General features: G+C 74.1%; 52 protein-coding genes and 5 tRNA genes (1 of these 57 only partly in view). 14 read left to right on the top strand and 43 right to left on the bottom strand.

Annotated elements, in window-relative coordinates:
* Positions 1-82: 82 nt before the first annotated feature.
* The 24 genes from CRP39_RS04855 to CRP39_RS04745 all read right to left on the bottom strand — a co-directional run bounded on the left by CRP39_RS04855 (position 83) and on the right by CRP39_RS04745 (position 21,071).
* The gene (locus CRP39_RS04855) at positions 83-679 is read right to left on the bottom strand and encodes an adenine phosphoribosyltransferase (protein WP_097204792.1); all 597 of its coding nucleotides are present in this window, start codon (positions 677-679) and stop codon (positions 83-85) included.
* Positions 676-2,070: a protein translocase subunit SecF gene (gene secF, locus CRP39_RS04850; protein ID WP_097204790.1), complete on the bottom strand. Its 1,395-nt coding sequence runs from the start codon at positions 2,068-2,070 to the stop codon at positions 676-678. The genes CRP39_RS04855 and secF overlap by 4 nt, the downstream gene beginning before the upstream one ends.
* The gene (secD, locus tag CRP39_RS04845; protein ID WP_097204788.1) at positions 2,067-3,731 is read right to left on the bottom strand and encodes a protein translocase subunit SecD; all 1,665 of its coding nucleotides are present in this window, start codon (positions 3,729-3,731) and stop codon (positions 2,067-2,069) included. Before secD ends, secF begins: the two co-directional genes overlap by 4 nt.
* 13 nt (positions 3,732-3,744) lie before the next feature.
* Entirely contained in the window at positions 3,745-4,098 is a 354-nt protein-coding gene (gene yajC / locus CRP39_RS04840) for a preprotein translocase subunit YajC (protein WP_097204786.1), read from the bottom strand.
* Positions 4,099-4,260: 162 nt separating this feature from the next.
* Entirely contained in the window at positions 4,261-5,382 is a 1,122-nt protein-coding gene (ruvB, locus tag CRP39_RS04835; RefSeq protein WP_097204785.1) for a Holliday junction branch migration DNA helicase RuvB, read from the bottom strand.
* On the bottom strand, positions 5,379-6,017 hold the full coding sequence (gene ruvA / locus CRP39_RS04830) for a Holliday junction branch migration protein RuvA (RefSeq protein ID WP_097205177.1): 639 nt from the start codon (positions 6,015-6,017) through the stop codon (positions 5,379-5,381). Before ruvA ends, ruvB begins: the two co-directional genes overlap by 4 nt.
* Before the next feature lie 46 nt (positions 6,018-6,063).
* Positions 6,064-6,630, bottom strand: a complete 567-nt coding sequence (ruvC, locus tag CRP39_RS04825; RefSeq protein WP_097204782.1) for a crossover junction endodeoxyribonuclease RuvC — start codon at positions 6,628-6,630, stop codon at positions 6,064-6,066.
* A 338-nt stretch (positions 6,631-6,968) separates the two neighbouring features.
* The gene (locus tag CRP39_RS04820; RefSeq protein WP_097204779.1) at positions 6,969-7,721 is read right to left on the bottom strand and encodes a YebC/PmpR family DNA-binding transcriptional regulator; all 753 of its coding nucleotides are present in this window, start codon (positions 7,719-7,721) and stop codon (positions 6,969-6,971) included.
* Positions 7,718-8,380 carry a pyridoxal 5'-phosphate synthase glutaminase subunit PdxT gene (pdxT, locus tag CRP39_RS04815; protein WP_097204778.1) on the bottom strand — a complete coding sequence of 221 codons (663 nt, stop codon included), beginning with the start codon at positions 8,378-8,380 and terminating at the stop codon, positions 7,718-7,720. The genes CRP39_RS04820 and pdxT overlap by 4 nt, the downstream gene beginning before the upstream one ends.
* Positions 8,381-8,391: 11 nt before the next feature.
* A complete protein-coding gene (locus CRP39_RS04810; protein ID WP_097204776.1) occupies positions 8,392-9,507 on the bottom strand; it encodes a heparan-alpha-glucosaminide N-acetyltransferase domain-containing protein in 1,116 nt (371 codons plus the stop codon).
* A gap of 40 nt (positions 9,508-9,547) precedes the next feature.
* Positions 9,548-10,480, bottom strand: coding sequence for a pyridoxal 5'-phosphate synthase lyase subunit PdxS (pdxS, locus tag CRP39_RS04805; RefSeq protein WP_097204774.1), 933 nt, complete (start codon positions 10,478-10,480; stop codon positions 9,548-9,550).
* A gap of 52 nt (positions 10,481-10,532) precedes the next feature.
* Positions 10,533-11,072: a LemA family protein gene (locus CRP39_RS04800; protein WP_097204772.1), complete on the bottom strand. Its 540-nt coding sequence runs from the start codon at positions 11,070-11,072 to the stop codon at positions 10,533-10,535.
* Positions 11,073-11,083: 11 nt separating this feature from the next.
* Positions 11,084-12,316, bottom strand: a complete 1,233-nt coding sequence (locus CRP39_RS04795; protein WP_097204770.1) for a glycosyltransferase family 4 protein — start codon at positions 12,314-12,316, stop codon at positions 11,084-11,086.
* Positions 12,316-13,380, bottom strand: a complete 1,065-nt coding sequence (locus CRP39_RS04790) for a phosphatidylinositol mannoside acyltransferase (RefSeq protein WP_097204769.1) — start codon at positions 13,378-13,380, stop codon at positions 12,316-12,318. Before CRP39_RS04790 ends, CRP39_RS04795 begins: the two co-directional genes overlap by 1 nt.
* The gene (gene pgsA, locus CRP39_RS04785) at positions 13,377-14,051 is read right to left on the bottom strand and encodes a phosphatidylinositol phosphate synthase (RefSeq protein ID WP_097204767.1); all 675 of its coding nucleotides are present in this window, start codon (positions 14,049-14,051) and stop codon (positions 13,377-13,379) included. Before pgsA ends, CRP39_RS04790 begins: the two co-directional genes overlap by 4 nt.
* Positions 14,052-14,639: an HIT family protein gene (locus CRP39_RS04780; RefSeq protein WP_172442283.1), complete on the bottom strand. Its 588-nt coding sequence runs from the start codon at positions 14,637-14,639 to the stop codon at positions 14,052-14,054.
* Positions 14,636-16,675 carry a threonine--tRNA ligase gene (gene thrS / locus CRP39_RS04775; protein WP_097204765.1) on the bottom strand — a complete coding sequence of 680 codons (2,040 nt, stop codon included), beginning with the start codon at positions 16,673-16,675 and terminating at the stop codon, positions 14,636-14,638. The genes CRP39_RS04780 and thrS overlap by 4 nt, the downstream gene beginning before the upstream one ends.
* 101 nt (positions 16,676-16,776) lie before the next feature.
* Positions 16,777-17,874: a CapA family protein gene (locus tag CRP39_RS04770; RefSeq protein WP_172442282.1), complete on the bottom strand. Its 1,098-nt coding sequence runs from the start codon at positions 17,872-17,874 to the stop codon at positions 16,777-16,779.
* The gene (locus tag CRP39_RS26655) at positions 17,871-18,440 is read right to left on the bottom strand and encodes an MOSC N-terminal beta barrel domain-containing protein (protein WP_172442281.1); all 570 of its coding nucleotides are present in this window, start codon (positions 18,438-18,440) and stop codon (positions 17,871-17,873) included. The genes CRP39_RS04770 and CRP39_RS26655 overlap by 4 nt, the downstream gene beginning before the upstream one ends.
* Entirely contained in the window at positions 18,440-18,889 is a 450-nt protein-coding gene (locus CRP39_RS04765; RefSeq protein WP_245853568.1) for an HNH endonuclease, read from the bottom strand. The genes CRP39_RS26655 and CRP39_RS04765 overlap by 1 nt, the downstream gene beginning before the upstream one ends.
* An 88-nt stretch (positions 18,890-18,977) precedes the next feature.
* Positions 18,978-19,049 (bottom strand) — tRNA-Val (locus CRP39_RS04760).
* Between the two features lie 23 nt (positions 19,050-19,072).
* The gene (locus CRP39_RS04755) at positions 19,073-19,546 is read right to left on the bottom strand and encodes a PGPGW domain-containing protein (protein WP_245853566.1); all 474 of its coding nucleotides are present in this window, start codon (positions 19,544-19,546) and stop codon (positions 19,073-19,075) included.
* A gap of 14 nt (positions 19,547-19,560) precedes the next feature.
* On the bottom strand, positions 19,561-20,463 hold the full coding sequence (locus CRP39_RS04750) for an anti-sigma factor domain-containing protein (protein ID WP_097204759.1): 903 nt from the start codon (positions 20,461-20,463) through the stop codon (positions 19,561-19,563).
* On the bottom strand, positions 20,460-21,071 hold the full coding sequence (locus CRP39_RS04745) for a sigma-70 family RNA polymerase sigma factor (protein WP_245853564.1): 612 nt from the start codon (positions 21,069-21,071) through the stop codon (positions 20,460-20,462). The genes CRP39_RS04750 and CRP39_RS04745 overlap by 4 nt, the downstream gene beginning before the upstream one ends.
* 189 nt (positions 21,072-21,260) lie before the next feature.
* On the opposite strand from CRP39_RS04745, the gene CRP39_RS04740 reads away from it, so the two are divergent.
* The 4 genes from CRP39_RS04740 (at position 21,261) to CRP39_RS04725 (ending at position 22,029) form a co-directional block, all read left to right on the top strand.
* Positions 21,261-21,656 carry an SsgA family sporulation/cell division regulator gene (locus CRP39_RS04740; RefSeq protein WP_245853562.1) on the top strand — a complete coding sequence of 132 codons (396 nt, stop codon included), beginning with the start codon at positions 21,261-21,263 and terminating at the stop codon, positions 21,654-21,656.
* Between the two features lie 68 nt (positions 21,657-21,724).
* Positions 21,725-21,797, top strand: a tRNA-Gly gene (locus CRP39_RS04735).
* 41 nt (positions 21,798-21,838) lie between these two features.
* A tRNA-Cys gene (locus tag CRP39_RS04730) sits at positions 21,839-21,909 on the top strand.
* Positions 21,910-21,957: 48 nt separating this feature from the next.
* Positions 21,958-22,029, top strand: a tRNA-Val gene (locus CRP39_RS04725).
* Between the two features lie 122 nt (positions 22,030-22,151).
* Here CRP39_RS04725 and coaE read toward each other — a convergent pair.
* Positions 22,152-22,748 (bottom strand): dephospho-CoA kinase, encoded by a 597-nt coding sequence (gene coaE / locus CRP39_RS04720; RefSeq protein ID WP_097204753.1) that lies wholly within the window; start codon positions 22,746-22,748, stop codon positions 22,152-22,154.
* A gap of 145 nt (positions 22,749-22,893) precedes the next feature.
* On the opposite strand from coaE, the gene CRP39_RS04715 reads away from it, so the two are divergent.
* Positions 22,894-23,166, top strand: a complete 273-nt coding sequence (locus tag CRP39_RS04715) for a hypothetical protein (RefSeq protein ID WP_097204751.1) — start codon at positions 22,894-22,896, stop codon at positions 23,164-23,166.
* A 204-nt stretch (positions 23,167-23,370) separates the two neighbouring features.
* Here CRP39_RS04715 and rpsA read toward each other — a convergent pair whose 3' ends face one another.
* Positions 23,371-24,831 carry a 30S ribosomal protein S1 gene (gene rpsA / locus CRP39_RS04710; protein ID WP_097204748.1) on the bottom strand — a complete coding sequence of 487 codons (1,461 nt, stop codon included), beginning with the start codon at positions 24,829-24,831 and terminating at the stop codon, positions 23,371-23,373.
* Positions 24,832-25,043: 212 nt separating this feature from the next.
* Here rpsA and CRP39_RS04705 point away from each other — a divergent pair, with 212 nt between their 5' ends.
* A complete protein-coding gene (locus CRP39_RS04705) occupies positions 25,044-25,886 on the top strand; it encodes a class I SAM-dependent methyltransferase (protein WP_097204746.1) in 843 nt (280 codons plus the stop codon).
* A gap of 149 nt (positions 25,887-26,035) precedes the next feature.
* Here CRP39_RS04705 and polA read toward each other — a convergent pair whose 3' ends face one another.
* A complete protein-coding gene (gene polA, locus CRP39_RS04700) occupies positions 26,036-28,786 on the bottom strand; it encodes a DNA polymerase I (RefSeq protein ID WP_097204745.1) in 2,751 nt (916 codons plus the stop codon).
* 104 nt (positions 28,787-28,890) lie between these two features.
* On the opposite strand from polA, the gene CRP39_RS04695 reads away from it, so the two are divergent.
* The gene (locus CRP39_RS04695; RefSeq protein ID WP_097204742.1) at positions 28,891-29,301 is read left to right on the top strand and encodes a PaaI family thioesterase; all 411 of its coding nucleotides are present in this window, start codon (positions 28,891-28,893) and stop codon (positions 29,299-29,301) included.
* 10 nt (positions 29,302-29,311) lie between these two features.
* Here CRP39_RS04695 and CRP39_RS04690 read toward each other — a convergent pair whose 3' ends face one another.
* Positions 29,312-29,953, bottom strand: a complete 642-nt coding sequence (locus tag CRP39_RS04690; RefSeq protein ID WP_097204740.1) for a GNAT family N-acetyltransferase — start codon at positions 29,951-29,953, stop codon at positions 29,312-29,314.
* A 342-nt stretch (positions 29,954-30,295) separates the two neighbouring features.
* On the opposite strand from CRP39_RS04690, the gene CRP39_RS04685 reads away from it, so the two are divergent.
* The 5 genes from CRP39_RS04685 (at position 30,296) to CRP39_RS04665 (ending at position 34,930) form a co-directional block, all read left to right on the top strand.
* Positions 30,296-31,501 carry an ABC transporter permease subunit gene (locus tag CRP39_RS04685; protein WP_097204739.1) on the top strand — a complete coding sequence of 402 codons (1,206 nt, stop codon included), beginning with the start codon at positions 30,296-30,298 and terminating at the stop codon, positions 31,499-31,501.
* Positions 31,502-31,504: 3 nt separating this feature from the next.
* A complete protein-coding gene (locus tag CRP39_RS04680; protein WP_097204736.1) occupies positions 31,505-32,503 on the top strand; it encodes a branched-chain amino acid ABC transporter permease in 999 nt (332 codons plus the stop codon).
* Entirely contained in the window at positions 32,493-33,521 is a 1,029-nt protein-coding gene (locus CRP39_RS04675; RefSeq protein ID WP_097204734.1) for an ABC transporter ATP-binding protein, read from the top strand. Before CRP39_RS04680 ends, CRP39_RS04675 begins: the two co-directional genes overlap by 11 nt.
* Positions 33,518-34,375 (top strand): ABC transporter ATP-binding protein, encoded by an 858-nt coding sequence (locus CRP39_RS04670; RefSeq protein ID WP_216359605.1) that lies wholly within the window; start codon positions 33,518-33,520, stop codon positions 34,373-34,375. Before CRP39_RS04675 ends, CRP39_RS04670 begins: the two co-directional genes overlap by 4 nt.
* Positions 34,376-34,510: 135 nt before the next feature.
* A complete protein-coding gene (locus CRP39_RS04665) occupies positions 34,511-34,930 on the top strand; it encodes a DUF7712 family protein (RefSeq protein WP_097204731.1) in 420 nt (139 codons plus the stop codon).
* Between the two features lie 93 nt (positions 34,931-35,023).
* Here the strand turns inward: CRP39_RS04665 and CRP39_RS04660 are convergent, their stop codons facing one another.
* Together CRP39_RS04660 and CRP39_RS04655 are read right to left on the bottom strand one after the other, a co-directional pair.
* Positions 35,024-36,364 carry an ABC transporter substrate-binding protein gene (locus tag CRP39_RS04660; protein WP_097204729.1) on the bottom strand — a complete coding sequence of 447 codons (1,341 nt, stop codon included), beginning with the start codon at positions 36,362-36,364 and terminating at the stop codon, positions 35,024-35,026.
* A gap of 188 nt (positions 36,365-36,552) precedes the next feature.
* On the bottom strand, positions 36,553-37,149 hold the full coding sequence (locus CRP39_RS04655; protein ID WP_097204727.1) for an ANTAR domain-containing response regulator: 597 nt from the start codon (positions 37,147-37,149) through the stop codon (positions 36,553-36,555).
* Positions 37,150-37,226: 77 nt separating this feature from the next.
* Between CRP39_RS04655 and CRP39_RS04650 the strand changes: the two genes are divergently transcribed.
* Both CRP39_RS04650 and CRP39_RS04645 read left to right on the top strand, forming a co-directional pair.
* A tRNA-Leu gene (locus tag CRP39_RS04650) sits at positions 37,227-37,300 on the top strand.
* Positions 37,301-37,400: 100 nt separating this feature from the next.
* Positions 37,401-39,143, top strand: coding sequence for a pyridoxal-dependent decarboxylase (locus CRP39_RS04645; RefSeq protein ID WP_216359604.1), 1,743 nt, complete (start codon positions 37,401-37,403; stop codon positions 39,141-39,143).
* 10 nt (positions 39,144-39,153) lie between these two features.
* Here the strand turns inward: CRP39_RS04645 and CRP39_RS04640 are convergent, their stop codons facing one another.
* The 13 genes from CRP39_RS04640 to CRP39_RS04580 all read right to left on the bottom strand — a co-directional run.
* Positions 39,154-40,029 carry an acyl-CoA thioesterase gene (locus CRP39_RS04640; protein ID WP_097204725.1) on the bottom strand — a complete coding sequence of 292 codons (876 nt, stop codon included), beginning with the start codon at positions 40,027-40,029 and terminating at the stop codon, positions 39,154-39,156.
* Positions 40,026-41,441, bottom strand: a complete 1,416-nt coding sequence (gene pyk / locus CRP39_RS04635) for a pyruvate kinase (protein WP_097204723.1) — start codon at positions 41,439-41,441, stop codon at positions 40,026-40,028. Before pyk ends, CRP39_RS04640 begins: the two co-directional genes overlap by 4 nt.
* Before the next feature lie 136 nt (positions 41,442-41,577).
* Positions 41,578-43,068, bottom strand: a complete 1,491-nt coding sequence (locus CRP39_RS04630; protein ID WP_097204721.1) for a glutamate synthase subunit beta — start codon at positions 43,066-43,068, stop codon at positions 41,578-41,580.
* A gap of 53 nt (positions 43,069-43,121) precedes the next feature.
* Positions 43,122-47,813 carry a glutamate synthase large subunit gene (gltB, locus tag CRP39_RS04625; RefSeq protein ID WP_216359603.1) on the bottom strand — a complete coding sequence of 1,564 codons (4,692 nt, stop codon included), beginning with the start codon at positions 47,811-47,813 and terminating at the stop codon, positions 43,122-43,124.
* Positions 47,814-48,135: 322 nt separating this feature from the next.
* The gene (gene lgt, locus CRP39_RS04620; RefSeq protein WP_097204719.1) at positions 48,136-49,107 is read right to left on the bottom strand and encodes a prolipoprotein diacylglyceryl transferase; all 972 of its coding nucleotides are present in this window, start codon (positions 49,105-49,107) and stop codon (positions 48,136-48,138) included.
* Positions 49,104-49,907 (bottom strand): tryptophan synthase subunit alpha, encoded by an 804-nt coding sequence (gene trpA / locus CRP39_RS04615; RefSeq protein WP_097204718.1) that lies wholly within the window; start codon positions 49,905-49,907, stop codon positions 49,104-49,106. Before trpA ends, lgt begins: the two co-directional genes overlap by 4 nt.
* A 73-nt stretch (positions 49,908-49,980) precedes the next feature.
* Positions 49,981-51,357, bottom strand: coding sequence for a tryptophan synthase subunit beta (gene trpB, locus CRP39_RS04610; protein WP_097204716.1), 1,377 nt, complete (start codon positions 51,355-51,357; stop codon positions 49,981-49,983).
* A 159-nt stretch (positions 51,358-51,516) separates the two neighbouring features.
* Complete coding sequence (trpC, locus tag CRP39_RS04605) at positions 51,517-52,326, bottom strand: indole-3-glycerol phosphate synthase TrpC (RefSeq protein ID WP_097204715.1); 810 nt, start codon at positions 52,324-52,326, stop codon at positions 51,517-51,519.
* A gap of 157 nt (positions 52,327-52,483) precedes the next feature.
* Positions 52,484-53,110: a Trp biosynthesis-associated membrane protein gene (locus tag CRP39_RS04600; protein WP_245853560.1), complete on the bottom strand. Its 627-nt coding sequence runs from the start codon at positions 53,108-53,110 to the stop codon at positions 52,484-52,486.
* 328 nt (positions 53,111-53,438) lie between these two features.
* On the bottom strand, positions 53,439-54,962 hold the full coding sequence (locus tag CRP39_RS04595; RefSeq protein WP_097204711.1) for an anthranilate synthase component I: 1,524 nt from the start codon (positions 54,960-54,962) through the stop codon (positions 53,439-53,441).
* On the bottom strand, positions 54,949-55,323 hold the full coding sequence (gene hisI, locus CRP39_RS04590; protein ID WP_097205167.1) for a phosphoribosyl-AMP cyclohydrolase: 375 nt from the start codon (positions 55,321-55,323) through the stop codon (positions 54,949-54,951). The genes CRP39_RS04595 and hisI overlap by 14 nt, the downstream gene beginning before the upstream one ends.
* Positions 55,324-55,358: 35 nt before the next feature.
* Complete coding sequence (locus CRP39_RS04585; protein ID WP_097204710.1) at positions 55,359-56,033, bottom strand: hypothetical protein; 675 nt, start codon at positions 56,031-56,033, stop codon at positions 55,359-55,361.
* A protein-coding gene (locus CRP39_RS04580; protein ID WP_097204708.1) for an FAD-binding dehydrogenase crosses the window boundary here: on the bottom strand, positions 56,030-56,990 show its 3' portion. The gene runs 692 nt beyond the window's last position; only the last 961 of its 1,653 coding nucleotides appear in the window; its start codon lies beyond the right edge, outside the window; it ends in the stop codon at positions 56,030-56,032. The genes CRP39_RS04585 and CRP39_RS04580 overlap by 4 nt, the downstream gene beginning before the upstream one ends.

Below are 56,990 nucleotides of genomic sequence, written 5' to 3'. Positions count from 1 at the left end.
CTGCAGGCCGTAGGAGGAACGACCCTCACCATGCTAGCCGGACGGCGTGTCGCCGTGATCCCGACCGGTGGGCGCCTCCCCCTCAGGTGGTCCAGAGGGCGTGGACCGCGTGCGGTGCCAGCCGCTGCCGCCCGCCGAGCGCGGCCAGCTCCACGACCACCGAGACGGCGGTGACCACCCCACCGAGCTGCTCGACGAGGGCGACGGCCGCCTCGAGGGTGCCGCCGGTCGCCAGCACGTCGTCGACGACCAGGACCCGTTGACCGGGGCGGACGGAGTCGGCGTGCAGCTCCAGCGTCGCCGTCCCGTACTCCAGCGCGTAGTCCGCCGCGATGCGCTCCCGGGGCAGCTTGCCGGCCTTCCGGACCGGCACCACCCCCACGCCGGCGTCCAGGGCGACGGCGGCGGCCAGCAGGAAACCGCGGGCCTCCACCCCGACGACGACGTCGAAGCCCTGCCCGCCGTCCGCCGCACCCAGCGCCGCGGCCCGGGGGTCGGCCAGCTGGGGCGCGGCCAGGGCATCGACCACCCGGCGGAACACGGGACCGTCGGCGAACACCGGCGTCAGGTCGCGGAAGACCACGCCCGGCTCCGGGTGGTCGGGCACGTCGACGGTCAGGCCGGCGATCAGCTCGTCGAGGGCCACCGCGCCGGCCGTGTCGACCGGCTCCGCGGTCACCGGCGCTTCCTCCCGCCGGACGGGCGGCCCGGCCGCTGCGGCCGGGCACCGGGCCGGGGCGCGGCCGTTCCGCCGGTCCGCGGCTCGGGGCGCACCGACGCCGGCGACTCGACCACCACGTCGGCCGGGGCCGGCCCGAGGTCGTCCTCGCGCTCGGCGAGGGCCACCCCGCCGGTGCGGCGGGCCGCGGCGCCGGTGCGCCGGGCGCTGGCCACGGGCGCCGCACCCGCCGCCGGGCGGGCGCTGCCCTCGCGGACCTGCGACGACCGGCGGGCCTCCACCCGCTTGCGCAGCGCCTGGACCTCCGGCTCCCGGGCCTTGAGGTCGGCCACGATGGGCGTCGCCAGGAAGATCGACGAGTAGGTGCCGGCGGCCAGGCCGACGAAGAGCACCAGCGCGAGGTCCTTGAGCGTCCCGACCCCGAGCAGACCCGCGCCGACGAACAGCAGGCCGGCGACCGGCAGCAGCGCGATCACCGAGGTGTTGATCGACCGCATGAGGGTCTGGTTGACCGCGAGGTTGGCCGCCTCACCCCACGTCATCCGCGCGCTGCGGACGACGTCCTTGGTGTTCTCGTCCACCTTGTCGAACACGACGACGGTGTCGTAGAGGGAGAACCCCAGGATGGTCAGGAAGCCGATCACCGTCGACGGGGTGACCTCGAAGCCGATCAGCGCGTAGACGCCCGCGGTCACCACGATGTCGTGGACCAGGGCTGCCATGGCCCCGATCGCCATCTTCAGCTGGAACCGCACGGCGAGGAACAGCGTGACGGCCACGAGGAAGACCACCAGGGCGAACACGGCCTGGTCGGTGATGTCCCTGCCCCACTCGGCGCTGACCGACTCCGGGCTCACCTGGCCCGGTTCGATCCCGGCGGCGTCGGCGACCGCCTCCACGACGGCCCGCTCCCCGTCGTTGTCCAGCGCCCCGGTACGCAGCAGCACCGTGTTGCCACCGACCACCTGGGCGCTGGCGACGTCGGCGCCGGCGTCCTCGGCGGCCTCGCGGACCTCACTCAGCTGCTGCTCGGTGCCGGGCAGCCGGAAGCTGTTGCCCCCGGCGAAGTCGATGCCGAAGTTGAAGCCCCGGAAGACCATCGCCAGCAGGCACAGCAGGAACACGACGGCGGTGACCTTGTAGATCAGCCGGCTGCGGCCGACGACGTCGAGGCCGGCCTCACCGTTGTAGAGCCGGTGCGCCAGGGACGCCCGCCGCGCGGGACGGCGGGTGCCGCGCTCGCCCTCGTGGGGCAGGCCGGCGTCGTCGAGGGCGGAGTCGTCGGCGGCCGCGGCGGCGTCGGTCGCCACGCGGGAGGTGTCCTGCGCCTCGTCGGCGTCGGTGCCCACCGGCAGCTCGTCGTCCCCCGGACGGTGGTCGGGGCCGGTCATGAGTCGCTCCTGTCCTGCGCGGTGCTGCCCGCCCCGCTGGTGGCGCCCACCAGCTGCCGGTCGCGGGCGGGTCGCCGGCCGGCGGGCCGCCCGGGACGGTCGAGGCTGCTGCCGAGGCCGGAGAAGCGGCTGCTGCCGAAGCTCTTGAAGCGGGCCAGCACCGCCATCAGCGGATGGGTGAAGAGGAAGACGACGACGAGGTCGAGCACCGTGGACATGCCCAGGGTGAACGCGAAGCCCTTCACGTCGCCGATCGCCAGGACGTAGAGGATCGCCGCGGCCAGGAAGCTGACCGCGTCGGCCGACAGGATGGTCCGCCGCGCCCGCACCCAGGCGCGGGGCACCGCGGACCGCAGGGTGCGGCCCTCCCGGATCTCGTCCTTGAGGCGTTCGAAGTAGACGACGAACGAGTCCGCCGTGATGCCGATCGACACGATGAACCCGGCGATGCCCGCGAGGCTCAGCGTGAAGCCGATCTGCCGGCCCAGCAGGACCAGCACGCCATACACGACCACCGCGGACAGGATCAGGCTGGCGATCATGACCAGGCCCAGCAGCCGGTAGTAGGCCAGCGCGTACACGAAGACCAGTGCGATGCCGATCGCCCCGGCGATGAGGCCGGCCCGCAGCTGCTCGGCACCCAGTTCGGTGGAGATGGACTGCGCGGTGGCCTGGGTGAACGTGAGCGGCAGCGCGCCGTAGCGCAGCTGGTTGGCCAGCTGCTCGGCGCCGGCCTGGTCGAACTGACCGGTGATCGTCGTCTGGCCGTTGATGGCGCCCTGGATCGTCGGGGCGGAGACCACCCGGCCGTCGAGGGTGAAGGCGACGTTCTTGCCGACGTTGGCCGCGGTGTAGGTCGCCCAGGTCTCCTGGCCGGTCGAGTTGAAGTCGAGCAGGACGACCCACTCGCCGGTGGTCGACTGGGTGCCCGCGCTGGCGTCGACGATGTCGGTGCCCTCGAGGATGGCCGGGCCCAGGAGGTACTTGGTGGTGCCGTCCTCCGAGCAGGCGGCGACGAAGTCCTCGGACCGGTCGACGGCGCCGGAGCCCTCCGTCTCACAGGTGAGTGTCGCGTACTGCGCCTGGGCCTGCTCCTGCGTGACGGGGGGCGCGTTGGGGTCGAGCGCGGGGTCCTCGACGGCGTCGCCCGGGGCGGCGTCGGTCGGCTGCGCATCGGTCGGCGCCGCGGCGTCGGTCGGCGCGGCCGCGTCGGTGGGCTCGGCGGCGTCGGTCGGCACCGCCGTGTCCGTGGGCTCGGCGGCGTCGGCGTCCTCGGCGGGGACCACCGCCTCCGGGCCGGCCAGGACCGGGCGGAAGCGCAGCTGGGCGGTCTGCCCCAGCTCGCGGGCCTGGTCACCGTCGTCACCGGGGACGGAGATGACGATGTTCGCGTCGCCCTCGGTCACGACCTCGGCCTCGGAGACACCGAGGCCGTTGACGCGCTGCTCGACGATCTGGCGGGCCAGCTCGAGGTCCTCGGGGTCCGGCGCCTGGCCGTCCGGGGTGCGGGCGGTCAGCGTGACCGTCGTCCCGCCGCGGAGGTCCAGCCCGAGCTGGGGGGTGCGGGTGTCGCCGGTGAAGAAGACCAGGCCGTAGAGGACGGCCACGATCAGCAGGAAGGCGCCGAAGTACCGGCGCGCCGGGAGCTGGCGTTGGGCCACGGGTCTCTCCGGCCTAGTGGGCGCGGTCGGCCGGGCCGCCGTCGGCCGGGCCGGTGGGGTCGTCGCCGGGGAAGGCCGGCCCGTCGGCGGTGGCCGGGCCCGGGACGGCGGGCTTGCGGACCTCGAGGACCGCCTGCCGGGCGAAGGTGACCACGACGCCGGGGGCGATCTCCAGGTCCACGGTGGCGTCGCCGAGGCCGACGACCGTGCCGTGCAGCCCGGCGGTGGTCATCACCGGGGTGCCCGGGGTCAGCGACTCCTGCATCGCCTGGGCCTGGGCCTGGGCCCGCTTGCGCTGCCGGGCCGGCAGGACGATGAGCAGGACGAAGGCCAGGGCCAGGAGGACGAGCGGGAAGTACTGCTCCACGACTGATGTGCCTCTCTACCGCGCGATGCTGGCGCGGTGGGTGCGATCCGGGACGGGACCGCTCGGGTGCGTCGGCTGCGGGGCACGCAGACCTCCGGGCGCGGCGACCGGCGAGACGCGCGCGGCCGCGGCCGGACGGGTTGCGCGCCAGCGCCCCGCAGTCTAGGCGTCGAAGAGCGTCTCTGACGACGCTTGCGGGGCCTGTGGGTCAGCTGTGACCCGCCCGAGCGGCACTCCGCCCCGCGGCACCTGCTGCCCGAGGTGCAGCCAGGCGGCCTCGGTGGCCACCCGCCCGCGCGGCGTGCGGGCGAGCAGGCCGGCGCGGACGAGGAACGGCTCACACACCTCCTCGACGGTGTGCGGCTCCTCCCCCACGGCGACGGCCAGCGTGGCGACGCCGACCGGGCCACCGCCGAAGCGCATGACGAGCGCCTCGAGGACGGCGCGGTCCAGCCGGTCCAGGCCGAGGTGGTCCACGTCGTAGAGCGCGAGCGCGGCCTCGGCGACCTCGCGGGTCACCCGGCCGTCGGCGCGGACCTCGGCGTAGTCGCGCACCCGGCGCAACAGCCGGTTGGCGATCCGCGGCGTCCCGCGGGAGCGGCCGGCGATCTCCGCCGAGCCGGCCCCGGTGAGCTCGACGCCGAGCAGGCTGGCGCTGCGGGCGAGCACCTGCTGCAACTCGGCGGGCTCGTAGAACTCCATCTGGCCGACGAACCCGAAGCGGTCCCGGAGCGGGCCGGTGAGCAGGCCGGCCCGGGTCGTCGCCCCGACCAGGGTGAACGGGTTGATCTCCAGCGGGATGGCGGTCGCGCCGGGGCCCTTGCCCACGACGACGTCGACCCGGAAGTCCTCCATCGCCATGTAGAGCAGTTCCTCGGCAGGCCGGGCGATCCGGTGGATCTCGTCGATGAACAGCACGTCACCGTGCCCGAGGTTGGACAGCATCGCCGCCAGGTCGCCGGAGCGCTCGATCGCCGGCCCACTGGTGATCTTCACCGACGTCCCGAGCTCCGAGCCGATGATCAGCGCGAGGCTGGTCTTGCCCAGCCCGGGCGGCCCGGACAGCAGCACGTGGTCCGGCGGCCGGCCGCGCCGCTTCGCCCCCTCCAGGACGAGGTCGAGCTGGCGGGCCACCTTGGGCTGGCCGATGAAGTCGGCCAGGGAGTGCGGCCGCAGCGCGGACTCGACGACCCGTTCCTCGTCGCCGGCGTCGGCCGTGACCGGGTCGTACCGGCCGGCTCCCGCCTCGGCTGCGGACAGCGACCGGTCGAAGGGCGAACTCATGGCCGGCCCAGCATCCGCAGCGCCTGGCGCAGCAGGACGGCGACCTCCACCGACCCGGTGGCCACGATCTGCTCGTCGGCGAACGGCGCCAGCTCGGCGACGGCGCCGTCGGCCTCCTTGCTCGTCCAGCCCAGCCCGACGAGGGCCGAGGAGAGCTGGTCACGCCACGGCGCGACGGGGGTGACCGACGGCAGGCCACCGGTGGCCGCCCCGTCCAGCTGGGTGTCGGTCGTGGTCGTGCCCAGCCGGTCGCGCAGCTCGAGGATCAGCCGCTCGGCGCCCTTCTTCCCGATGCCGGGCACCTGCATGAGCGCCTTGACGTCGGCCATGGAGACCGCCCGGCGCACCTCGCGCGGCGGGTGGATCGCCAGCACCGCCTGCGCCAGCCGTGGCCCCACGCCGTTGGCGGTCTGCAGCAGCTCGAACAGCTGGCGCTCGTCGTCGTCGGCGAAGCCGTAGAGGGTCAGGGAGTCCTCACGGACTACCAGGCTGGTCGACAGCCGGGCGCCCTCCCCCACCTGCAGTCGGGCGATCGTGCCCGGCGTGCACTGCACCGCCAGGCCGATGCCGCCGACCTCGACCACGGCGCCGTCGGGCGAGACCGCCGCGACCCGGCCGCTCACACTCGCGATCACTGCGTTCCTCTCGTCGTCCCCGGCCGCCTGCCGCGCCACCGGCCGGTCATCTCGACACCCCCGTCCACCGGGGCAGGGTCGTGGAGCGGACCGGGGCGCCGATGCCCCCGGCCAGGGCCGCCACCCGCAGCCGCTGCTGGGCCGGCCCGCGCCAGACGTGGCACACCGCCAGGGCCAGCGCGTCGGCGGCGTCGGCGGGCTTGGGCGCCGACGCCAGGCCCAGCACGCGGGTGACCATCAGGGTCACCTGTTCCTTGTCGGCGCGGCCGCTGCCGGAGATCGCGGCCTTGACCTCGCTGGGGGTGTGCCAGGCGACCGGCCGGTCGGCCTGCGCCGCGGCCAGCGCCGCCACCCCGGCCGCCTGCGCGGTACCCGTCGCGGTGCCCTTGTTGCTCTGCGTGAACACCCGCTCGATGGCCACGACGTCGGGCCGGTGCTCCCGCAGCAGCGCCGTCACCGCCGTGTGCAGCTCGAGGAGCCGCAGTTCCAGGTCCAGCTCCGCGGCGGTGCGGACGACGCCCACGCCCACCGCGACCGGCCGCGCACCGGGGCGCCCGTCGACCACACCCCACCCGCACCGGGTGAGGCCCGGGTCGATGCCGAGCACCCGCATGGTCAGATCCTCCCACCGCCGCCGAACTGGTGTTCGATCGCCACGGTAACGGTCCCCGATCCGGGGGCCCGGACGCAACACGCCGTCGCCCGGTCCCGGGCCCGCCCGAGCTCGCGAGGGGGTCCGCCGCCCGCGCGAACCCGGGACCGGGCCGCGCAGGGGCGCAGGCCAGGCAGGCGGCACGGCGGGGGCCAGCACGGCGGCACACCCGCGAGGCAGGGCGCGCACGGCCGGGGTCGGAGCGACCGACGAGGCGTCAGCCGACCCCGCTCATCCGTCGGCTCCCGCTCCCGGTCCGCTCCTCCCTCACCGGCGCTCGCGCGCCGCTCCCGCGAGCGTCAGCCGACCTTCTCGAGGATCTCGTCGGACACGTCGTAGTTCGCGTACACGTTCTGCACGTCGTCGCAGTCCTCGAGGGCGTCGATGAGGCGGAACACCTTGCCCGCCGCCTCCTCGTCGAGTTCCACCGTCACGCTGGGCACGAACCCGGCCTCGGCGGAGTCGTAGTCGATGCCGGCGTCCTGCAGTGCCGTGCGGACGGCGACGAGGTCACCCGGCTCGCTGACGACCTCGAACGAGTCGCCCTGGTCCCGGACCTCCTCGGCGCCGGCGTCCAGCACGGCCATGAGCACGGTGTCCTCGTCCGCGGTGTCGGTCTTCGGCACGACCACGACGCCCTTGCGGGAGAAGAGGTACGCGACCGAGCCCGGGTCCGCCATCGAGCCGCCGTTGCGGGTCATGGCGGTGCGCACCTCCATCGCCGACCGGTTCTTGTTGTCGGTGAGGCACTCGACGAGCACGGCGACACCGCCGGCGGCGTAGCCCTCGTAGGTGATGCCCTGGTAGTCGACCCCGCCGGCCTCGAGGCCCGCGCCGCGCTTGACCGCACGGTCGATGTTGTCGTTGGGCACCGAGCTCTTCTTCGCCTTCTGGATGGCGTCGTAGAGCGTCGGGTTGCCCGAGGGGTCGCCGCCGCCGGTGCGGGCGGCCACCTCGATGTTCTTGATCAGCTTGGCGAACAGCTTGCCGCGCTTGGCGTCGATGCCCGCCTTCTTGTGCTTCGTCGTCGCCCACTTGGAATGGCCGCTCACGGCTCGGTACCCCTCTCGTACCCGGCGGAGACGCCGGCCTTCTGGTCCAGGTGACGGCGGACGATGTCGACGAACAGCGCGTGCACCCGGCGGTCCCCGGTCAGCTCGGGGTGGAAGCTGGTGGCCACCAGGTTGCCCTGGCGGACGGCGACGATCCTACCGTCGGCCTCCCCACCCACGACCCGCCCGAGCACCTGCACCCCCGGGCCGGCCTGCTCGACCCACGGCGCCCGGATGAAGACCGCGTGCACCGGCCCGCCGGGCAGGCCCTCGAGGGCGACCTCCGACTCGAAGGAGTCCACCTGCCGGCCGAAGGCGTTGCGCCGGACGGTCACGTCCAGCCCGCCGACGGTCACCTGGTCCGGCGGGGCGCCCAGCAGCCGGTCGGCGAGCAGGATCATCCCGGCACAGGAGCCGTAGGCCGGCAGCCCGCCGGCGATCGCGGCCCGCAGCGGCTCCAGGACCCCGGAGCGGGCGGCCAGCTTGCCGATCGTCGTCGACTCGCCGCCGGGCAGCACCACGCCGTCGACGCCGGCCAGCTCCTGCGGACGGCGCACGGTCAGCGCGGTCGCGCCCAGCGCGCGTGCGGCGGCCAGGTGCTCACGGACGTCACCCTGCAGGGCCAGGACGCCGATGACGGGAACGCGGGCCTCGGGCACGGCGGACCAGACTACGGCCCGGCTGCCCGGGTCGAGCTCCAGGTCAGCAGCCGCTCCAGCGGGCCCCGCCCCATGCGCAGCCGCCAGGCCGTCGCGAGCACCAGCGTGGAGGCGGTGAACCGCACCCACACGTCCCAGCCGGGCTGCAACGGCAGGTCCAGCAGCCAGATGGCGGCGATCTGTGCGGTGTAGACCGACAGCGCCATCGCGCCCACCGCGCCGAGCGGCCAGGTGAGCCGCGGGAGGAGGTCGGCGAGGACGAGGCAGACGCCGATGACGGCGACGGCGACCCCGGCGGAGCCGACCAGCTCGAACGGCGTCCCGGTGTGCGGCTCGGCACCGGCGAACCAGGCGGCGTCCCACCTGCCGCTCTGCCCGAAGCCCTGCTCCATCCCGGCGAGGCGGCGGCCGGGCTCCACCCGGGCGGTGCTCAGCCACCCGCCGCCGTAGCCGATCACGGCCGCGAGCGCCCCGCCGGCCACCAGGGTGAGCCGTACCCGGGCCGAGCGCAGGTCGCTGCGGCCGACCGCGAGGCCGACGAGCACGAACGTCCACCAGATCAGCGCCGGGTAGCGCCCGGTGACGGTGAGGGCGGCGAACGCCGACCGGGACCGGTCCTGGGCCGTGACCCACTGACCGAGCTCCAGCACGAGGAACGGTCCGGCCACCGCGATCGCGCCGGCCAGGAGCAGCAGCCACCGGCGCGCCCACCGCAGGAACGGCAGCGCCAGGACGAACAGCACCGCGTAGACGCCCAGGATGATCGCGACGAAGGTGCCGAGCACCTCGAGGACCCCACCGATGGCGAACACCCACGCCGCCCGCACGAGCACGCGGGTCCGGGCGCGGCCGAGCTCCCGGCCGGACGCCGGGGTCGCACCGCCGGAGAGCAGCGCGATCGACACCCCGGCGAGCGTGGCGAACAGGACCGAGGAACGACCCTCCACGAGCGAGGCCCAGCTCGACGGCGACCAGCTCAGGTCGCCGGTGGCGCCCAGGTGGGCGCCGAACATCCCCAGGACGGCGAGCCCGCGGGCGACGTCCAGCCCGGCGATGCGCCCGGAGGCGGCCGGGAGCGGGCGCGCCCGACCGGGACGGTCGGCGACGCGCTCGTACCGGAGTGCCACGGCGCGAGGGTAGGGCCCCGGAGCAGGTCCGGGGCCGGCCTCACCAGCCGCGGGTGGCGTACCGCTCGCCGTCGGGCAGCGTGGCGACGTTGATGCCGACCATGGCCTCGCCCAGCCCGCGGGAGACCTTGGCGATGACGGCGGGGTCGTCGAAGAAGGTCGTCGCCTGCACGATGGCCGCGGCCCGCTGCGCCGGGTTGCCGGACTTGAAGATGCCCGAGCCGACGAACACGCCCTCGGCGCCCAGCTGCATCATCATCGCGGCGTCCGCGGGGGTGGCGATGCCGCCGGCGGTGAACAGCACGACCGGCAGCTTGCCCAGCCGGGCGACCTCGGCGACGAGGGGGTACGGGGCGCGCAGCTCCTTGGCGGCGACGAACAGCTCGGTCTCGTCGAGGGTGCCCAGCCGGCGGATGCCGGCCCGGATGGCCCGCATGTGCCGGACCGCCTCGACGACGTTGCCGGTGCCGGCCTCGCCCTTGGAGCGGATCATCGCCGCGCCCTCGGCGATCCGGCGCAGCGCCTCGCCGAGCTCGGTGGCCCCGCAGACGAACGGCACGGTGAACTCGCTCTTGGCGATGTGGTGGGCCTCGTCGGCCGGGGTGAGCACCTCGGACTCGTCGATGTAGTCGACCCCGAGGCTCTGCAGCACCTGCGCCTCGACGAAGTGCCCGATCCGCGCCTTGGCCATCACCGGGATGGAGACCGCGTCGATGATCCCCTGCACCATGTCCGGGTCGCTCATCCGCGCGATCCCGCCCTGGGCGCGGATGTCGGCCGGCACCCGCTCGAGCGCCATGACGGCGACCGCCCCGGCGTCCTCGGCGATCTTCGCCTGCTCGGGGGTCACGACGTCCATGATCACGCCGCCCTTGAGCTGCTCGGCCATGCCGCGCTTGACGCCCTCGGTGCCGGTGCCGGTGGCGGCCGGGGTGCCGGGGGTCTGGGGGTCGGTCGCGCTGTGCTCTGCCACGGGTTGCTGCCTCGGGTCGGCGGGAGGTGGGCATCAGAGATGCTACGGGCCCTCAGGGACGCGCACGCCCGGCACCGGTCGCGCTGCTCGCCTCGCGCAGGTCGTCCTCGATGTCGAAGAAGCGCGGCAGCGGGCGGGAGGCGTGCAGGCGCAGGAGCCCGGTCAGTCGGCGGGTGCGCAGCAGGTGGGTGTCGCGCACCGCGTCGTTGTAGAAGCGGCGGGCCAGCCCGATGCGGGTGGCGGTGCCGTCGAGGTCGGCCAGCAGCGCGACGGGCAGGCCGGGCGGCAGGTCCCGCAGCTCACGTCCCAGGGCGTTCTCCGCCAGCTCGCGGTCCCCGGCCGGGACCGCGCGGGCATCCCGGGCGGCCGTCGCCAGCCGGGCGGCACGCGCCTCCCCCACCGCGTCGGCGTGCTCGCGGGCGAGTTCGGCGGCGAGCGCCGCCCGCCGCTGCAGCTGGGTGTCGAGGACGGTCCAGGCACGCGCGGCGCGCACCTCCAGGCGGCGCAGCCGGGTCAGGGTCCAGCCAGCCCAGAGCGCGAGGAACGCGACGACCGCCGCGACCGCGTACAGCAGCCAGACGTCGGGGGTCACGACGGGGAAGGCTATCGCTGGACCCACCGGCGCAGGGCCGACCGCAGCGGGGCGTCGCCGGAGTCCTCGTCACTCTCCTCGGGCAGCCCGCCCAGCTCGTCGTCGTCCTCCCGGGCGGTCACGGCGCCCGCGCCCGGAGCGACGACCGTCTCGTAGACGGCGAGGATCCGCCGCGCGACCACGGACCAGTCGTAGCCCGCGGCCGCCCGGGACCCGGCGGCCGACAGTCGGGCCCGGCGCACCGGGTCGGCCAGGAGGTCCGACAGCGCGGTGGCCAGCTCCCGGGCGTCGCCGCGCCGCACGAGCACACCGGCCGCGCCGTCCTCGAGCACCGCGGCGAAGGCGTCGAGGTCGCTGGCCACGATCGGCGCCCCGGCGGCCATGGCCTCGATGAGGATGATGCCGAAGGACTCCCCCAGCAGGTTCGGCGCGCAGTACACGTCGACCGACCGCAGGAAGGCACCCTTCTCCTCCTCGGTGAGCACGCCGAGGAGGGACACGTGCGGGCGCAGGTCCTCGCCGAGCAGCTCGCGCACGTCGTCGGGGTCTCCCCGGCCGGCGATGAGCAACTGGGCTCCGGGGTGCCGCCGGACGACGGTGCGCATCGCCTCCAGCAGCACCGGTAGGCCCTTGCGGGGCTCGTCGTAGCGGCCGAGGAAGCCGATGGTGGGCCCGTCGACCCCGCGGGTGCGCCCGGGCAGGGCGGCCCCGTTCGCGAAGGCGCCCACGTGCACGCCGTTGGGGATGATCACGGCGTCACCGCCCAGGTGTTCCACCTGCACCCGGCGGGCGAAGTCGGAGACGGCGATGCGGCCGCTGATCCGCTCCAGCCACGGCCGGATCACCGGTCCGAAGGCGGCCAGGAACTTGGAGCGGATGGTCGCGATGTGGAACGTCGCCACGATCGGGCCCTTGGCGATCATGCAGACCAGCAGCCCGATCGACGGCGGCGCCGGGTCGTGCACGTGCACGACGTCGAAGTGGCCCTCGCGCAGCCAGCGGCGCACCCGGGCGGCGGAGACCGGCCCGAACTGGACGCTGGCCATCGAGCCGTTGTAGGGGACCGGCACCGTGCGCCCGGCCCAGGTGACGTGCTCGGCCGGGAGGGACTCCTCGCGCTCGGCCGGGGTGAGGACCTCGACGTGGTGGCCCATCCCGCGCAGCGTCTCGGCGAGGTCGCGCACGTGGTACTGGACGCCGCCGGGGACGTCCCACTGGTAGGGGCAGACCAGCCCGATCCGCATCAGCGGAGCTCCCGCCCGGTCCCACCCGGCCCGCCCGCCGGGGCGCCGTCCGGACCGGCCGGGACGCCGTCGGGCACTGGGACGCCGTCGGGGGGCACGTCGGGCCAGATGCGCCCGGGCACGTGCCAGTCCTCGGGCTGCGAGGCGATGCCCTCGGCGAAGGCGTCGGCGACCCCCTGCATGGCGGCGGCGACCCGGTCGCGCAGCCGCCCGGGGCCGGCGACCGGCACCTCCGGGGAGAAGACCAGCCGCCACCCGCGCGGGGTGAACTGGCAGACGGTCGGCACCAGCGGGGCACCGGTCCGCTCGGCCAGCAGCGCCGCGCCGCCAGGGAAGGTCGCCTGTCGGCCGAACAACGACACCGGGACGCCGCCCGCGCCGAGGTTCCGGTCGACGAGCAGGCAGGTCACGCCGCCGTCGGACAGCCACTCCCGCAGCACCTCGGTGCTCGGGCGCGGGCCGCCGGTCAGCGGTACCACCCGCATGCCCAGGGACTCCCGGTAGTCCACGAACCGGCGGTAGAGCGACTCCGGGCGCAGCCGCTCCGCGACGGTCATGAACGGGCCGTCGAGGTAGTCGGTGAACCACACCCCGGCGGCGTCCCAGTTGCCGCTGTGCGGCAGGACCATCACCAGGCCGGCGCCACGGCTGCGGGCCCGGTCCAGGTGCTCCCGGCCGATCACCTCGGTCCGGGCCACCACGCGTTCGGTGGACAACCGCGGGAGGCGGAACGCCTCCTGCCAGTACCGGGCGTAGGAGCGCACCGCGCGGGTGGTCAGCGCGTCCAGCTCCGCATCGGTCAGCCGCCCGTCGGTGGCCACCCGCAGGTTGGCCCGCAGCTGACGGACGCCTCGGCCCTGCCGGCCGGCGGCCCACCGGCCCGCGGCGTCGAAGGCCCCGCGCGCCACCGGCTCCGGCAGCAGCTTCACCGCCCCCCACCCGGCCGCGAAACCGAGGTCGGTGACCCGCGCGCCGGCCCGGGCCCGCAGGCCGGGCCGGGCGGGCACCACCGACAGCGCGGGCGGGGTCGCGGCCCCGGTCCCCGCCGGGGACGCGTCGGTCACGGCGCCGTCGTCCCGGACGGCGGCGCGGAGGACGGCGGCACAGAGGGCGGCGACACAGAGGGCAGCGGCCGCCCGCGGCCGGCCCGGCGGACGGCGACGAACCGCTGCCCGACCGTGACGGCGCTGCCGACCAGGAGCACCCAGAGCGTGACGTGCAGGGCGTACGGGATGCCCAGGCCGGTGAAGCCGGTGCCGACCAGCACGAGGATCAGCCGCTCCGTGCGCTCGACGATCCCGACGTCGCAGGACAGCCCGACCCCCTCGGCCCGGGCCTTGATGTAGGAGGTGAGCACGCCGAGCACCAGGCAGAGCAGCGCCAGCAGCACCAGCAGCCGGTTGTCGCCCTCCCCGGAGTACCACCACACCAGCGCACCGAAGATGGCCGCGTCGGCGGCGCGGTCCCCGGTGGAGTCCAGCACCGCCCCGAACAGCGAGCCCCCACCGCGGGCGCGGGCCAGCGCGCCGTCGAGCATGTCCAGCAGCACGAAGATCGTGACGGTGAACGCGCCCCAGAACAGGTGGCCGGTGGCGATCAGCCCGGCCGCTCCGGCGACGGCTCCGAGGGTCCCGGTCAGCGTCACCACGTCCGCAGTGACGCCGAGGCGGAGCAGCCGGTTGGCCACCGGCGCCCAGAACCGGCCGACGGCGGCGCGGGCGTTGACGCCGAGCACTCAGTTCCCCTGGGCCGGGACGGGCGCGCCGTCGGCGGGCCAGTGCTGCGCCAGCAGCGCGCGGGTCTCCCGGAGCACCTGCGGGAGCACCCGCGTGAGCCCGATGACCGGCATGAAGTTGGTGTCCCCGCCCCAGCGCGGGACGGCGTGCTGGTGCAGGTGGTCGGCGATCCCCGCACCGGCGACCGACCCCTGGTTCATGCCGATGTTGAACCCGTGTGCGCCGGAGACCGCGCGCACCACGCGCATCGCCGTCTGGGTGAACCAGCCGAGCTCCGCCACCTCCTCCGGCGTGAGGTCGGTGTAGTCGGGCACGTGCCGGTAGGGCACCAGCATCAGGTGGCCGGCGTTGTACGGGTACAGGTTGAGCACCGCGAAGACCCGCTCGCCGCGGGCGACGACGAGCCCCTCCTCGTCGTCCATCTGCGGGATGAGGCAGAACGGGCAGTCGTGGGCGCCCGTCGGCTTGCCCTCTCCCCGGATGTAGGCCATCCGGTACGGCGTCCACAGGTGCTCGAAGACCGTGGCCGGGCCGCCGTCGTCACTCGGGACGGCGACCCGGAAGACCTCCTCCGCGCCGGTGCTCATCCGGCCACCACGCGGTCGGTCACCAGGGCCTCGGCGGTCGGGTCGACGTTGGCCCGGCCCGCCACCCACTGGGTGATCGCGTCGACGGCCTGCCCGACCGGCACGCCGTTGTGCTGGCTGCCGTCACGGAAGCGGAAGGAGACCGCGCCCGCCTCCGCGTCGGTGGACCCGGCGATGAGCACGAACGGCACCTTCTGCTTGCTGGCGGTGCGGATCTTCTTCTGCATGCGGTCGTCGGAGTCGTCGACCTCCACCCGGATCCCCCGGGCGCGCAGCCGCAGCGCGACGTCGGTCAGGTAGGGCACCTGCTCGTCGGTGACCGGGATGCCGACCACCTGCACCGGCGCGAGCCACGCCGGGAACGCGCCGGCGTAGTGCTCGGTGAGGACGCCGAAGAACCGCTCGATGGACCCGAACTTCGCCGAGTGGATCATGACCGGCTGCTGCCGGGTGCCGTCGGCGGCGCTGTACTCCAGGCCGAACCGGGCCGGCTGGTTGAAGTCGTACTGGATGGTCGACATCTGCCAGGTGCGGCCGATCGCGTCGCGGGCCTGCACGGAGATCTTCGGCCCGTAGTAGGCCGCGCCGCCCGGGTCGGGGACGAGCTCCAGGCCGGTCTCCTCCGCCGCCTCCCGCAGCACCTCGGTGGCGGCCGCCCACTCCTCGTCGGACCCGATGAACTTGGGCGAGTCGTCGCGGGTGGACAGCTCCAGGTGGTAGTCGTCGAGGCCGAAGTCGCGCAGCAGGCCGAGCACGAACGCCAGCAGGTGCCGGATCTCACCCGGCGCCTGCTCGGGGGTGACGTAGCTGTGCGAGTCGTCCTGGGTCAGCCCGCGCACGCGGGTCAGGCCGTGGACGACGCCGGACTTCTCGAACCGGTACACCGATCCGAACTCGAAGAACCGCAGCGGCAGCTCGCGGTAGGACCGCCCGCGCGACCGGAAGATCAGGTTGTGCATCGGGCAGTTCATGGCCTTGAGGAAGTACTCGCTGTTCTCCAGCTCCATGCCCGGGAACATGGTCTCCTCGTAGTACGGCAGGTGCCCGGAGGTCTCGAACAGGCCGCGCTTGCTGATGTGCGGCGTCCCGACGTAGTCGAAGCCCTCCTCGATGTGCCGCTGCCGGACGTAGTCCTCCATCTCCCGCTTGACGACGCCGCCCTTCGGGTGGAACACCGCCAGCCCGGAGCCGATCTCGTCGGGGAAGCTGAAGAGGTCCAGCTCGACGCCGAGGCGCCGGTGGTCGCGGCGCTCGGCCTCGGCCAGGTGCTCCAGGTGGGCCTTGTGCGCCTCCTTGCTCTCCCAGGCGGTGCCGTAGACGCGCTGCAGCTGCGGGTTCTTCTCGCTCCCCCGCCAGTACGCGGCGGCCGACCGGGTGAGGCTGAACGCCGGGATGTTCGACGTCCGCGGCACGTGCGGGCCGCGGCACAGGTCGGTCCAGACCCGGTCACCGGTGCGGGCGTCGAGGTTGTCGTACATGGTCAGCTGGGCGCCGCCGACCTCCACGTCGGCCCCCTCGGCCGCCTCCCCGGCACCACCCTTGAGCCCGATCAGCTCGAGCTTGTACGGCTCGTGCGCCAGCTCGGACCGAGCGTCGCCGTCGCTGATCTCCCGGCGGGCGAACCGCTGGGCGGCGCGGACGATCTCCTGCATCCGCTTCTCGAGGGCCTTGAGGTCCTCGGGGGTGAAGGGCCGCTCCGGGTCGAAGTCGTAGTAGAAGCCGTTCTCCACCGGCGGGCCGATGCCCAGCCGGGTGCCCGGGAAGAGGTCCTGCACCGCCTGGGCGAGCACGTGCGCGGTCGAGTGCCGGATCACCGCACGCCCGTCGGGGCTGGCGGCCGGCACCGGCTCCACCTCGGCGTCGGCGTCGGGCACCCACGCGAGGTCCCTGAGGTCGCCGGTGGTCACGTCGCGGACGACGACCGCGCCGTCGGGGCCCTTGAGGGGTACCCCGGCGTCCTTGAGCGCGTCCTGGGCCGTCGTCCCGGCCGGCACCCGGACGGGACCGACGGCGGTGGGCGAGGGCGGGGTCGACACGAGAGCGCTCCAGAGGATCGACGGCGGTCGCGCCCGGTGGCCCGGGCGCTGCTGGACACAACGTATGCGCCAGCCCCTCCGAGCCTAGTGCGCGGCGCAGGTCACCCCGGGACGATCGCCAGGCCGGCGGCGACCGCGCCACGCCGGTCCAGGACCTCGGCGACGCGAGCGGCCGTGGCCGGGTCGGCCGGCGCGACCTGCACCCGGTCCGGACGGCGGTCGATGCGCAGCGGCACCGCCTCGGCCCGGCTGACGGCGAAGCGGCCGTCGGCGCCGCGGGTGAAGGTGAACCGGGCCGCGACCGAGTCCTCCGTGGGGAAACCGCGGGTGGCGTGCTCGGCCAGGTGGTTGCCCAGGCCGTAGGCGGCCCACTCCCCGTCGATCCGCTCGAACGGCTGGACCACGTGCGCGTGGTGGCCGAGCACCAGGTCGACGTCCGGCGAGGCCAGGAGGGTGCGCACCGCCTCCTCCTGCGCCGCGGTCGGCTCGTGCTCGTACTCGCGGCAGCAGTGCAGGCTCGCGACGACGATCTCGGCACCGGCGGCGCGGGCCCGGGCGGCGGCGGCCAGCACGCCGTCGACGTCAGGGACGTCCGCGACGTCGACGGCCCACGGTCGCCCGGCCGGCAGCGGCACCCCGTTGAGCCCCGACGTCGCGGCCACCGACGCCACCCGCACCCCGGCGGCGTCGACCACCACCGGCGTCGTGCTCTCCGCCGCCGAGCGGTACGTGCCGGCGGAGGCGATGCCGGCCGCGTCGAGCACGTCCAGGGTGCGGTCCAGGCCGTCGACGCCGTCGTCCAGCGAGTGGTTCGACGCCGTCGTGCACAGGTCGTACCCGGCGTCGGCGAGCGCGTCGACCACCTGCGGCTGGACGGCGAAGCCCGGGTACCCGCGGAACGGGCCGGCCTCGGGGGCGACCGGCGTCTCCAGGTGGCAGAGGGCGAGGTCCGCGGCAGCGATCAGCGGAGCCACCGGCGCGAAGACGTCGGTGAAGTCGTACCCGCCGTCGCCCGTGGCCGCGCCGGCGACCAGCGCGCCGTCCTGGTGGACCAGGACGTCCCCGGTGGCCAGCAGGGTGACGCTCTCGGCCGCGGACGAAGCCGCCGCCGTGGCGGTGGGCGCCTCGTCCCCGGCGCCCGGCGCGCCGCAGCCGGCCAGCAGGAGCACCAGGCCCAGCGCGGCCCGCCCCCGGCTCACGGGCCCGGCAGCCGGGGGTCGTGCACCTCGACCGCGTCCCCCACCCGCACCCGGCCCGGCGTGCGCACGTCGGCGTAGACCCCGAGGCAGTGCTTGGGCGTGCGGGTGACGACGAGCTCCACCTCGCCGACGCGGACGGTCCGGCCGACCCAGCGGCGTTCGTCCTCGCCCGCGGGGAGGTCGAGGAGCACGTTGGCGCGGGGGTCGTCGGCCGAGCAGCCCTCGGGCACCTCGCCCTCGGCGGCACGGGCGATCGCGGCGCGGCTCACCAGGTGCACCGCGGCGACGTCGACCTGCGGCGCGGCCGCCCGGTCCAGCCGCACCGGCCGGCCGAGGACCTCGGTGAGGGCGGTCGTGTCGGCCTCGGCGTCCCCGGTGGCGACGACGCCGGCCATGGCCGGTGTCCCCTTGACCGTCACCCGCTCCCCCGTGGTGGCGTCCACGACCACCCACGCGCGGTCGCCGGCCAGGCCGCCGGGGCCGACGTGGGCCACGGCGACGTCCCGGCCGCCCAGGCTCTTGACCGGGTAGACCGTCAGTTGCTCGACCCTGCCCGTCGCGGTCACTAGGCGACCGTACGACGTCCCGGGGCGGCCCCCTGCGGCTCCTGCCGGCGCAGACGCCGCAACTGGGCGTCGAGGTAGGGCCGTGCCCGGCGCTGGCCGCCCTCGCGGGCGATGGCCACCTCCAGCGCGGTGAGCACCCGGGCCAGGCGGGGGGCGTCGGCCGGCCAGCCGCGCCGCCGGCACTCCTGCAACCAGTCGACCGGCGTCCGGTGCCCGCGCTCGGCGTTGCACCGGCGGCAGGCCGCCACCTCGTTCTCCAGCCAGGACGGGCCGCCCTTGACCCGGGGCACGACGTGGTCGGTGGTGGGGACCACCAGCGGCCCGAAGGCGCGGCCGCACCAGGTGCACGTGCCGCCGTCACGCTCGAGCACGGCGGCCAGCCGCTCGGCCCGTCCCGGGGAGCGCAGCGGGGCGGGGTCGGCCTCGGGCGGGCGCCGGCGCGGGGACATCTCCCCCATCGTCCCCCTCGGGAGCTGCCGGGGCGCGGGAACGGCAGAGGCCCGGCCCGCTGTGCGCGGACCGGGCCTCTGCCGGGTGTGGGCGATACTGGGTTCGAACCAGTGACCTCTTCGGTGTGAACGAAGCGCTCTACCACTGAGCCAATCGCCCGTGCGCCCCATTCTGCCAGACGCTCAGCGCCACAGTGGCACCCACCCCGGGACCCACCACGGCACGCCCATGACGTGCAGGGTCACGACCAGGACGCCGTAGACGAACGCCGCGGTGGCCAGCGCCACCGCCAGGCGCACCCACACCGGCTGCCGGCCGAGCCAGTTGGTCCACCGCGTGACGTGCTTCTTGGTGAACTCCAGCAGCCGCTCGGCCCAGAAGAACTCGCTGGCCAGCACGAACAGGCCGGCGATGACGGTCAGCCAGCCCGGCCCCGGCAGCGGGATGGTGGCCAGGCCCACGGCGACGATCAGGCCGCCGACGACGCCGACGCCCACCCGGTAGGTGGTGTCGACGGTGCGCCGGGCGGCCAGCCGGCGACGCCAGCGCGTCTCGGCCACGCGCTCCCGCAGGCTGCGGACGCCGTCCTCGGCGAAGCGAGTGCGCAACTCCTCGGTCGTCTGGTGGTGCCGACGCTCCCGCTCGGGGCGCGCCACCGTCTCCGGGCCGGTCAGTTGGTCACCTCACCACGCGCGACGATGTCCGTCGGTGCCGACGGAGCCAGGCGACCGGGCTCGAGGCTGATGCCGTAGCCGTCGTGCTCGTCGAGGCCGGTCGCGGCGGAGCCTACGGCCTGCAGGTCCATCCGTGGGGAGACCACGTCGAAGGTGCCCAGCGCCACGGCCGCCCCGTCACTGGTGCCCCAGAGGACGTAGGTCACCTCCCCCGGGTCGTTGACCGGCAGCCCGTGGTTCACCACCTGCACCTCACCGTTGCGGGTCACCACCGTGGCCACGGGCGCGCCGTCGTCACCGGACAGGGGGACGACGGTCGCCCGGCCGGGGGTCAGCAGTGCGTTCACCACGTCGGCCTGCCGGGCGACGGTCGCCCGGGCCTCGTCCCGGGCCGTGCTCAGCACCACGTTCCAGGTGCCGAGGGCCAGGATGGCCGCCACCGCGGTGGCGACGAGCGCGTTCGGCAGCACCCGGCGCCACGCGGTCGGCGGCACCGCGGGCCGACCGGCGACGGGCACGAACGGCTCGGGGAACCCCGTCGGGACGGTCTCGGGGCCCGGCCGGCCGGTGTCCCCGCCCGGCGACGCCCCGCCCGGCGACGCCCCGTCGGGGACGCCCGCTCCGGGCGCCGGCCGGCCGGGCACCTGCATGGTGTCCCCGGCCGCCGCCCGGAGCGCCTCCCGCAGGCGGTCGGAGGGGACGGCGGCCGGCAGCGCCCCGGCCAGGGCGGCCAGGACCTCGCCGGTCTCCGCGACCGTGCCGCGGCAGCGCGAGCACCCCGGGAGGTGGGCCGCGAACAGCGTCTCCTCCTCCGGCTCGAGCGCGTGCAGGGCCCAGCCGACGGCCAGTTCGTCCAAGGCGCCGTGCTCCTCGCCGCGCGGCGGGGCGGAGCCGCTCATCGTCCCGGCCGCTCGGCGACGGCAGGGCTGCCCAGCGCACCGCCCAGCGGGCCGGCGCCGAGCTCGCCGTGGAGCCGGCGCACCGCCGCGAGCACGCAGCTCTTGACCTCGCCGAGTGGTGCGCCGGTCAGGGCCGCGACCTCACGCTGGGTGTACCCGCCGTAGTAGGCCAGCGTGAGCGCCTCGCGCTCGGCGTCGGGAAGGGCACGCAGCGCCACGCGGACCGGGTCGGGGCCTCCCCCACCGGCAGCACCCTCCTCGCCGGACGACGCCCGCAGGGGCGGCGCCTCGCCGGGGCGGCGCCGCCGCCCCGGTCCGCTGCGCGCGGCCTCGACCGCTCGCAGGTGCACGAGGTCCATCAGCCAGGACCGGACGCTGCCCGAGGCGGGGTCGTAGGCGCCGGGGTCACGCCACACGGCGAGGAACGCCTCCCGCAGCACCTCCTCGGCGACGGCGTCGTCGACGAGGACGCGGCGCGCCAGGGCGAGGGCCCGGCGACCGAGGCGGTCGCAGAGTTCCTCGAAGGCACCCCTGTCCCCCGCGCGCACGCGGACGAGCAGGTCAGCGTCGCCGGGTCCGCCCCCGGCCCGCCGTGCCGGACGGCTCACCGCTCCATCGTCACACGCGCAGGGCACGCCGGGGAGAGCCCCGGGGTTCAGGTGGCTCGGGAGCGGGCACAGAGGGGACCGACGCACCCGGGGAGCACTCCGGCGTGACCGCACTCAGGGAAGGTCGTTGTTGGGGACATGACCAGCCGCTCGACACCCGGGTACACCTGCCCCACCACACTCCACCTCGTGGGACCGCAGTCCTGGACCGAGGTGCCCGCGCAGCTCAGCTACGAGGTGAGCGACCCCTTCGCGGTCCGGATCACCTTCGGTGAGAGCGGGGCCGGCGAGGAGGGCATCTCCTGGCTGGTCGGGCGTGAGCTGCTGCGGACGGGGCTGGACCGTCCGGCCGGAGAGGGTGACGTCCGCATGTGGCCGTCGCGCACCTCCGGCGACGTCCTGTTCCTCCACCTGCGCGCACCCTCCGGCGAGGCGCTCTTCGAGGCGTCCCGCGGCACGCTGGCCGGGTTCCTGCGGCTGACCGAGAACGTGGTGCCGGTCGGCGAGGAGTCCTCGGTCCTCGACGTGGACGACGAACTGGCCGCGCTGCTGTCCAACGGTGGGGCCGACCCGAACGGGCGCTGACCCTGCGGGGGGACCCCCCTGAAACCCGCTCTGCAGGTCCTGTATCGTTCTCCCTGCACGACAGCAACGCGGACGTGGCTCAGTTGGTAGAGCATCACCTTGCCAAGGTGAGGGTCGCGGGTTCGAATCCCGTCGTCCGCTCGGAACCTCGGGCGCTGGTCGCGAGACCAGCGCCCGTGTGCGGTGGAGTGGCCGAGAGGCGAGGCAACGGCCTGCAAAGCCGTCTACACGGGTTCAAATCCCGTCTCCACCTCGGCTCCTCGCCGAGAGCGGCGGAGCGGTCCGGCCAGCAGGTCGGAACGGGCGATTGGCTCAGTGGTAGAGCGCTACCTTGACACGGTAGAGGTCACTGGTTCGAACCCAGTATCGCCCACACCAGCACGGGCCCCAGGTCATCGACCTGGGGCCCTTCGCGTTTCTCCGGCACGATCCGACCAACCCGTGTGACGTTCGTCGCAGCCCGTTCTCGGCCGGGACCGCGACCGCACGCGGCGTTCAGCGCAGGGCAGGCGCCACGCGCTCGGCCCAGAACCGCTCGACCTGCGCCTCGAGCTCCGCGGCGGTGCCGCTGTTGTCCAGGACGACGTCGGCCACCGCGCGGCGCTGCTCGTCGGTGGCCTGCGCGGCGATGCGGGCGCGCGCGTCGTCCTCGGTGAGCCCCCGCTGGACCAGCCGCCGGACACGGGTCTCCGGATCGGTCTCCACGACCAGCACGAGGTCGTAGGACGCCGCCTGGCCGGTCTCCACCAGGAGCGGGACGTCCTGCACCACGACGGCGTCCGGTGGGGCCGCGGCGACCACCTCGGCGGCCCGGGCCCGCACCAGCGGGTGCACGATGCCGTCCAGCGTGGCCCGGGCCGCCGGGTCGGCGAAGACGATCGCCGCGAGCGCCGGCCGGTCGAGGGTCCCCTCGGCGGTGAGCACCCCGGGGCCGAACGCCTCGACGACGGCGGCGAGGCCCGGCGTCCCCGGCTCGACGACCTCCCGGGCGATCCGGTCGGCGTCCACGATCCACGCCCCCCGCGCCGCCAGCAGGCCGGCCACCGTGCTCTTGCCCGATCCGATCCCGCCGGTCAGCCCCATGCGCAGCATGCGCGGACAGTAGCCAGCGCGCGGAGCCCGGTCACGGACCGGTAACACCAGCCCGGCCTGCCCGGCGCGTCGCTCCAGTCACACGCGCCCCGTGGACAACATTGGCGTCGGCGAACTCCCCCCGCCGAGAGAGGCAGACCCGATCATGTCCCGTTCCGCACACGCCGCCCCGTCGTCGGTCCCCGCCGCCCCCCGCCGGGGCGCGGGTCGCCACCGCCTCGACCGCCCGACCGGGGTGCGCTGCACCGACCTGCCGGCCGTGCGCGAGCGGCTCGAGCGCAGCGCCCAGGCCCAGCCGCGGAACGCGTTCATGCGCTGGCTGTCGGCCACGGCGCCGGCCGGACGGCACACCTGGCAGTTCCTCGCCAACGCCGGTGGCCGCCCGCGGACGGCGTTCGCGATCATCCTCAGCCTCTGACCCAGGATCCTCCTGCCCCTGCCGGTCGCATCCTCGCGACGGGCTCCCGCGGGAGAGTCACCCGGACGAGACAGGTTCCGCGGACCGGGAGTCCACGGGGCCTGTCCTCGTCCCTCCACGGGGATGGGAGGGACGACTGAGGCCCGGGACCCTCGCGGGTCCCGGGCCTCAGCCTCCTAGCGGTTCAGCTCAGCTGCGCTGGGTTCACTCACCGCCGGCCAGCTTGGCCCGCAGGGCCGCGAGCGCCTCGTCGCTGGCGAGGGTGCCGCCGGACGTGTCGCCGACCTCGACCTCGCCGCTGGAGTAGTTGCCACCGGCAGCCGCCTCGGCGTCGGCCTCCTTGGCCGCCGCGATCTGCTTGCGGTGCGCCTCGAACCGGGCCTGGGCCTCGGCGTACTGCCGCTCCCACGTCTCGCGGGCCTCTTCGTAGCCCTCGAGCCACTCCCCGGTCTCCGGGTCGAAGCCCTCCGGGTAGATGTAGTTGCCCTGCTCGTCGTAGGACGCGGCCATGCCGTAGGCAGCCGGGTCGAACTGCTCCTCGTCGCCGATGACGCCCTCGTTGGCCTGCTTGAGGGACAGCGAGATGCGCCGGCGGTCGAGGTCGATGTCGATGACCTTGACGAGGATCTCGTCGCCGACCTGCACGACCTGCTCCGGGATCTCCACGTGGCGCTCGGCCAGCTCGGAGATGTGGACCAGGCCCTCGATGCCCTCGTCGACCCGGACGAACGCACCGAAGGGCACCAGCTTGGTGACCTTGCCGGGCACGACCTGGCCGATCTGGTGGGTCCGGGCGAACTGACGCCACGGGTCCTCCTGCGTCGCCTTCAGCGACAGGGAGACCCGCTCACGGTCCAGGTCGACGTCGAGGACCTCGACGGTGACCTCCTGGCCGACCTCGACGACCTCGGACGGGTGGTCGATGTGCTTCCAGGACAGCTCGGAGACGTGCACCAGACCGTCGACGCCACCCAGGTCCACGAACGCACCGAAGTTGACGATCGAGGAGACGACGCCGGTGCGGACCTGGCCCTTGGCGAGCTTGTTGAGGAACTCGCTGCGGACCTCGGACTGGGTCTGCTCCAGCCACTGGCGACGGGAGAGGACGACGTTGTTGCGGTTCTTGTCGAGCTCGATGATCTTCGCCTCGAGCTCACGGCCCACGTAGGGCTGCAGGTCACGGACGCGGCGCATCTCGACCAGCGAGGCGGGGAGGAACCCGCGCAGGCCGATGTCGAGGATGAGGCCGCCCTTGACGACCTCGATGACGGTGCCGGTGACGACCTCGTCGGCTTCCTTCTTGGCCTCGATCGTGCCCCAGGCGCGCTCGTACTGGGCGCGCTTCTTGGAGAGGATCAGCCGGCCTTCCTTGTCCTCCTTCTGGAGGACGAGGGCTTCCACCTCGTCGCCGACGCTCACGACCTCGTTGGGGTCGACGTCGTGCTTGATGGAGAGTTCGCGCGAGGGGATGACGCCCTCGGTCTTGTAGCCGATGTCCAGCAGCACCTCGTCCCGGTCGACCTTGACGATGACGCCTTCGACGATGTCGCCGTCGTTGAAGTACTTGATCGTCTGGTCGATGGCCGCGAGGAAGTCCTCGGCAGTGCCGATGTCGTTGATCGCGACCTGGGGGGTGCTGTTAGGACGGACCTGGGTGGAGGTCATGTGGTCGAGTGCTCCGGACGGGGGGTGCGTAGGGACAGGGAACCCGCGGCCGGGTGCCACGGGGAGCGGGGAGAGCCGGCGCGCGCCGATCCCCGATGGGGACAGCACTGACAGACCTCTGGCGCATTCCCATGGTACGGAGCACCGACACCCCGGGTCCACCTGGGTGCGCGCCCGGCCACCGCCCCCCGGCGTGTCACGATCGGCGGGTCATGCAGCCCCCTCCACCGCCCCTGCCGCTGTCCGCCGACGGCTACCCCGCGCCGGGCGGGGTCACCCGCCGGCCGGTCGGCGACGGCGAGTCCGTCCGCGCCAACCGAAGGTGGTGGGACGCCGCCGCCCCCGCCTACCTCGCCGAGCACGGGGAGGACCTCGGCGACGTCGACTTCCTCTGGTGTCCGGAGGGGCTGCGGGAGGGCGAGGCGCACCTCCTGGGCGACGTCGCGGGCCGGCGGGTGCTGGAGGTCGGTTGCGGGTCGGCGCCGTGCTCGCGGTGGCTACGTCGGGCCGGTGCCGACGTGGTCGCGCTCGACCTGTCGGCCGGCATGCTCGCCCGGGCCGCCGTGCTCAACCGCGCCTCCGGGATCGCCGTCCCCCTGGTGCAGGCCGACGTCCTCGCCCTGCCGCTGGCGTCGGCGAGCGTCGACCTGGCCTGCTCGGCGTTCGGCGGCCTGCCCTTCGTGGCCGACGTCCGGGGCGCGCTCGCGGAGGTGGCGCGGGTGCTGCGGCCGGGTGGGCGGTTCGTCGCGTCGGTGAACCACCCGATGCGCTGGCCGTTCCCCGACTCCCCCGACCCCGACGACCTCCAGGTCACCTCCTCCTACTTCGACCGCACCCCGTACGTGGAGACCGACGACGACGGCCGCGCCGTCTACGTCGAGCACCACCGGACGGTCGGTGACTGGGTGCGCGCCGCGGTGGGTGCGGGGTTCGCGCTCGACGACCTCCTGGAACCGGAGTGGACACCGGGACGCGCGCAGGAGTGGGGCCAGTGGTCACCGGCCCGCGGGGCGCTCGTGCCCGGCACGCTGATCCTGGTCTGCCGCCGACCCTGACCCTCGACTACAGATAGAGGGTCTTCCGTCGCTCACCCGGCACCGACCAGGCCTGGTACGCCCGGCACTCGTCGTCCTGCTCGGGACGGGGATCCCGCCCGCGCGAGCCCCGGCCGCGGCCGTGGACTCGCCGGCGGCCGATGAGGCGTTCAGTGCGCGGCGGCGTCCCAGCTGGCGCCGAAGCCCACCGAGACCTCCAGCGGCACCGACAGCTCCGCGGCGCCGGCCATCTCGCGGCGCACCACGGCCTCCAGCGCCTCCCGCTCCCCCGGTGCGACCTCGAGCACGAGCTCGTCGTGCACCTGCAACAGCATCCGCGAGCGCAGGCCCCCGGCAGCCATCGCCTTCTCCACGTTGAGCATCGCGACCTTGATGACGTCGGCCGCCGAGCCCTGGATGGGGGCGTTGAGCGCCATCCGCTCGGCCATCTCGCGTCGCTGCCGGTTGTCGCTGGTCAGGTCCGGCAGGTAGCGGCGCCGGCCCAGCGTCGTCTCGGTGTACCCGGACAGGCGCGCCTCCTCGACCACGCTGTCGAGGTAGTCGCGGATGCCGCCGAACCGCTCGAAGTAGGCCTGCATCTGCTCGCGCGCCTCCTCGGTGGAGATGCGCAGCTGCTGCGACAGCCCGTAGGCGCTCAACCCGTAGGCCAGGCCGTAGCTCATCGCCTTGATCCGCCGGCGCATCTCGGGGTCGACGTCCTCGATCGGGATGTTGAACGCCCGGGAGGCGACGAAGGAGTGCAGGTCCTCCCCCGAGGTGAACGCCTCGATCAGCCCCTCGTCGCCGGACAGGTGCGCCATGATCCGCATCTCGATCTGGCTGTAGTCGGCCGTCATCAGCGACTCGTAGCCAGGGCCGACGACGAACGCCTGCCGGATGCGGCGGCCCTCGGCCGTGCGGATGGGGATGTTCTGCAGGTTCGGGTCGGTGGAGGACAGCCGGCCTGTCGCGGCGATCGTCTGCCCGAACGTGGTGTGGATGCGCCCGGCGTCGTCGACCATCGGGATGAGCCCGTCGATGACCGTGCGCAGCCGGGTGACGTCGCGATGCCGCAGCAGGTGCTCGAGGAACGGGTGGCCGGTCTGCGCCAGCAGCCAGGTCAGCGCGTCGGCGTCGGTCGTGTACCCGGACTTGATCTTCTTCGTCTTCGGCAGGCCCAACTCGTCGAACAGGACCGCCTGCAGCTGCTTGGGCGAGCCGAGGTTCACCTCGCGGCCGATGACGGCGTAGCACTCGGCCGCCGCGGCGGCGACGCCCTCGGCGAACTCCCGCTGCAACTCCTGCAGGAACTCCAGGTCCGCGGCGATGCCCCGGTACTCCATGGCGGCGAGCACGCGGGTCAGCGGGAGCTCGATCGCGCCCAGCAGGGCGTCCCCGCCGCGCTGGCCGAGCACCGACTCCAGCGCGTCGGACAGGTCGTTGACCGCCACCGCCTTGAGGACGTCGGCGTGCGCCGCCTCCCGGGCGACGTCGTCCTCCGACGGGCCGAGCCCGTCGAGGGTGAGCTGCCCCTCGGGTTCGGCGGTGTCCTTGAGCTCGCGCCGCAGGTAGCGCACCGCCAGGTCACCGAGGTCGAAGGACCGCTGCCCGGGCAGCGCCAGGTAGGCGGCCAGCGCGGTGTCGCTGACCACACCCTCGAGCTCCCAGCCGCGGGCCCAGACCGCCAGGAGCGGGCCCTTCACCTCGTGGACGACCTTCTCGGCGGCCGGGTCGGCCAGCCAGGCGGCCAGCGCCTGCTCGTCGGCGACGTCCAGGTCGGGACCGAGGTCGACGAAGGTGGCGCTGTCGTCGGCGGCGGCCAGCGCGAGGCCGGTCAGCTCGCCGGTGCCCCTCCCCCAGGTCCCGCGGAAGATGACCCCGGTCCGGCCGGTGCGTGCGTGCCGCTCCAGCCACGCGCCCAGCCCGCCGGCCGGCACCTCGTCGACGGCGACGTCGAAGCCGCCCTCGACCTCGGGCTCGGCGCTGGTGAGCGTGGCGAACAGGCGGTCCCGCAGGACCCGGAACTGCAGGTTGTCGAAGAGGGTGTGCACCTCGTTGCGGTCCCACGCGCGGACGGCGAGGTCCCCCGGGTCCACCTCGAGCGGGACGGCGCGGTCGAGCTCGGTCAGCCGCCGGTTCTGCAGCACGGAGGACAGGTGCTCGCGCAGCTTCTCCCCGACCTTGCCCTTGACCGTGTCGACCTGGTCGACCAGCGCGTCGAGGGAGCCGTACTCCCGCACCCACTTGGCCGCGGTCTTCTCCCCCACGCTCGGGATGCTGGGCAGGTTGTCGCTGGGGTCGCCCCGCAGCGCGGCGAAGTCCGGGTACTGGACGGGCGACAGGCCGTACTTGGCCTCCACCTCCTCCGGGGTGAACCGGGTGAGGTCGGAGACGCCCTTGCGCGGGTACAGCACGGTGACGTGCTCGTTCACCAGCTGGAGCGCGTCCCGGTCGCCCGTGCCGATCAGCACGTCCATGCCCTGCTCGACGGCCTGCACGGTGAGCGTGGCGATGACGTCGTCGGCCTCGTACCCCTCCGCGGTGATGACGGGGACGCGCAGGGCGCCCAGCACCTCCTGGATCAGGCTGACCTGGCCGCGGAAGTCCGTCGGGCTCTCGGCGCGGTTGGCCTTGTACTCGGCGTAGATCTCGCTGCGGAACGTCTTGCGCCCCACGTCGAAGGCGACCGCCAGGTGCGACGGCTGCTCGTCGCGCAGGATGTTGATCAGCATCGAGGTGAAGCCGTAGACCGCGTTGGTCGGCTGCCCGGTGGTGGTGGAGAAGTTCTCCACCGGCAGCGCGAAGAAGGCGCGGTAGGCCAGCGAGTGCCCGTCGAGCAGCAGCAGTCGGGGGCGGGGCGGGCTGCCGCCCTCACCGGTCGGGACGGCAGTGGACGCGGGGGCGGAGACCGGAGCGGACATCGCCGCCGATCCTAGTAAGAGGACCCCACTGCCCCCGACCTTCGCAGGCTCAGGCCGGGACCCTGCAGCGGGGCCGGGGAGAGTGCGGTGGTTACCGTGCCGGGGTGACCCTCGCCCGTCCCGACTGGCTGCCCGCCGCCTTCACCAGCCCGCTCGACGAGAAGCTGGGCATCGAGATCACCGACTACGACCCCGACCACCTGGTCGCCACGATGCCGGTCGAGGGCAACCAGCAGCCGGCGGGCCTGCTGCACGGCGGGGCCACCTGCGCGCTCGTGGAGACGGTCGGGTCGTGGGCCGCGGCGCTCGGCGCCGGCCCGGGCCGCCGGTGCGTGGGGGTCGAGCTGAACGTCACCTACCTGCGTGCGGCGACCAGCGGCACCGTGACGGCGGTGGCCACGCCGGTCCGCCGCGGGCGCACCCTGGCCACCTTCCGCGTCGAGGTCAGCGACGACCAGGGACGGCCCACCGCGACGGCCCGGCTGACCTGCATGCTCTCCGCCGCCCGGAGCTGAGCCCGCGCGCTCAGCCCTCCGCGACGCCCGGCACCGTGCTGACCCGCGCGACCGGGCGGCGGCGGACCGGAGGACGGCGCGGCGTCGGGATCGTCACGCCCCCGCGCTGCCAGGCGGCCAGTGTGCGGGCGAGGGTCTCCCGCGGCACGATCCGCCGCGTGGTGAGCGGCGCGAACCCCATCCGCGCGAAGAACCGCTGCCGCTCCGCCTCGTGCCCGCCCACGGCGGCCACCACGTGGTCGGCCCCGGCGTCGGCGGCGTGGACGACCGCGGCGCCGAGCAGCGCCGCCCCGGCCCCGTGACGGCGGTGCCCGCGGTGCACCACGAGGTTGTCGACGGTCACCTGCGGGACACCGAGGACCACCGACAACGGGTCCAGTCCGAGGATCGCCAGTCCCACCACCACCTCGGCGCCTGCGCCACCGTCCGGCCCGCCCGGGCCGGGCAGCACCGCGAGGACCACCCGGTGCGTGGGATCGGCCAGCAGCCGGCCGAACCCCGCGGCCGCGGCCGCCCCAGGGGTCTGCCCGGTCAGGACGCCCTCGGCGTGGGCCTCCGCCCGGTGCTGGCGCACGAGGGCGAGCACGGCGGGCAGGTCGTCGGGACGCGCCGTGCGCGTCGTGACGCGGGACCGCGAACCGGGTCCTGACACAGGAGCCTCCCCTGGACGGTGGCCAGAGGGTGCCGTCCGGCGGCCTCCAGGTCACGGCGGCGCGCCGCCCGTGGTGCGGGCGTGACAGGAGCGGCGTGTCGCGGAAAGGTCACAGCTCGCGGCGAGGACCGCAGGACGAAACACCGCTGAGTTACGGTCCCCCCCTCGTTCACACGCCTAGGAGGTCGAGTGACGCACGCTCCAGGCCGTGTCCCACGACGCGGTCGACGACCAGGAACCGTCGAGGACCCCGCCGGGACCGCGGGTCGCCCGCGCCCGGGCGCTCGGCAGCGCACCCTGGTCCGGCTCCTCCTCGTCGCCGCCTTCGGGCTGGGTCTCGCCATGATCGTCCCCGGCATCGCCCAGGCCGAGGGCGAGCAGCTGGTGGGCACCCTGCAGACCAGCCGCAGCGGCCCGATCGAGGGCGTGGAGATCACCGTCACCACGGCCAGCGGCCAGGAGGTCGACTCCGTCGAGACCGACGAGCAGGGCCGCTGGGAGGTGGACCTCCCCGGACCCGGTGAGTACGTCGTCTCCATCGAGGCCGACGACCTGCCCGAGGGCGTGGTCCTCTCCGGCGAGGACAGCCGCACCGTCACCGTCGAGGAGGGCCGCCGGCAGGCGGCGATCATCGGCCTCAACGACGGCAGCCGGGAGGGCGGCGGCGGCACCGTCCGCGCCGTCCAGCTGCTCGTCGACGGCATCCGGTTCGGCCTGCTCATCGCCATGTGCGCCGTCGGCCTGTCGCTGATCTTCGGGACGACGGGCCTGACCAACTTCGCCCACGGCGAGCTGGTCACCATCGGCGCGGTCGCCGCCTGGTACATCAACGTCCAGGGCGGCGTCCCCCTCATCGTGGCGGCGTTGATCGCGATGCTCGTGGGAGCTGCGGTCGGCGCACTCAACGAGCTGGCCCTGTGGCGCCCCCTGCGTCGCCGCGGCACCGGGCTCATCGCCGCGCTGGTCGTCTCGATCGGCCTGTCGCTGATGCTGCGCTACCTGATCCAGCTGGTGTACGGCGGCCGGTCCAACGCCTACCAGGACGTCGGAGGCGGCCGGGCCGTCGACTACGGCCTGTTCCGGATGACCGGCGCCGACCTCGCCTCGGTGGTCATCTCGATCGTCGTGCTCATCCTGGTGGCGCTCATGCTGCAGCGCACGAAGATCGGCAAGGCGATGCGCGCGGTCTCCGACAACCGGGACCTCGCCGCCTCCTCCGGCATCGACGTCAACCGGGTCATCCTCGTCGTCTGGATGATGGGTGGGGCACTCGCCGCCCTCGGCGGCGTGCTCCTGGGCCTGTCCGACCAGGTGCAGTGGGACATGGGCTTCCGCCTGCTGCTGCTCATGTTCGCCGGCGTCACCCTCGGCGGTCTCGGGACCGCGTACGGCGCCCTCCTGGGCAGCCTCGTCGTCGGCGTCTTCGTCCAGATGTCGACGCTCGTCATCCCGAACGACGTCAAGTACGTCGGCGGACTGCTGCTGCTGATCGTCATCCTCGTCATCCGGCCCCAGGGGATCCTGGGCAGCCGCGTCCGGGTGGGCTGACCCATGAGTGAAGTCATCGACGCCATCGCGGTCGCCGGCAAGGCGGCCCTGGGGTTCCAGGCGATCTTCTTCGTCCTGCTGGCCGTCGGCATCAACGTGCAGTTCGGCTACACCGGCCTGCTCAACTTCGGGCAGATCGCCTTCGCGATGCTCGGCGGGTTCGGCATCGCCATCTCCGTCACCAAGTGGGGCCTCGACTTCTGGGTCGGGGTGGCCGTCGGACTGCTCGCGGCGATCGTCCTCGCCCTGCTGCTCGGCCTGCCCACGCTGCGGCTGCGCGCGGACTACCTCGCGATCGTCACCATCGCCGCGGCCGAGGGGCTACGCCTGCTGTTCCGGTCCGTGTCGGCCACGCCCCTGACCAACGGCACCCGGGGCATCTCGGCGTTCAACGGCGACTTCCTGGCGCTCGCGCCGTGGACCACCAACGCGCGCTACCGCATCCTCGGCACCAGCTGGTCCGGGGGTGAGCTCTGGGTGGCCGTGGTCGGCTGGCTGCTGGTGACCCTGTCCTGCCTGCTCATCTGGGCCCTGATGCGCAGCCCGTGGGGCCGCGTCGTCCGGTCGATCCGCGAGGACGAGGACGCCGTCCGCGCGCTGGGCAAGAACGTCTACGTCTACAAGATGCAGGCGCTGGTGCTCGGCGGGATCATCGGTGCTCTCGGCGGGATGGTCTACGCCGTCGGCACCGGCTCGGCGATCCCAGACCAGTACCAGAACGCCAACACGTTCCTCGCCTACGCCGCCCTCATCCTCGGCGGTGCCGCGCGGGTGCTGGGTCCGGTGCTGGGCGGGATGATCCTGTTGTTCATCCTGCAGTTCGCCGACGCCATCCTGCGGGCGCTGATCGAGAACGGCGTCATCCCGGAGGGGCTGCTGACCTCCACCGACGTGGCGCAGATCCGCTTCGTCCTGGTCGGCCTCGGGCTCATGCTGTTGTTGGTCTTCCGGCCACAAGGCATCTTCGGTGACCGACGAGAGGTGATGCTCGATGCCCGCTGACCCCACCCCCACCGAGCCGGCCGGCAGCGGGGCGCACGCGGCGTCCCTCGGCCAGGCCGCCCACCACCCGCCGCGCCGCCTGGCCCAGGCCGCCCTGCGGGACGTGTCCTGGGAGGTCGGCGTCGCGAAGCCCGACCCGATCGTCGTGGTCGACGGCGTGACCCGTCAGTTCGGCGGGCTCACGGCGGTCGCGGTCGACCACCTGGAGATCCAGCGCGGCGGCATCACCGGCCTCATCGGGCCCAACGGAGCCGGCAAGACCACGCTGTTCAACCTGCTGACCGGCTTCGACCAGCCCAACACCGGCAACTGGACGTTCGACGGACGGTCGCTGGCCGACCTGGCCCCGCACAAGGTGGCCCGTCTCGGCGTCGTCCGCACCTTCCAGCTCACCAAGGCGCTGTCCCGGCTCACCGTCATGCAGAACATGCTGCTCGGCGCGCAGGGGCAGAAGGGCGAGAGCTTCTTCGGCGCCCTGTGGCCGGGCACCTGGCGTTCGCAGGAGCGGTCGAACACCGAGAAGGCGATGGACCTGCTCGCCCGGTTCAAGCTGGACGCCAAGAAGGACGACTTCGCCGGCACCCTCTCCGGCGGTCAGCGCAAGCTGCTGGAGATGGCGCGGGCGCTGATGAGCAACCCGAAGGTCGTCATGCTCGACGAGCCGATGGCCGGGGTGAACCCCGCGCTGACGCAGAGCCTGCTCGGCCACGTCAAGGACCTCCGCGAGGAGGGCATGACGGTGATCTTCGTCGAGCACGACATGGACGTCGTCCGCGACATCAGTGACTGGGTCGTCGTCATGGCGGCCGGCCGGGTCATCGCGGAGGGCCCGCCGGAGTCGATCAGCCAGAACCAGGCCGTCGTCGACGCCTACCTCGGCGCCCACCACGACGCGCCGCTCACCGTCGAGGAGGAGGACCGCGTGCTCGCCGAGGCCTCGCAGGCCATCGCCCGCGAGGAACACACCGAGGGCGCGATCCTGGACTCCACCACCCGTCAGGAGGGCAACGACCGATGAGCGACCCCCTGTTCGAGGTCGACGAGTCCGGCGAGGACCTCACCCGCGCCGCCCAGGCCGCCTCGCCGGCCACCGAGCTCTCCCCCGCGGAGAAGGCGGCCACCCGTGAGGAGCACGTGCGCCTCGCCGAGGGCGCCCTCGTGCGGGCCGACGACCTGGTCGCCGGGTACGTGCCGGGGGTGAACATCCTGCGGGGGTGCGACTTCTACCTGCAGGAGGGTGAGCTCGTCGGGATCATCGGTCCCAACGGGGCCGGCAAGTCCACCCTGCTCAAGACCCTCTTCGGGCTCATCCCGGTGCGCTCGGGGGCGGTCACGCTGCGCGGGGAGGACATCACCTCCGCCCCCGCCCACCGGCTGGTCTCCCTCGGCGTCGGGTACGTGCCGCAGAACAACAACGTGTTCCCCTCGCTCACCATCGAGGAGAACATGCAGATGGGCGTCTACCTGCGGCCGAAGACGTTCAAGGAGCGCTTCGACTACGTCATCGACCTGTTCCCGCTGCTCGGCGAGCGGCGCAAGGGCAAGGCCGGCGCCCTCTCCGGTGGCGAACGGCAGATGGTCGCCATGGGCCGGGCGCTGATGATGGACCCGTCGGTGCTGCTGCTCGACGAGCCGTCGGCCGGACTCTCCCCCGCGTACCAGGATGAGGTCTTCATCCGCTGCCGCCGGATCAACGCCACCGGCGTCTCGATCATCATGGTCGAGCAGAACGCCCGGCGGTGCCTGCAGATCTGCGACCGCGGCTACGTCCTCGACCAGGGCCGCAACGCCTACACCGACACCGGCAGCGCGCTGATGCACGACCCCAAGGTCATCGAGTTGTACCTGGGCACTCTCGCCAAGGCCCACTGAAAGAGGACCCCGTCCTCCTCACCGCTCGCAGGCTCGCGGCTTGCCTCTGGACGGGGCCGTACGGCGCCGGACCCCACCGCGGGTCCGGCGCCGTCGTCGTCCGTGGGTGCCGCCCAGGACGGGTAGGGGCCGGGCATGAACTGGACGTGGAACCTGCGGTCCCGCGACGGCGGGATGAACGGCCTGGAGTTCGCGCGCGCCACCACCGCCGGCGGCTTCTCCCGCGTGCTGGTGCACGCCGCGCCGGCGCGGCTGCAGGTGGAGGTGGTCGCCGAGGACGACAGCGTCGTCGTCCGTGCCGACTCCGACCGGGACGGCGACTACTCCCCCATCACGCTGCTGCAGCTCGACGGCGGGACGGTGACCCGCAGCGAGGTGTGGCCGGACGCCGCCATGCAGGGCCTGCCCGTCCTGCTGCCCGGCGGCGAGGTCGGCGTCCTGACCGCCTGGGAGCACGCCGAGGACCACAGCTGGTGGCGGTGGTCGGTGGAGTTCTCCAACCACACCGGGCGCCCCTCGGACTGGCAGCCGCCCGGCCAGCAGATGCAGCGCTGACCCCCGACAGCACAGTGGCCCGGCACCGTGGTGCGGTGCCGGGCCACTGCGGGGTCGCGCTCCCGGGCCGTCAGTGACGGACCCGGGGAGGGATCAGCGCTGCGGGCCGATCCCGTTGGAGTTGAGCCCCTCGATGATCCGCGAGGACTCGTCGAACCCGATCACCACGATCGCGTCGGGGTTGAAGTCGACCATCTGCTGGACCTCGGAGTCGAAGTTCGCAGCCTGCGGGTCGTAGATGATCGACTGGATGTCGCCCTCCGCGAGACCGGCGGACTGCAGGTTGTTCGCGACGTTCTCCGCGAGCCCGGTGCCGTACGGGTCGTTGAGGGCGAGGATGCCGACCGTGTTGTTGCCGTCCTCGATGATGAGGTCGGCCAGCGCCTCGGCCTGCAGGACGTCCGGCGGGGCGGTGCGGAAGTACAGCCCGTTGTCGTTGTACGTCGTGAACTGGTCCGACGTGTTGGCCGGCGAGAACTGCGCGACACCGGCACCGGTGATGGTGTCGATGACGGTGAGGCTCACACCCGAGGACGCCGCACCGATGATGGCGTTGGCGCCGGCCTGCAGCAGGGCGTCGACCGACTGGGTGGCGATGTCGGTGGTCGTGTCACCCGAGTCGCGCTGGATGAGCTGCACCTGCTGGCCCAGGACGCCGCCGGCGGCGTTGATGTCGTTGACCGCCAGCTGGGCGCCGGCGATCTCCGGCGGGCCGAGGAACGCCAGGTTGCCGGTCTCCGGCAGCAGCGTGCCGATGATCAGCGGCTCCGGCGAGGTCGTGCCGGCCGGGGCCGGGGCCGGACCCTCGTCGGTGGTGGCGTTCGCCTCGTCACCCGGCAGGACGTAGCGCGTCGCGCTGTCGTCGATCCGGTTGTCCGGACCGAACTGCTGGATGCCGATGCTCGCCTGAGCCGGCTCGCCGGCGTCGGTGAAGCTCAGGGGGCCGGACTGCCCGTCGTAGTCGGGGTTGCCGCCGCCGTTGACGATCTCCAGGCAGGACGCGAAGTCCTCGCACTTGTCGCCGCCGACGGTGACGCCGTTGACGAAGGCCTTGAAGACGTTGGCGTCGTTGGTGCCGGCCATCTGCGCGGCCAGCGCCGTGATGACGATGGCGTCGTAGGTCTCTCCGGCGTAGTTGTAGTCGACGAGATCCGGGGTGACCTCGAGCAGCCGGTCGCGGAAGTCACCGGACAGCTCGGTCAGGGGCAGCGTGCCCTTCATGCCGGCCAGCGCGCCCTCACCGGAGAGCCGCTCACCGAGGGCGTTGCCCATGTTGCCGTCGGATCCGTAGACGTTGACCTGCTTCTCACCGCTGGCGGCGTCGCCACCACCGCCGGTGCCGCCCTCGTCGTCGCCGCCGCCGCCGCAGGCGGTCAGTACGAGCAGGGCCGCGGCGCTGATGGCGGCGCTCCGGGCGAGGATGCCTGTGCGCATCAAACAACTCCCACTGTCGTGTCAGTCGTGCACTCGGCCAGCCCTGGCGGGTTGGCCTGGTCAGTGGGGGGAAGGTAGCTGCCGGATCCGCGCCCGGGCCGAGGGTCGCCCGGACCGTGATGAGGTCGTGACCTCCCAGATCCGGTCCGACACACGGCGCGGACGGGGGCCTCAGCGGGCGATGCGGGTCACTCCGCGGGGGCCTCGGCCTCCTGCGGGTCGAGGATGCGCTGCGCCAGCGCCTTCATCGACGTCCGCTCGTTCATCGCCGTCCGCTGGATGAAGCGGAACGCCTCCGCCTCCGTCATGCCCTGGTCGGCCATCAGCTTGCCCTTGGCCTTCTCGACGACCTTGCGCGTCTCCAGTCGCTCCTCCAGCGTCCGCACCTCGCCGTCGAGCGCGGACATCTCCGCGAAGCGGGCCCGGGCGACCTCGATCGCCGGCACCAGGTCGTTCTTGGAGAACGGCTTCACCAGGTAGGCCATCGCGCCGGCGTCCCGCGCCCGCTCCACCAGCTCCCGCTGGCTGAACGCGGTGAGGACGATGACCGGCGCCACCCGAGCGGTGGCGATCTGCTCGGCGGCCGACAGCCCGTCGAGGACCGGCATCTGGATGTCGAGGATGACCAGATCGGGACGCAGCTCCGTGGCACGGTCGACGGCCTGCTGCCCGTCACCGACCTCGGCGACGACGCTGTACCCCTCCTCCTCCAGCATCTCCTTGAGGTCGAGGCGGATGAGCGCCTCGTCCTCCGCGATCAGGACCCGGATCGACTCGCTGCTCACGCGCGGGAGCCTAGCGATGCCGGAGGGTCGGCGACGGACCGCTAGGCTGCTCGGGCAGCCGGAGCACCGCCTCCGACGCCCCCGTACCCCAATCGGCAGAGGGAGCGGATTCAAAACCCGCACAGTGTGCGTTCGAGTCGCACCGGGGGCACTCCGACATCGTCGGCCTGTCGGCCTGTCGGTCTGTCGGCCGACACCGCCTCAGGTGCCGTCCCCGGCTGGGTCCGGTGGACGCGGATTACGGTGACCCGGTGAGCGAGCCGACGCCGACGCCCCCGCACATGACCCCCGAGCAGTTCCGGCAGCACGGGCACGAGGTCGTCGACTGGATCGCCGACTACTGGACCCGCATCGCCACCCACCCGGTCCGTTCCCCCGTGGCCCCCGGCGACGTCCGGGCGTCGCTCCCGGCCTCGCCGCCGGAGCAGGGCGAGCCCTTCGCCGCGGTCCTCGGCGACCTGGAGCGGGTCGTGCTGCCCGGCGTCACGCACTGGCAGCACCCCGGCTTCTTCGGCTACTTCCCGGCCAACACCTCCGGCCCGTCGGTGCTCGGCGACCTCGTCTCCTCCGGCCTCGGCGTCCAGGGCATGTCCTGGGTGACCAGCCCCGCGGCCACCGAGCTCGAGCAGCACGTCATGGACTGGTTCGCCGAGCTGCTGGGCCTGCCGGTCTCCTTCCGGTCCACGGGCACCGGCGGCGGCGTGGTCCAGGACAGCAGCTCCGGCGCCAACCTCGTGGCCCTGCTGGCCGCGCTGCACCGCGCCAGCGGCGGCGCCACCGTCCGCGACGGGGTGCGGCCCGAGGAGTACACGGTCTACGTCTCCTCCGAGACCCACTCCTCGATGGAGAAGGCGGTGCGGGTGGCAGGCCTCGGCACCGACGCCGTCCGCCTCGTCGAGGTCGACGGGGACCTCGCGATGCGCCCCGCCGCGCTCGCCGCCCGGCTGGAGCGCGACACCGCCCGCGGGTTCCGTCCCGTCCTCGTCTGCGCCACCGTCGGGACGACGTCCACCACCGCCGTCGACCCGCTGGCCGAGCTCGGGCCGATCTGCCAGCGGTACGGCGTCTGGCTGCACGTGGACGCCGCCTACGCGGGCGTCAGCGCCGTCGTCCCCGAGCTGCGGGAGCTGCAGGCCGGCGTCGAGTGGGCCGACAGCTACACCACCGACGCGCACAAGTGGCTGCTCACCGGCTTCGACGCGACGCTGTTCTGGGTCGCCGACCGGGCCGCGCTCACCGGCGCGCTGGCGATCCTGCCCGAGTACCTGCGCAACGCCGCCACCGACGCCGGCGCCGTCGTCGACTACCGCGACTGGCAGATCGAGCTCGGCCGGCGCTTCCGCGCCCTCAAGCTGTGGTTCGTCCTCCGCTGGTACGGCGCGGAGGGCCTGCGCGCGCACATCCGCTCGGGGGTCGCGCTGGCCCAGGAGCTGGCCGCCTGGGCCGAGGCCGACGACCGCTTCGACGTCGTCACGAAGCACCCGCTGTCGCTGGTGTGCCTGCGGCCCCACTGGTCCACCGAGGTGGACGCCGACGTCGCGACGATGACGCTCCTGGAGCGGCTCAACGACGGCGGGGAGGTGTTCCTGACCCACACCACGGTCCGCGGGCAGATCGTGCTGCGGGTCGCCGTCGGCGCGCCGACGACCACCCGCGCGCACGTGGAGCGGGCCTGGGCGCTGCTCTGCGAGAACCACGACTGGCTCGCCGCCGACTTCGCCGAGTCCGCCGCCGAGCGGGCCCGGGCCGAGGCCGAGCGCCGGGCGGCCGCTGTGGCTCCCGGCGCGCCGGCCGACGCGGCCCCCGAGACCCCCGCCGCCCAGGACGAGACGGCCGCGCAGGCGGAGGCACAGCAGTCGCTGCCGGCCCCGGTGGAGGCCGGCCCCGACGCCGCGACCGGCGCCGAGGAGGCGGTCGGGAGCGAGGAGACGGCCGGCGCCGAGGAGACGGCCGGCGCCGAGGAGGCAGCGGGCGCCCGGGGCACCGGGTCCTGAGCGACCGGGCTCAGCGCCCGACGGCGCGCAGCAGCCCCTCCTGGGCGACCGTCGCCACGTGCGTGCCGTCGGCCGACCAGACGCGGCCGAAGCACAGCGCCCGGCCCCCGGAGGCGGCGGGGCTGTCGGTCTCGTACAGGAACCAGTCGTCGGCGCGGACCGGTGCGTGGAACCACACCGCGTGGTCGAGGCTCGCGCCGGCGTAGCGGTCCTGCCACCCGCCGACGCGCACCAGCCCCGCACCCAGCAGGGTGAGGTCGCTGACGAAGGTCAGGGCCGCCGCGTGCACGGCCGGCTGCGCCGGGAGCCGGCCGGCGACCCGCATCCAGACCCGCGTCGGCGGCTCCTTGGCCTGCCCGTCGAACGGGTCCTCCAGCAGCCGCTGCTCGACCGCACGGCTGATCTCCATCTCCGCCGACCCCTCCTGCCCGTGGCGGGCGGCGACGTCGGCGAGCGAGGGCAGCTCCTCGGGCGCGGGAACGGCCGGCATCGGCAGCGAGTGCTCGACGACGGCCGGCTCCTCGGCGTGGAAGTCCGCCGTCAGCGCGAAGATGGCGACGTCCTCGCCCCGGCGCCACTGGCAGCCGATCACGCGGCGGGTGGTGAACGACCGCCCGTCGCGGATCCGGTCGACGGTGTAGCGGATCTCCTCGTGCGGGTCACCGGGCCGCAGGAAGTACGCGTGCAGCGAGTGCACGTCGCGGCCCTCCGGCACGGTCAGCCCGGCCGCCATCAGCGCCTGCCCGGCGACCTGGCCGCCGAAGATCCGCTGCAGCCGCGTCGTCGGCGTCTGGCCGACGAAGACGTCCCGGTCCCGCTCCTCGAGGTCGAGGACCTGCAGCAGCGCGGCGGCCTGGCTGTCGCCGTCCCCCGAGGGACCGCTCATGAGTCGGTGCCCACCTCGTGCACCCGGATGAGGTTGGTGGAGCCGACGGTGTTCGGCGGGCTGCCGGCGACGACGACCACCCGGTCGCCCTCCTTCAGCCGGCCGATGGACAGCAGCGAGAAGTCCACCTGCCGCACCATGTCGTCGGTGTGCTGCACCTCCGGCACGAGGAAGGTCTCCACGCCCCAGGCCAGCGCCAGCTGGCTGCGCACCCGGGCGTCGACGGTGAAGGCCAGCAGCGGCTGCCGCGGGTGCAGAGCGGCCAGGCGGCGGGCGGTGTCGCCGGTCTGCGTGAACGTGGCGAGCGCCTTGACGTCGAGGGTCTCGCCGACGTCCTTGGCCGCGCGGACGATGGCGCCCGCGCGCGACCGGGAGACGCGCACCAGGTCCGGCACGGCGGTGTCGGCGCTCTCGACGGCGTCGATGATGCGCTCCATCGTGCGGACGGCGGCGATCGGGTACCGGCCGACCGAGGTCTCCCCCGACAGCATGACCGCGTCGGCTCCGTCCAGGACGGCGTTGGCGACGTCGGAGGCCTCGGCGCGGGTGGGCCGGGAGGAGCTGATCATCGACTCGAGCATCTGGGTGGCCACGATGACCGGCTTGTTCCGCTCGCGGGCCGCCTGCACGGCGCGCTTCTGCACCAGCGGCACCTGCTCCAGCGGCAGCTCCACGCCGAGGTCGCCGCGGGCGACCATGACGCCGTCGAAGGCCTCGACGATCGCCTCGAGGTTCTCGACCGCCTCGGGCTTCTCCAGCTTGGCGATGACGGGGACGGAGACGTCCTCCTGCCGCATGATGTCGCGCACCAGCTCGACGTCGCGGGGCGAGCGCACGAACGACAGGGCGATGAAGTCGACGCCCAGGTGCAGCGCGAAGCGGAGGTCCTCCTCGTCCTTGTCCGACAGCGCCGGCACGCTGACGGCCACGCCCGGGAGCGAGAGACCCTTGTTGTTGGAGATCTCCCCGCCCTCGACCACGAGGCACCACACGTCGGGACCGTCCACCCCGACGACCGACAACGCCAGCTTGCCGTCGTCGACGAGCAGCCGGTCGCCCACGCGGGCGTCGGCGGCCAGGCCCTTGTAGGTGGTGGAGACCCGCTCGGCGGTGCCCTCGACGTCCTCCACGGTGACGCAGACCCGGCTGCCGGTCGGCCACACGACCGGGCCGTCGACGAAGGTGCCCAGCCGGATCTTCGGGCCCTGCAGGTCGGCGAGGATGGCGACGGCGTGCCCGGTGCGGTCGGATGCCTCCCGGACCAGGTGGTAGGCCTTCTCGTGGTCGGCGTGCGCGCCGTGGCTGAAGTTCAGCCGGGCGACGTCCATCCCGGACTCGACGAGGGCGGTGACCTGCTCCAGGGTCCCGGTGGCCGGGCCCAGGGTGCAGACGATCTTGGCGCGACGCGACATGCCCCAGACGCTATCCGGCTCGCCGCCGCTTCGCGGGGAGGACCCCTGTGAGCGCTCACATCCGCCCCAGGAGACGCCAGGGCCGGGTCCCCCTCCACCGGAGCGGGACCGGCCCTGGCCGTTCAGCGGGGACTGCTCAGCGCAGCGCCACCGCGGTGGGCGTCACCGGACGCGGCAGCATCGACGCCCCGGTCAGCCAGGTGTCCACGGCGCCGGCCGCGGCCCGCCCCTCGGCGATGGCCCACACGATCAGCGACTGACCGCGACCCATGTCACCGGCGACGAACACGCCGGGGACGGTGGACATGAACTCGCCGTCGCGGGCGATGTTGCCGCGCCCGTCGACCTCGACGCCGAGGGTGTCGACCAGGCCCTCGCGCTGGGCGCCGGTGAACCCCATGGCGAGGAACACCAGGTCGGCGGGGAGCTCCCGCTCGGTCCCCTCGACCTTCTGGAACCGCCCGTCGACCCGCTCGACGTCGTGGACCAGCAGCGCCCGGAGGTTGCCGTCCTCGTCGCCGAGGAAGCGCTCGGTGTTGATGCTGTACAGCCGCTCCCCGCCCTCCTCGTGGGCGCTGGAGACCCGCATGATCATCGGGTAGGTCGGCCACGGGTTGCTGGCCTGGTCCCGGCGGTCCGGCGGCGCGGGCATGATCTCCAGCTGGGTCACCGAGGCCGCGCCCTGCCGGTGGGCGGTGCCCAGGCAGTCCGCGCCGGTGTCGCCGCCACCGATGATCACCACGTGCTTGCCGTGCGCGTTGATCGGCGGGGCGTCGAGCTCGCCCAGGGCCTGCCGGTTGCCGAAGGGCAGGTACTCCATCGCGAGGTGGATGCCCGTGAGCTCCCGGCCCGGGGCGGTGAGGTCGCGGCCCAGGGTGGCGCCACCGGCCAGCACGACCGCGTCGTACTCGGCCCGCAGCTGCTCGACCGACAGGTCGCCGGCACCGCTGCCGCCGACCTCGACGCCGGTGACGAACCGGGTGCCCTCGGCCCGCATCTGGTCCAGCCGCCGGTCGAGGACGGCCTTCTCCATCTTGAACTCGGGGATGCCGTAGCGGAGCAGCCCACCGACGCGGTCGGCCCGCTCGTACACGGTCACGTCGTGGCCGGCGCGGGTCAGCTGCTGGGCGGCGGCCAGGCCGGCCGGACCCGACCCGATGACCGCGACCTTCTTGCCGGTGTGCTCCTGCGGCGGCACCGGCTTGACCAGGTCGCGCTGGAACGCCTGGTCGATGATCTCCCACTCGATCTGCTTGATCGTGACCGGCGACTCCTGCAGGTTCAGCACGCAGGAGCCCTCGCACGGCGCCGGGCACAGCTTCCCGGTGAACTCCGGGAAGTTGTTGGTGGCGTGCAGCCGCTCGATGGCCTCGGTCCAGTCGTCGCGGCGGGCGAGGTCGTTCCACTCCGGGATCAGGTTGCCCAGGGGACAGCCGTGGTGGCAGAACGGGATGCCGCAGTCCATGCACCGCGCCGCCTGCTGGCGGATCGCACCCACGGGGAACACCCCGTCCTCACCGGTCTGCCGGGTGAGGTAGACGTCCTTCCAGTCCAGGATCCGGACATCGACCGGACGCCGCGGCGGCAGCGCCCGCTCGTGCTTGAGGAAACCGGTCGAGTCAGCCACGTGCGGCCTCCATGAGCTCAGGACGGAACGGGGAGCAGGGTCGGGAGCGCGACTCAGCCACGGGCTGCCTCCATGAGTGCGCGATCGACGTCCGTACCGGCGGCCTCGGCGGCACGCTGGGCCTCGACCGCTCGACGGTAGTCACGCGGCATGATCACGCTGAAGCGATCCGACCAGCGGCCCCAGTCGGCCAGCAGGGCAGACGCCACCGGCGACTCGGTGTCCGCCGCGTAGCGGACCAGCACGTCGCGCAGCCACTGCGCGTTGTCCCCGTCCAGCGGCTCGACGTCGACCATCTCGCCGTTGACCCGGTGGCGGGGCAGGTCGAGCACGTAGGCGATGCCCCCGGACATGCCGGCCGCGATGTTGCGGCCGGTCGGGCCGAGGATCACCGCCCGGCCGCCGGTCATGTACTCCAGCGCGTGGTCGCCCACGCCCTCGACGACGGCCAGCGCCCCGGAGTTGCGCACGCAGAACCGCTCGCCGACCCGGCCGCGCAGGAAGATCTCCCCCGCGGTCGCGCCGTAGCCGATGACGTTGCCGGCGATGACGTTGTCCTCGGCGGCGAAGGTGGCGTCCCGCGACGGCCGGACGACGATCCGCCCGCCGGACAGGCCCTTGCCCACGTAGTCGTTGGCGTCACCGAGCAGCCGCATGGTGACGCCGCGCGGCACGAACGCGCCGAAGGACTGACCGGCCGACCCGGTGAAGGTCAGGTCGATCGTGTCGTCGGGGAGGCCCTCGCCGCCGAAGCGCCGGGTGACCATCGAGCCGAGCATCGTGCCGACGGTGCGGTTGACGTTGCGGACGGGCAGCTCGAGGCTGACCGGCCGCGCGTCGAGCAGCGCGCCCTCGCACAGCTGGATGAGGGTCTGGTCCAGCGCGACGTCCAGGCCGTGGTCCTGCTCCCGCACCCGGTGCCGGGAGGCACCCTCGGGCAGCTCCGGCACGGCCAGCATCGGGGTGAGGTCCAGCCCGGCGGCCTTCCAGTGGTCGACCGCCTTGCGGGTGTCGAGCAGCTCGGCGTGACCGATGGCCTCGTCGAGGGAGCGGAAGCCCAGCTCGGCGAGGTACTGGCGGACCTGCTCGGCGAGGAACTCGAAGAAGGTGACGACGAACTCCGGCCGCCCGGTGAACCGCTTGCGCAGCTCCGGGTTCTGGGTGGCCACGCCGACCGGGCAGGTGTCCAGGTGGCAGACGCGCATCATCACGCAGCCGGAGACGACCAGCGGAGCGGTGGCGAACCCGTACTCCTCGGCGCCCAGCAGCGCGGCGATGAGGACGTCCCGGCCGGTCTTCATCTGCCCGTCGCACTGCACGACGATGCGGTCGCGCAGGCCGTTGGCCAGCAGCGTCTGCTGCGTCTCGGCCAGGCCGAGCTCCCACGGCGAGCCGGCGTGCTTGAGCGACGTCAGCGGCGCCGCACCGGTCCCGCCGTCGTGCCCGGAGATCAGGACGACGTCGGCGTGGGCCTTGCTCACCCCGGCCGCGACCGTCCCGACCCCGACCTCGCTGACCAGCTTGACGTGGACCCGCGCCTCGTTGTTGGCGTTCTTCAGGTCGTGGATCAGCTGCTTGAGGTCCTCGATCGAGTAGATGTCGTGGTGCGGCGGCGGGCTGATCAGGCCGACGCCCGGCGTGGAGTGCCGGGTGCGGGCCACCCACGGGTAGACCTTCTGGCCGGGCAGCTGGCCGCCCTCGCCGGGCTTGGCGCCCTGCGCCATCTTGATCTGGATGTCGTCGGCGTTGACCAGGTACTCGCTGGTGACGCCGAACCGGCCGCTGGCGACCTGCTTGATCGCCGAGCGGCGCAGGTCGCCGTTCGGGTCGGGCACGAAGCGGTCGGGGTCCTCGCCGCCCTCACCGGTGTTGGACTTGCCGCCCAGCCGGTTCATGGCGATCGCGAGGGTCTCGTGCGCCTCCTGCGAGATGGAGCCGTAGCTCATCGCGCCGGTGGAGAAGCGCTTGACGATCGCGCTGACCGGCTCGACCTCCTCCAGGGGCACCGGGGGGCGCACGCCGGTGCGGAGGGTGAACAGCCCGCGCAGCGTCGCGGCGTCCTCCGACAGCTGGTCGACGGTCGCCGTGTACTTCTCGAAGACCTCGTACTGGCGCGACCGGGTGGCGTGCTGGAGCAGGAAGACCGTCTCGGGGTTGAACAGGTGCACCTCGCCCTCGCGGCGCCACTGGTACTCGCCACCGGTCTCCAGGCGGCGGTGGGCGCGCTCGGCCGGGTTCTCCGGGTAGGCACGGCGGTGGCGCATGGCCACCTCCTCGGCGAGGACGTCGATGCCGACACCGCCCAGCGGGCAGGAGGTGCCGGTGAAGTACTCGTCGACGAGCTCCTGGGACAGGCCGACCGCCTCGAAGATCTGCGCCATCGTGTACGAGCCGACGGTGCTGATGCCCATCTTGCTCATGACCTTGAGGACGCCCTTGCCCAGCGCCTTGACCATGTTCCGGTTGGCCTGCGCGGGCTCGACGCCGGTGAGGACGCCGTCGCGGATGAGGTCCTCGATCGACTCGAAGGCCAGGTAGGGGTTCACCGCGGCGGCGCCGTAGCCGAGCAGCAGTGCGACGTGGTGGACCTCGCGGCAGTCCCCGGACTCGACGACCAGGCCGACCTCCATGCGGGTCTTCTGCCGCACGAGGTGGTGGTGGACCGCGGCGGTCATCAGCAGCGAGGGGATCGGGGCGCGCTTCTCGTCGCAGTCGCGGTCGGACAGCACGATGATGCGCGCGCCGGCGGCGATCGCCTTGCTGACCTTGGTCCGCAGCTGGTCGACCGCCTCGGCCAGCGCCGTCCCGCCGCCGTTGACGTCGAAGTGACCGGTGATCCGGACGGCGGCGTACCCGGGCAGGTCGCCGTCGTCGTCGATGTGCAGGATCTTGGCCAGCTCGTCGTTGTCGATGACCGGGAACGGCAGGAACACCTGCCGGCACGACGCCGGCGTGGCCTGCAGCAGGTTCTGCTCCGGGCCGAAGGTGCGCCCGAGGCTGGTCACCAGCTCCTCGCGGATGGCGTCCAGCGGCGGGTTGGTCACCTGGGCGAACAGCTGCCCGAAGTAGTCGTAGAGCAGCCGGGAGCGGTCCGACAGCGCCGCCACCGGGGTGTCGGTGCCCATCGACCCGATCGGCTCCGCGGCGGTCGAGGCCATCGGCGTGAGCAGGACGCGCAGGTCCTCCTCGGTGTAGCCGAACAGCAGCTGCCGGCGGACGACGGACTCGTGGCTGGGCCGGGCGCGACGCCGCTCGGGCAGCGTGGGCAGGTGCACGAGGCCGGCGTGCAGCCAGTCCTCGTAGGGGTGCTCGCCGGCGAGCGCCCCCTTGACCTCCTCGTCGGAGACGATCTTGCCCAGGCCGGTGTGCACCAGGAACATGCGCCCGGGCTGCAGCCGGCCCTTGGCGACGACCTCGGAGTCGGGGACCTCCAGCACGCCGACCTCGCTGGCCAGGACGACGAGGCCGTCCTTGGTGTGCCACCAGCGGCCGGGGCGCAGGCCGTTGCGGTCCAGGACGGCACCGATGAGCGTGCCGTCGGTGAACGCCACCGCGGCCGGCCCGTCCCAGGGCTCCATGATCGAGGAGTGGAACCGGTAGAAGGCCCGGCGGGCCGGGTCCATCTCGTCGTGGTTCTCCCACGCCTCCGGGATCATCATGAGGATCGCGTGCGGCAGCGAGCGCCCGGACAGGTGCAGCAGCTCCAGCACCTCGTCGAAGGTCGCCGAGTCGCTGAAGTCGCTGGCGGTGACCGGGAAGATCCGCTCCAGCCCCAGCTCGGACGCCGGGCCCGCCGGCCCGTCGAACAGGGTGGTCTCGAGCTTGGCCTCGCGGGCCCGCATCCGGTTCCGGTTGCCCTTGATGGTGTTGATCTCGCCGTTGTGCGCGATCAGCCGGAAGGGGTGGGCCAGGGGCCAGCTCGGGAAGGTGTTGGTGGAGAACCGGCTGTGCACCAGGGCGATCGCCGACTCGTAGCGCTCGTCGCGCAGGTCGGGGAAGAACGCCGGCAGCTGGTCGGTGGTCAGCATGCCCTTGTAGGTGATCGTCCGCGACGACAGCGAGGCGATGTAGAGGGAGCTGCCGGCTTCGGCTGCGGCCCGCTCGGCCCGCTTGCGCAGCACGAAGGCGCGCCGCTCGAGCCGGGTGACGCCGTTGACGGCCACGCCGCCACCGAACGCGGTGGTGTCGGCGCGGGCGCCCATGGTCTCGGCGACGAACAGCTGGGCGAAGTGCGGCATGACCGCGCGCGCCGTGGGGCCGACATCCGCGCCATCGGGGTCGACCGGGAGCTCCCGCCAGCCGAGGACGGTGAGGCCCTCCTCGGCGGCGAGCCGGGCGACGTCGGCGTGGCGGGCGGCCCGCTCGGCCTCGTCGACCGGGAGGAAGGCGATGCCGACGGCGTACTCGCCCAGCGGCGGCAGGTCGAAGTCGACCTCGGCACGCAGCAGCGCGTCGGGGACCTGGGTGAGGATCCCCGCGCCGTCGCCGGAGTTGGGCTCGGAGCCGGCCGCGCCCCGGTGGTCGAGGTTGTGCAGCGCGGTCAGGCCGGCGGAGACGATGCGGCGACTGCGCCTTCCTCGGACGTCCGCGACGAAGGCCACGCCGCAGGCGTCCTTGTCGTTGGCCGGGTCGTAGAGGCCCGACGCGGGCGGCACGGCCGAGAAGGGCACGGCCGGGGCGGTGGAGGGGACGGCGGTCCCGCGGGAGGCGGGGGACGCAGCGGCGGGGGCGGGGAACTCGGACATGTCACTCCCGTCGTCGGCGCGCCGTCCGCGGCCGTCGTCGATGACGGGAGCGGGCGGGGGGCGGAGGCCCGGGGCCGGTGGTCAGAGGGCAGAGGTGCGGCACTGCGAGAGAACCGGGGGCGGAGGGCGATCCGGGATCGCCTGTCCCACCCTGGTCCACGAGCCCTGGAGGTGGTGCCCCCGGGGCTGTCGTCCGCGGGGCGGCGCTGGCCCGGTTCCGACGCAAGCACCCTCGCCAGGATCACTGGGAGGGCCTGGGCAGAGGGTACACAGACGTAACACGGGGCTCACACCGCCAAACCCGAGTCGCGGCGCGTCCCGCTCAACTCTCCGTGCGGCGCCGGCGGTCGTCCTCACCTGCGGGTCCGTCGGCCGCCGGCTCGCCGCCGCCGGGCGCGACCGCCGGCGACGCCGCATCGGCACCGTGCTCGGCCCCGACGGTGTCGGCCGTCTCACGTCCGCGGGTGATCACCTCGCGCGGCCGGCCGCGCTGCCAGACCAGGTAGGCCACCGCCAGCAGGCCGACGATGACGGAGGTGAAGACGTTGAGCCGGACGCCGAAGAAGGTCTCGGCCGGGTCGGTGCGCAGCAGCTCGATCCACAGCCGGCCGGCGCAGTAGCTGGCCACGTAGAGGGCGAACGCCCGACCGTGCCCGAGCCGGAAGCGCCGGTCGGCCCAGATGACCAGCGCGGCCGCGGCGAGGTTCCACAGCATCTCGTAGAGGAACGTGGGGTGGAAGAAGCCCTGCACGAGCGGCAGCCCGTCGGGGCCGACCACCGCGCCGGTGCCGTCCCAGACGTGGATCTCCAAGGCCCAGGGGAGGTCGGTCGGGCTGCCGTAGAGCTCGTTGTTGAACCAGTTGCCCAGCCGCCCGATCGCCTGGGCCACCAGCAGCCCGGGCGCGAGCGCGTCGGCGAAGGCGGGCAGGGGGATGCCCCGGCGGCGGCAGGCGATCCACGCGCCCACCCCGCCGAGGGCGATGGCGCCCCAGATGCCGAGGCCGCCCTCCCAGATGGCGAGGGCGCGCAGCGGGTCCCCGTCCTCGCCGAAGTAGGCCCGGGGGCTGCTGATGACGTGGTAGAGGCGGCCGCCGATGATGCCGAAGGGCACCGCCCAGACGGCGATGTCGAGGACGTCGCCCTCCGCCCCGCCGCGGGCCCGCCAGCGGCGGTCGGTCAGCCAGATCGCGGCGACGATGCCGGCGATGATGCACAGCGCGTAGGCGCGGATCGGTAGCGGACCGAGCTCCCAGACGCCCTGGGTGGGACTGGGGATGGCGGCCAGCGTGGTCATGCGGGGGCCCCGGCCCGGCGGCGTACGCCCTCGGCCAGCTCGGCGGCCAGCGCGCGCACGCCGTCCGCGCCGCGACCGTCGAGGAGGGTGCGCACGAACGCGGAGCCGACGATGACGCCGTCGGCGAAGGCGGCCACCTCGGCGGCCTGGTCCGCGTCGGACACCCCCAGGCCCACGCAGACGGCGAGGTCGGGAGCCGCCGCGCGGGTGCGGGCGACCAGCTGCTCGGCCGCGTCGCTGACCGTGGCGCGGGTGCCGGTGACCCCCATCGTGGAGGCGGCGTAGACGAAGCCGCGGCAGGCGGCCGTCGTCGACACCAGGCGGGCGTCGGTGGACGACGGCGCGACGAGGAAGACCCGGTCGAGGTCGGCGCGCTCGGCGGCGGCCAGCCACTCCCCGGCCTCCTCGGGGATGAGGTCGGGGGTGATCGCCCCCGCTCCCCCGGCGGCGGCCAGGTCGGTGGCGAACCGCTCCACGCCGTAGCGCTCCACCGGGTTCCAGTAGCTCATGACCACGGGCACCGCGCCGGCGGCGGCGACGGCCTCGACCGCCCGGAGCGCGTCGCGCAGGCCGACCCCGGCGCGCACGGCGACGTCCACCGCCTGCTGGATGACCGGCCCGTCCATGCCCGGGTCGCTGTAGGGGACGCCGACCTCGACGACGTCGGCCCCGCCCTCGACCGCGGCCACCATCGCCGCGATGGAGGCCTCGACGTCCGGGTAGCCGACCGGCAGGTAGGCGACGAGCGCCGACCGCCCCTCGGCCCGTGCGGCCGCGATCCGGTCTGCCAAGAGGCTCACGCCGCCCCCTCGCCGGCGCTCGTCGGCCGCGTTCGCGGAGCTGCTGTGTCCACTGCCGAGCTCGCGAGCTCCCTCATGACGTCTCCCCCGCGTCCTGGCCGGCGACGGCCTCGTCGTTGCTGATCGCGCCCTCCGTGGGCTGCTGGTCGGTGTCCAGGCCGGGCCCCGGGTCGACGTCCTCGCGGTCGCCGAGACCGAACCAGCGCGACGCCGTCTCGACGTCCTTGTCGCCGCGGCCGGAGAGGCTCACCAGCAGCAGCGGTGGCTCGCCCCCGCGCCCACCAGCCCCCCGCGCCACCAGCTCCTCGCCGAGGGTCATGGCCCCGGCGAGCGCGTGCGCGGACTCGATCGCCGGGATGATGCCCTCGGTGCGGCACAGCAGCGCGAAGGCCTCCATGGCCTCGGCGTCGGTGACCGGCCGGTACTCCGCGCGGCCGATGCTGTGCAGGTAGGAGTGCTCCGGGCCGACGCCGGGGTAGTCCAGGCCCGCGCTGATCGAGTGCGACTCGATGGTCTGGCCGTTGTCGTCCTGCAGCAGGAACGAGCGCGCGCCGTGCAGCACCCCCGGCGAGCCACCGGTGATCGTGGCAGCGTGCCGACCGGTGTCCACGCCGTCCCCGCCGGCCTCCAGGCCGACCAGGCGGACCCCCTCGTCGGGCACGAACGCGGTGAAGATGCCGATGGCGTTGGACCCGCCGCCCACGCAGGCCAGGACGGCGTCGGGCAGCCGCCCCTCCCGCTCGAGCACCTGGGCGCGCGCCTCGTCGCCGATGACCCGCTGGAAGTCGCGGACCATCGCCGGGAACGGGTGCGGGCCGGCCACGGTGCCGAAGACGTAGTTGGTCGTCTCCACGTTGGTGACCCAGTCGCGGAAGGCCTCGTTGATCGCGTCCTTGAGCGTCCGCGAGCCGGTGGTGACCGGGATGACCTCGGCGCCGAGCAGCCGCATCCGGGCGACGTTGAGCGCCTGCCGGCGGGTGTCCTCCTCGCCCATGTACACCGTGCACGACAGGCCCATGAGGGCCGCGGCCGTGGCGGTGGCCACCCCGTGCTGGCCGGCGCCGGTCTCGGCGATGACCCGCGTCTTGCCGATCCGCTTGGTGAGCAGCGCCTGACCGAGCACGTTGTTGATCTTGTGAGAGCCGGTGTGGTTGAGGTCCTCCCGCTTGAGCAGCACCCGGGCGCCGCCGGCGTGGGCGGCGAACCGCGGCACCTCGGTGATCGGGCTGGGCCGGCCGGTGTAGTCACGCTGCAGCCGGGCGAACTCCTCGAGGAAGGCCGGGTCGACCCGCATCGCCTCGTAGGCCTCGGTGAGCTCGTCCAGGGCGGCGATCAGGGCCTCGGGGACGAAGCGACCGCCGAAGACACCGAAGTGGCCGGCCTCGTCGGGCCAGCCCGGACGCGCCGGAAGGAGCTGGTCCTCGCGCTGCGGTGGGGTGGTCGTCGTCATGTCCCCAGTGTCCCGCGCGGGAGCGAGACAGTCGTGCACGGGGTACCCAGCGGGTCGACCCTCCTGCAGGGGCCCGCCGCGAGCGTGCGAGCCGTGGGGGCAGCAGGAGGACCCCGTCCTCACCCCCACCAGCTCGGAGCGGGCCTCGCGAGGGCCGGCTCAGCGACTGGTGCGGGGCGTCGCGGGGTGCGAGCCGGCCGTGACCAGGTCGGCGACCGCCTGGCGGGCGTCGCCGGCGGTGACCAGGCCCTCGCCGACGAGCACGGCGTCGGCGCCGGCGGCGGCGTAGCCGATGAGGTCGTGCGGCCCGCGGACGCCGGACTCGGCGACCTTGACCACCTCCGACGGCAGCCCGGGGGCGATCCGCTCGAAGGTGGAGCGGTCGACCTGGAGCGTGGTGAGGTCGCGGGCGTTGACCCCGATGACGGCGGCGCCGGCGGCCAGGGCGCGGTCGGCCTCTGCCTCGGTGTGCACCTCCACCAGGGCGGTCATGCCGAGGGACTCCACCCGCTCCAGCAGGCCGAGGAGGGCGTTCTGCTCGAGTGCGGCGACGATCAGGAGGACGACGTCGGCGCCGTGTGCGCGGGCCTCGTGCACCTGGTAGCTGCTGACCACGAAGTCCTTGCACAGGATCGGTACGTCGACCGCGGCCCGGACGGCGGCGAGGTCGGCCTGGGAGCCCCCGAAGCGGCGCCGCTCGGTGAGCACGCTGATCACCCGCGCCCCGCCGTCGGCGTACTGCCCGGCCAGGACCGCGGGGTCGGGGATGTCGGCGAGGGCGCCCTTCGACGGGCTCTGCCGCTTCACCTCGGCGATGACCCCGACACCGGGGGCGCGGAGGGCGGCCAGGGCGTCGAGCGCCGGCCGGGCGTCCTGCGCGGTGGCCTTCACCTCCGCCAACGGGGTCAGGGCCTCACGCGCCGCCAGGTCCTCGCGCACACCGGCGACGATCTCGTCGAGCACGGACACGTGTCCTCCCGCTGCTGATCGTCGTTCTGGCCTGGCGGTCCGGCCCGGCCTCGACCGGCCCCGCACTCCCACTCTAGAGGCGACGCGGTGCCCGGCTGCCCGCGGGGCGACCGTCGCCGCCCACGGGCGGTTGCCGCCACTCCGTCGCGGGTAGGACTCAGGGTTCGCGTCCACCGGGGTCCGTCGGGTCCTCCCCGCGGTCGAGCGCCCGCCAGGCGTCCACGGCGCGGTCCTCGTCGGTCCGTGGCCGTGCGGGCACCGGCTCGCCGCTGCTCGGCGTCCGCTCGTAGCGGCGGCCCATCCCCGGCCAGCCGCGGCCGCGCAGCACGGTGAGCAGGCCGGCGAGCACGGCGAGGACCCCCGCCAGCAGCGCGAGCACCGGCCAGGCGGCGTGCAGCTCGGCCGTGAGCTCGCGGCCGGGGCTCCCGGTGCCCACGACGGCGGCCGCCGCGACGTCGGCGTCCCCGAGCAGCGCGCGCATCCCCGACCAGCCCAGCACGCCGCCGGCGACGGCGACCAGCAGCCCGACGGCGACCCGCCCGGCCCCGCGGACGGCGAGCAGGGCCACCGCGGCGGCCAGGAGCAGCAGCCCCCCGGCCGGGACCAGCGGGGCCAGCGTGCCGCCGGTCAGCTCGGTGGTGGTCGGCGGCAGGGGCGCCGGCCGGCGCAGCGTGGCCGTGATCCACGTCTGCCCACCCACGGACAGGGCGAGCCCGCCCGCGAGCGCAGCGCCGGCCACCGCCAGGGTCAGCTCACGCCGGGCGCGGCCGGGCGGTGCCGTCACGGTGCCCACGGTTCGCTCCCGCGCAGCGCTCCGCTCCTCGCTCGCTGGCGCTCGCTGCGATGCTCACGCCGCTGTCCGCTCACGGTGCCCACGGTTCGCTCCCGCGCAGCGCTCCGCTCCTCGCTCGCTGGCGCTCGCTGCGATGCTCACGCCGCTGTCCGCTCACGGTGCCCACGGTTCGCTCCCGCGCAGCGCTCCGCTCCTCGCTCGCTGGCGCTCGCTGCGATGCTCACGCCGCTGTCCGCTCACGGTGCCCACGGTTCGCTCCCGCGCAGCGCTCCGCTCCTCGCTCGCTGGCGCTCGCTGCGATGCTCACGCCGCTGTCCGCTCACGGGAGTTCCCGCATCTCCTCGGCCGTGGCGATCGCCGACAGGACCGCGCGGGCCTTGTGGCGGGTCTCCGCCTCCTCGGTGCAGGGGTCGCTGTCGGCGACGATGCCGGCGCCGGCCTGCACGTAGGCCCGCCCCTGGTGCAGCACCGCCGTCCGGATCGCGATCGCCATGTCGAGGTCGCCGCTGGCGTCGACGTAGCCGACCGTGCCCGCGTAGAGGGCGCGGCGGGTGGGTTCCAGGGACTCGATGATCTCCATCGCCCGCGGCTTGGGGGCCCCGGAGACGGTGCCGGCGGGGAACGTCGCGTCGAAGACGTCGAGGGCGTCCCACTCGGGGGCGACCTGACCGGCCACGGTCGACACCAGGTGCATGACGTGGCTGTAGTGCTCGACCCGCATGAAGTCGGGCACCTCGACCGTGCCCGGGACGCAGACCCGCCCCAGGTCGTTGCGGGCGAGGTCGACGAGCATCACGTGCTCGGCGCGCTCCTTGGGGTCGGCCAGCAGGCCCTCGGCCAGCCGGGCGTCCTCCTCGGGGGTGGCGCCGCGGGGGCGGGTGCCGGCCGGCGGGTGGACGACGGCAGAGGAGCCGGTCACCGTCACCAGCGCCTCCGGCGAGGAGCCGACGACGTCGAACGGCGTCTCCCGGCCGGCGAAGCGCAGCAGGTACATGTACGGCGAGGGGTTGGTGGCCCGCAGCACCCGGTAGAGGTCCAGGGCGTCGACCCCGGTGGGTACCTCGAAGCGCTGGGAGAGCACCACCTGGAAGGCGTCCCCGGCCCGGATGTGCTCCCGGATCCGCTCCACGCCGTCCTCGAAGACACCGGGCGCCATGTTGCTGACCGCCGCCGGCGGCTCGGCGGTGACGAAGGTGGCCACCCCGGGGGGCGCGGACTTGGTGAGGTCGGCGGCCATGGCGTCCAGCCGCGCCACGGCGTCCTCCCACCCGGTGCCGTCCTCCCCCGCGCCCCGCAGGGCGTTGGCGATCAGCAGCACGGTGCCGTCGCTGTGGTCGAGCACGACCAGGTCGGTGACCAGGGTGAGCGCCAGCTCGGGCATGCCGAGGTCGTCGGTGGCCCGGACCGGCAGCCGCTCCAGCCGCCGGACGACGTCGTAGCCCAGGTACCCGACCAGACCGCCGGTCAGCGGCGGCAGGCCCGCGGTGCGCGGCGAGCGCAGCCGGCGGGCGAGGGTGCGGACGGCGGCCAGCGGGTCGGCCGGCAGGTCGTCGGTCAGGCCGGGCAGCCGCTGCCCCAGCCACTGGGTCACGCCGTCCCGCTCGGTCAGGACGCCGGCGCTGCGAACACCGACGAAGCTGTACCGCGCCCACCGCTTCCCCTGCTCGGCGGACTCCAGCAGCACGGTGCCGGGCCGGTTGCCGGCGAGCTTGCGGTAGATGCCGACGGCGGTCTCGCCGTCGGCCAGCAGCCGGCGGATGACCGGGACCATCGCGGCGCGCCTCCCCGCCCGGTCCAGCGCCGCGAACTCCTCCCGCGAGGGGGTGGTCTCACCGAGCCGCACCGGGCACCTCCAGCGGGCGGGAGAAGCAGCTGCGCGTGCCGGTGTGGCAGGCCGGGCCCTCCTGGTCGACGAGCACCAGCAGGGCGTCGCCGTCGCAGTCCACGCGCACGTCGCGGACCCACTGGCGGTGACCGGAGGTCTCGCCCTTCACCCAGTACTCCTGCCGGCTGCGCGACCAGTAGGTGGCCCGCCCGGTGGTGAGGGTGCGGCGCAGCGCCTCGTCGTCCATCCAGGCGACCATGAGCACCTCGCCGGTGTCGTGCTGCTGGACCACGGCGGCGACCAGGCCGGCGTCGTCGCGGCGCAGCAGCGCGGCGACGGCCGGGTCCAGGGCGGACTCGGGGGCGGGGACGACGGACATGCCCCGATCGTCCCACCCGGGGACGGCCGCCCCGGTCACCGGCTCGGCGCCGGCTCCCCGTGCCGGTCGGCGGCGAACCAGTCGCGGGCCGAGCGGCCGACCAGCAGCCCCAGGCCGACCGCCGGGGCGGCGGCGAAGCAGAAGACGCCGAACAGCAGCACCGCCGACGGGTCGCCACCGGGCACCCGCCCGAGGAGGTCGAACAGCCGCACCGCCCAGTAGACGGCCAGCGCCACCTGCAGGCCCAGCGCGACGACCAGGGTCCAGCGCGCGGCCGGGCTGCGGCGGCTGAGCGCCATGACCCCGCCGACGACGAGGGCGACCACCGAGGCGATCTGGACGGCGGCGATGGCCGTCGCCTCCGTGGCCAGCGCGTCGCCGTCGCCGGGGAAACCGGGCTCCCCCTCGGCGAGGGCGAACAGCGAGGCGACGAGGAAGACGTAGGCCGACGCGACGGCCACCCCGGCCGCCTGCACGAAGGCCAGCACCGCGGCGGCGATGACCTGGCCCGGACGCCGCGGTCCGGCCGGGGGCGACGGCCACGGCATCCCGTACGGGGATGCGCCGTAGGGCGGCCAGCCGGGCGCGGGCGCGCCGTACGGCGGGCCGACCCACGGCGGGACGGCCGCGGTGGGCGGCGGGCCGGCGTAGGGGGCGCCGTGCTCGGTTTGCGTGGCCGGGTCCGACCACGGGTCCCGTGGTGCGGTCACAGCGCCGCCGCCAGGGCCCGGCCCGCCACCCGTCCCGAGAACAGGCAGCCGCCGAGGAAGGTCCCCTCCAGCGAGCGGTAGCCGTGCATGCCTCCGCCGCCGAACCCGGCCACCTCGCCCGCGGCGTACAGGCCGGGGAAGACCTCCCCGCCCGCGCGCAGCACCCGCCCCGACAGGTCGGTCTCCAGCCCGCCGAGGGTCTTGCGGGTGAGCAGGTTGAGCCGCACCGCGATCAGCGGGCCGGCCTCCGGGTCGAGCAGCCGGTGCGGCGGGGCGACCCGGATCAGCTTGTCGCCGAGGTAGTGGCGCGCGCCGCGGACCGCGGTGATCTGCAGGTCCTTGCCGAACTGGTTGTCGATCGCGCGGTCGCGGCAGACGATCTCCCGCTCCACCGTGCCGAGGTCCAGCTCCGGCGTCCCGCCGGTGATGCGGTTCATCCCGGCCACCAGCTCGGGCAGGGTCCGCGCGACGACGAAGTCCTCCCCGCGGTCCAGGAACGCCTGCACCGGTCCGGACACGCCGGCCTTGACCCGGTTGAGCAGGAGCCGGACGTCCTTGCCGGTGAGGTCGGGGTTCTGCTCGGAGCCGGAGAGCGCGAACTCCTTCTCCACGATCTTCTCCGTCGCCACGAACCAGGTGTGCTCGTAGCCGGTCTGCCCGATGTGGGCCAGCGTGCCGAGGGTGTCGAAGCCGGGGAACAGCGGCACCGGCAGCCGCTTCCCGGTGGCGTCGAGCCACAGGGACGACGGTCCGGGCAGGATCCGGATGCCGTGCCGCTCCCACACCGGCGAGTGGTTGGCGATGCCCTCGGTGTAGTGCCACATGCGGTCGCGGTTGATCAGGTGCCCGCCGGCGGCCTCGGTGGCCTGCAGCATCCGGCCGTCGACGTGGGCGGGGACGCCGGAGAGGAGCCGCTGCGGGGCCGGCCCCAGCCGGGCCGGCCAGTTGGCGCGGACG

The organism is Geodermatophilus sabuli (assembly GCF_900215145.1).
Taxonomy (GTDB): Bacteria; Actinomycetota; Actinomycetes; order Mycobacteriales; family Geodermatophilaceae; genus Geodermatophilus; species Geodermatophilus sabuli.
The sequence above is the reverse complement of the archived record's forward strand: the minus strand, read 5'-3'. Positions and strand labels throughout refer to the sequence as shown.

What these genes read in the sequence shown, in the direction of transcription:
- CRP39_RS04715 (WP_097204751.1), top strand. Translation starts at nt 22,894, where the DNA reads ATGTCCCGTTCCGCACACGCCGCCCCGTCGTCGGTCCCCGCCGCCCCC.
- CRP39_RS04765 (WP_245853568.1), bottom strand. Translation starts at nt 18,889, where the DNA reads ATGTCCCCGCGCCGGCGCCCGCCCGAGGCCGACCCCGCCCCGCTGCGC.
- coaE (WP_097204753.1), bottom strand. Translation starts at nt 22,748, where the DNA reads ATGCTGCGCATGGGGCTGACCGGCGGGATCGGATCGGGCAAGAGCACG.
- rpsA (WP_097204748.1), bottom strand. Translation starts at nt 24,831, where the DNA reads ATGACCTCCACCCAGGTCCGTCCTAACAGCACCCCCCAGGTCGCGATC.
- CRP39_RS04670 (WP_216359605.1), top strand. Translation starts at nt 33,518, where the DNA reads ATGAGCGACCCCCTGTTCGAGGTCGACGAGTCCGGCGAGGACCTCACC.
- CRP39_RS04780 (WP_172442283.1), bottom strand. Translation starts at nt 14,639, where the DNA reads ATGAGCACCGGCGCGGAGGAGGTCTTCCGGGTCGCCGTCCCGAGTGAC.
- CRP39_RS04660 (WP_097204729.1), bottom strand. Translation starts at nt 36,364, where the DNA reads ATGCGCACAGGCATCCTCGCCCGGAGCGCCGCCATCAGCGCCGCGGCC.
- CRP39_RS04665 (WP_097204731.1), top strand. Translation starts at nt 34,511, where the DNA reads ATGAACTGGACGTGGAACCTGCGGTCCCGCGACGGCGGGATGAACGGC.
- CRP39_RS04640 (WP_097204725.1), bottom strand. Translation starts at nt 40,029, where the DNA reads ATGAGCGGTCCCTCGGGGGACGGCGACAGCCAGGCCGCCGCGCTGCTG.
- secF (WP_097204790.1), bottom strand. Translation starts at nt 2,070, where the DNA reads ATGACCGGCCCCGACCACCGTCCGGGGGACGACGAGCTGCCGGTGGGC.
- pyk (WP_097204723.1), bottom strand. Translation starts at nt 41,441, where the DNA reads ATGTCGCGTCGCGCCAAGATCGTCTGCACCCTGGGCCCGGCCACCGGG.
- CRP39_RS04795 (WP_097204770.1), bottom strand. Translation starts at nt 12,316, where the DNA reads ATGCGGATCGGGCTGGTCTGCCCCTACCAGTGGGACGTCCCCGGCGGC.
- ruvB (WP_097204785.1), bottom strand. Translation starts at nt 5,382, where the DNA reads ATGAGTTCGCCCTTCGACCGGTCGCTGTCCGCAGCCGAGGCGGGAGCC.
- ruvC (WP_097204782.1), bottom strand. Translation starts at nt 6,630, where the DNA reads ATGCGGGTGCTCGGCATCGACCCGGGCCTCACCCGGTGCGGGTGGGGT.
- trpB (WP_097204716.1), bottom strand. Translation starts at nt 51,357, where the DNA reads ATGACGACGACCACCCCACCGCAGCGCGAGGACCAGCTCCTTCCGGCG.
- CRP39_RS04680 (WP_097204736.1), top strand. Translation starts at nt 31,505, where the DNA reads ATGAGTGAAGTCATCGACGCCATCGCGGTCGCCGGCAAGGCGGCCCTG.
- CRP39_RS04750 (WP_097204759.1), bottom strand. Translation starts at nt 20,463, where the DNA reads ATGAGCGGCTCCGCCCCGCCGCGCGGCGAGGAGCACGGCGCCTTGGAC.
- CRP39_RS04685 (WP_097204739.1), top strand. Translation starts at nt 30,296, where the DNA reads ATGATCGTCCCCGGCATCGCCCAGGCCGAGGGCGAGCAGCTGGTGGGC.
- lgt (WP_097204719.1), bottom strand. Translation starts at nt 49,107, where the DNA reads ATGACCACGCTGGCCGCCATCCCCAGTCCCACCCAGGGCGTCTGGGAG.
- CRP39_RS04675 (WP_097204734.1), top strand. Translation starts at nt 32,493, where the DNA reads ATGCCCGCTGACCCCACCCCCACCGAGCCGGCCGGCAGCGGGGCGCAC.
- hisI (WP_097205167.1), bottom strand. Translation starts at nt 55,323, where the DNA reads ATGTCCGTCGTCCCCGCCCCCGAGTCCGCCCTGGACCCGGCCGTCGCC.
- gltB (WP_216359603.1), bottom strand. Translation starts at nt 47,813, where the DNA reads ATGTCCGAGTTCCCCGCCCCCGCCGCTGCGTCCCCCGCCTCCCGCGGG.
- polA (WP_097204745.1), bottom strand. Translation starts at nt 28,786, where the DNA reads ATGTCCGCTCCGGTCTCCGCCCCCGCGTCCACTGCCGTCCCGACCGGT.
- CRP39_RS04705 (WP_097204746.1), top strand. Translation starts at nt 25,044, where the DNA reads ATGCAGCCCCCTCCACCGCCCCTGCCGCTGTCCGCCGACGGCTACCCC.